The following is a 47,277-nucleotide window of genomic DNA, read 5'->3' on the forward strand; positions in this document are numbered from 1 at the left end:
CCCCTTGCCCCCGGACGCCGCCGCCACCGCCCGGGCCGCCGCCGAGGCCGCCGGGGCCGAGCTCGTGGCCCGGCGGGCCGCTGCCGCCGCCGCGCTCGCGGGACGCCCGGGCCCGGCCGTAGCTCCGCCGCCGGACCGTCAGGGGGCGCGCGACGGCCTGGAGTTCGGGCCGTGCCCCGTCGCCGAGGGGCTCGGGCCGGACGTGCGGTGCGCCGCGCTCCGCGTCCCGGTCGACTACGCCCGGCCCTACGGGCCGCAGACCGCGATCCTCGTCAGCCGGGTCACCGCCTCCGGTGCGGGCGGGGCCCCGCGGCAGGGCGCGCTCGTGTACAACCCCGGCGGGCCGGGCGGGAACGGGCTGTTCTTCCCGCTCGTCGCCGACCTGCCCGAGTGGCGCCGCGTCGGGGCCGCCTACGACCTCGTCGGCTACGCCCCGCGCGGGGTGGGCCGCTCGGGGCACCCGCTGTCCTGCCAGGACCCGGCGCGGCACGACCGGGCTCCGGCCGAGGCCGCCGGCGCACGGCCGGACGCCGCCGCCAAGGAGGCCCGGATCGCCGCCGCGCGTGCCTACGCCCGCGGTTGCGCGGAGCGGGCCGGGGCGGACCTCGGCTCGTACACGACCCTGAACAACGTCCGTGACCTGCACGTGCTGCGCGCCGCGCTCGGCGAGAGCAGGCTGACCTTCATGGGGGCCTCGTACGGCACCTACCTCGGTGCGGTCTACGCCACCCTCTACCCCGGCCACGTCCGCCGGATGGTCTTCGACTCGGCCGTCGACCCCGATCCCCGCAAGGTCTGGTACCGCAACAACCTCGCCCAGGCCCCCGGCTTCGAGCGCCGCTGGGCCGACTTCCGCGCCTGGGCGGCCCGCCACCACGCCGTGTACGGGCTCGGCTCCACCGCCGAGGCGGTGCAGGCGAGTTACGACCGGGTGCGGGCGGCGCTGGCCCGGGAACCGGCGGGCGGGGTGGTCGGCACGGGGCAGCTGCACTCCGCGTACTTGCGGGCCGCGTACTACGACGAGGTCTGGCCGGGCCGTGCGGCGGCCCTTGCGGCGTTCCTGCGCGGCGATCCGCGCCCGCTCGTCTCGCTCGCCGCTCCGGACCCCGCGGCGGCCACCGAGGGTGAGAACGCGACGGCCGTCTACACGGCGACGTTGTGCAACGACGCCCCGTGGCCCGCCGACTGGGAGACCTGGGACCGCGACAACACCGAACTGGCCCGCACGGCCCCCTTCGAGACCTGGACCAACGCCTTCCTGAACCTGCCCTGCGCCTTCTGGCCGGTGCGCGAGCGGCAGCGGCCGGTGGACGTGGGGCTCCGGCCGGGATCCCCGCTCCCCGGCACGCTGATCGTCGCGGCCGAGCGGGACGGCGCCACCCCGTACGGGGGCGCCCTGGAGCTCCAGCGGCGGCTCGGGCCGCGGGCCGGGCTGGTGACGGAGGAAGGGGCCGGCACCCACGGGGTGGTCGGCGGACGCAATGACTGCGTGGACGCTCACGTGGAGCGGTACTTGCTGACGGGTGACACCTCGGGGTGGCGTGTCACGTGTGCGCCGCATCCGGAGCCCGCACCGGTGTCGCTGGACGACCGGGCAGCGGCCGCCCAGGGGCACCCCAGGGCACTGCTGCCGCCAGTCGTCTGAACTTCCGGGCGGGATCTCCGGCTGCGTCGATTCGGGGGCAGGGCCTCCCGATCCCCGGAGGACGCCGGTCAGCGGTCCTCCGGTCCTTCCCCCCAGGGGAGGTCTCTAGGCGAGTCCGTCCACCAGATCGGCGACGGACTTGCGGCGCCCGGTGTAGAAGGGCACCTCTTCGCGGACGTGCATGCGGGCCTCGGAGGCGCGCAGGTGACGCATGAGGTCGACGATGCGGTACAGCTCGTCGGCCTCGAAGGCCAGCAGCCACTCGTAGTCGCCGAGCGAGAAGGAGGCGACGGTGTTGGCGCGCACGTCGGGGTAGCCGCGGGCCATCATGCCGTGGTCCTTGAGCATGCGGCGGCGGTCCTCGTCGGGCAGCAGGTACCAGTCGTAGCTGCGCACGAAGGGGTAGACGCTGACGTAGTCGCGCGGCGTCTCGTCGGCCAGGAAGGCCGGGATGTGGGACTTGTTGAACTCGGCCGGGCGGTGCAGGGCCATGTTCGACCAGACCGGCTCCAGCGCGCGGCCCAGCTTGGTGCGGCGGAACAGGTTGTACGCGGTCTGCAGCTCGTCGGAGGTCTCCGCGTGCCACCAGATCATGATGTCCGCGTCGGCGCGCAGGCCGGAGACGTCATAGGTGCCGCGGACGGTGATGTCCTTGGCGGCCAGCTGGTCGAACAGCTCCTGGACCTCGTCGGCGAAGCCGGCGCGGTTCTCGGGGAGCACGTCCTTCAGCTTGAAGACGGACCACAGGGTGTAGCGGATGACCTCGTTGAGGTCCTTCGCCTTCTTCCCCGCGTTGGGAATCTTCTCTGGTGCAGTCATGCGTCTATTGTCCCGTGTGCTGATCAGTGGTCGGTGCCAGGGGTGCCCCACGGGTCCCCAACGTGGCGATCACCACGTCGGCGGCCTTGCCCGCGCTCGCGATGCAGGCCGGGATGCCGACCCCGTCGTACACGGCTCCGCACACCGCGAGGCCCGGCAGGGCCGCGACGGCGGAGCGGATCCGGGCGACCCGGCCGAGGTGGCCGACGGGGTACTGGGGCAGGCCGCCGTCCCAGCGGGTGACGGTGGAGGCCACCGGGCGGGCGGTGGGCTCGAGGCCCACGGCCGCTCCGAGGTCGGCGAGGGAGACCTCGACCAGTTCCTCGTCGGAGCGCTTCAGGTCGCCCTCGTCGCCGTGGCGGCCGACGGAGGTGCGGAGCAGGAAGAGGTCGGGGTCGGTTCCGGCCCAGGCCCACTTGTTGCTGGAGAAGGTCGAGGCCTTGATCGTCCGGCCGTCGACGGGCGGTACGAGGAACCCGCTCGCGCCGCCGTCGGCGATCTGGGCCGGCAGGTCGCTGCGGCGCAGCGCCATCGTGACCAGGGCCATGGAGGCGTACTCGACCCCGCGCAGCTCGGTGGCGGCCGAGGGCGCGATCCGGTCGAGCAGCCGGGCGGCGGGTCCGGCCTGGACGGCCACCACCACCCCGTCGGCCTCGATGACCTCGGCGCCGCCCGGTGCGTCGGCGACCACGCGCCAGCCGGTGGCGGTACGGGTCAGCTCGCGCGCGGGGGTGTCGAGGAGGATGCGGGCTCCGGCCGCCCGGCAGGCCTCGGCGACGGCGACCGGGAGCCTGCCGATGCCGCCGTCGATGCCGGAGAAGACGGGGCCGGTCTGCCCCGCCCGGGCCGCCCGGGCCTGCAGTTCCCGTACGCCCTCGCCGAGGTTGGCGTGGCTGCGGGCGGCCTCGAAGAGCTGGGGGACGGCGGCGCGCATGGAGATGCGGTAGGAGTTGCCGGCGTAGACCCCGCCGAGGAGGGGCTCCACGAGCCGGTCGACGACCTCGTGGCCCAGGCGGGCGGCGACGTATTCGCCGAGGGCCACGTCCTCGCCGATCTCCTCGGGTGCCAGCGCGTGTTCGGCTCCGGCGCGGGCCAGGCCCTCGGCGGAGAGCACCCCTGAGGCCGCGAGCGGGCCCAGGTCGCCGGGGACGCCCATGACGTGACCGCCCGGCAGGGGGCGCAGCACGCCGCGGGTCCAGAGGCGGGCGGTGGCGGTGGCGGGCGGCTGCAGGGCCTCGCCGAGGCCCACGGCGCGGGCCAGTTCGAGTGCTTCGGGGCGGCGGGCGAGTACGGATTCGGCGCCGAGGTCCACGCGCAGACCGGCCAGTTCGCCCGAGCGCAGCTTGCCGCCGGGGCGCGGGCCGGCTTCCAGGAGGGTGACGCGAAGACCCTCGGCGAGCAGCCGGTGGGCCGCCGCGAGGCCCGCGATCCCGCCGCCGATGACGACGACGTGCCCGGCGGGGGCCGGCCGGTCCGTACGCGTGTCCGCTTCGTGCATGGACACATCGTCTCAGACCGCTCATCGGGCGATCACCGAGGCCTGACCGTGACCGCTTCGGGATCACCTCGGGACCGTGCGTACGAAACCCGGGACGAGGCCCCGTACGTCAGAACGTCGAGGCACGGACAGATCCGCATCCAGCGATTCCGACGATGACCAGGGGGACCCAACGATGCACACCCAGCACAGACGTTACGGGCGGTACGGACGGCGTTCGGCGACGGCTCTGGCGGCGCTCTCCCTGACCGGGGCCCTCGTCCTCACGGGCTGCGCCGCCGGTGACGACAAGGCGATGAGCAAGGCGGACGCGGCGGCTCCCCAGCAGCGTGAGGCCGTCGGGGAGGGAGGGGCGGCCGCGGCCGCGTCGGGCGCACCGGCCCCGGGCGCCGACAAGAACCAGCCGCAGGCTCCCGCCGTCCGCACGCAGATCATCCGCACGGCGTCGCTCGGCGTGGAGACGGCCGACGTCCAGAAGGCGACGGCCGGTGCCCGGACGGCGGCGGAGAACGCGGGCGGGTACGTCGGCAACGAGGGCACCACGCGCGCTCCCGACGGGTCGATGACCTCGACGGTGACCCTGCGGGTGCCGGGCGAGCGCTTCGACGCGGTGCTGGCCGCGATGGAGGGCGCGGGCAAGCTGCTCGAGCGCAAGGTCGAGGCGCAGGACGTGACGCAGAAGGTCGCGGACGTCGACAGCCGGGTCAAGTCCCAGCAGGCCAGCGTGGTGCGGGTGCGCGAGATGATGGAGAAGGCCTCGGGGCTGTCCGAGGTGGTCACGCTGGAGGCCGAACTCAGCAAGCGCCAGGCCGATCTGGAGTCGCTGCTCGCCCAGCAGACGGCGCTGAAGGACCAGACCTCGCTCGGCACGATCACGCTGACGTTCTCGGAGCCGGGCAAGCAGCCCGTCAAGGAGAAGGAGAAGCCGGATCCGGGCTTCTCCGACGCCCTGATCGGCGGCTGGAAGGTCTTCGCCGCCGCGGTCCTGTACCTGCTGATGGCGCTCGCCGCGGCCTCGCCGTTCCTGCTCAGCGGCGCGTTCCTGCTGCTCGCCTTCCGGCAGTACCGCAAGTGGCGGCCGGCGAAGGCGAAGCCCGGCGCGGCCCGGCGCCTTCCCGCGCAGGGCGGGCCGGCGTGGCCGGGGCACACGGCCGCCACTCCGGCGGACCCGGCGCGTCAGGACGCTGCGCCGCCGCCGGTCCAGGACTGATCACCCGTGCGCCCGTAGCGTGGGGCCCGCAGGCACGGACGGCGGGGAAGGACGGTACGGGCACATGGGGAACGGCACGGAACGGCTGGTGGTGGTCGGCGGTGACGCGGCGGGGATGTCCGCCGCGTCGCAGGCCCGGCGGCTCAAGGGCCCGGCGGAGCTGGAGATCACCGCCTTCGAGCGGGGGCACTTCACCTCGTACTCCGCGTGCGGGATCCCGTACTGGATCGGCGGCCTGGTCGACGGCCGGGACGAGCTGATCGCCCGGACGCCCGAGGAGCACCGCGCGCGGGACATCGACCTGCGGACGCGGACGGAGGTCGTGGAGCTGGACCTCGCGGGAGCGCGGGTGCGGGCCCGGGATCTGGAATCGGGCGCCGAGTACTGGACGGGGTACGACAAGCTCGTCCTCGCCACCGGCGCCCGGCCGGTCCGCCCCCGGCTGCCCGGCATCGGCGCGCACGGGGTGCACGGCGTGCAGACGCTGGACGACGGGCAGCGGCTGATGGCGGACCTGGAACGGACGGCGGGCCGCCGGGCGGTGGTCGTGGGCGCCGGCTACATCGGCGTGGAGATGGCGGAGGCCCTGCTCGGGCGGGGCTTCGAGGTCACCGTGCTGCACCGGGGCGAGCAGCCGATGTCCACGCTGGACCCGGACATGGGCGGCCTCGTCCACAGTGCGATGAACGCCATGGGCATCCGTACGGTCGCCCGCGCCGAGGCGACGGAGATCCTCACCGACGGGGAGGGCCGGGCCCGCGCGGTGGCCACCGCGGCCGGGGAGGAGTACCCGGCGGACGTGGTCGTCCTCGGGATCGGCGTGGAACCTCGCACGTCCCTGGCCCGCGCGGCGGGCCTGCCGCTGGGCGAGTCGGGCGGTCTGCTGACCGACCTGTCCATGCGGGTCCGCGGCCACGAGAACATCTGGTCGGGCGGCGACTGCGTGGAGGTCCTGGACCTGGTGGCGGGCCGCATGCGGCACATCCCGCTGGGCACGCACGCGAACAAGCACGGCCAGGTCATCGGATCGGGCGTGGGCGGCGGCTACGCGACCTTCCCGGGCGTGGTCGGCACGGCCGTGAGCAAGGTCTGCGACCTGGAGATCGCGCGTACGGGGCTGCGCGAGCGGGACGCCCTGGCCGTCGGGCTCCGCTTCGTCACGGCGACGATCCGCTCGACGAACACGGCGGGCTACTACCCGGAGGCGGCCGAGATGACGGTCAAGATGCTGGCGGAGCGCCGCACGGGCCGGCTCCTGGGCTGCCAGATCGTCGGCGGCGCCGGCTCCGCGAAGCGGGTGGACATCGCCGCGGTGGCCCTGACGGCCGGCATGACGGTGGACCAGATCGTCTCCCTGGACCTGGGCTACGCCCCGCCCTTCTCCCCGGTGTGGGACCCGGTGCTGGTGGCCGCCCGCAAGGCGGTGTCCGCGGTGCGGGCGGCGGGGGTCTAGAGCACGCTCTTCTGATCGGGACCGGCCCCGGCGGCGAGTTCGGAGCGGATCAGCTCCAGCAGGCGGCCCATCCAGTTCCGGCCGCCGCGGGGGCCCTCGTCGCGCCAGAAGGGGGCGTCGGATATGCCGGTGTAGAGGATCGATCCCTCCCCGGTGGCGACCAGCAGCTCGGCGAGCCGCGGGTGCTGCCCGAACTTGGCCCGCAGCAGCGCCGCCATGACGGCGACCCTCCGGGCGGCCCAGTCCGCGCGCCCCGCGGCCGCTCCGCCCAGTTCCCGCGCCTCACGGGCGCTCGCGGCGGCGCGGATCCGGTCGTGGTCGGCCCGGTCGGCGGCGAAGAGGGCCCAATACCCGTGCACCACGCTGGAGTAGGCCTCCCCCTCGTAGGTGAAGGGGGCGTCGTAGTCGTTGCGCAGCGCGAAGTTTCCGAGCTCGGTCGGCCATCCCCGGGGATACACCGTCTCGCTGAGGACGACCGGGGGCTGTGGGGCCCCGACCGGTGCATCCGCGTACCGGACGGCCCGCGCCTGCTCGGCCTGCTCCACGCTCTCGTCCACGTCGGCGAAGTAGTCCAGGGCCTCCCGGTGCATCTCCGGCGTGGCCGCCGGCCCGTCCCCGTCCACGGGCTCGCCGAGACCGGTCACCAGGGTCCGCAGCGGCTGGTCCTGCCGGTCCATGTCGCCCAGGACGTAGACCCGCAGGTGGGCCGGGACGGCCAGGTACGCGTCGCGGAGCAGGGACCGGTTGGCCTCCGTGGTGTCCCGCTGGTAGCCGCGGATGGCCTCGTGGAGCAGGTCCACGGTGGTGGGTAGGCCCGCCAGCCGGGAGATCTCGTCGGCCACTTCCGCGAGGAAGCTCTCGTCGGTCAGTGGCTCGGGGTAGCGGGCGAGCCACTTCGAGGGCGGCGGGGTCCACTGCCGGCCGTCCGGCCGGGAGTGAGTCACCTTCCCCGATGCCAGCAGTCGCGCGAGCCCAGCGAGATCGGTCGGGTCGTAGCGGCCGCGGGTGATCCTGCCGTCCGCGTAGACGAACAGGTCCTCGGGGTAGTGGTCGTCCTGCCGGTCGTGCTTGATCCAGACGAGGCGCCAGGCCCCGTCGATGGTTTCTCCGTCGGATATGCGAAACGTCGGCCCGTGCCATGTCATGCACGGCACGGTACCGACGTCGGCGCAGTCTCGGTCCTAGACCGCCGTCTGGGTGTGGACGTAGTCCACCAGGCGGGTCAGGGCGTCCGGGTTCGTCGTCGGGAGGACGCCGTGGCCCAGGTTGAAGATGTGGCCCTCCAGGTCCGCCGCGGCGTCGAGGACCTCGCGGGTCTTGGTCTCGACGGCCTCGGTGGTGGAGAAGAGGACCGCCGGGTCCAGGTTGCCCTGGAGCGCCTTGCCGGGGCCGACCCGCTTGACGGCCTCGTTCAGGGAGACCCGGTAGTCGACGCCCATGACGTCCGCGCCGGCCTCGCCCATGAGGCCGAGCAGCTCGCCCGTGCCGACGCCGAAGTGGATGCGCGGGACCCCGTACGAGGCGACGGACTCCAGGACCTTCGCGGAGGCGGGCATCACCGAGCGGCGGTAGTCCGCCGGGGCGAGCGCGCCGACCCAGGAGTCGAAGAGCTGGACCGCGGAGGCGCCGGCCTCGATCTGGACCTTCAGGAAGGCGGAGGTGATCTCGGCGAGGCGGTCCAGCAGGTCGGCCCAGAGCTCCGGGTCCCCGTACATGAGGGCCTTGGTGTGCTCGTGGTTCTTGGAGGGGCCGCCCTCGACCAGGTAGCTCGCGAGGGTGAAAGGCGCGCCGGCGAAGCCGATCAACGGCGTGGAGCCCAGTTCACCCGTGAGCATGCCGATCGCCTCGGTGACGTACGAGACGTCCTCAGGGGTGAGGTCGCGCAGCTGTGCGAGGTCCTCGCGGCGGCGGATCGGCTGGGCGACGACCGGGCCGACGCCCGGCTTGATGTCCAGGTCGATGCCGATGGCCTTCAGCGGGACCACGATGTCGGAGAAGAAGATGGCGGCGTCCACGTTGTGGCGCCGGACCGGCTGCATGGTGATCTCGGTGACCAGGTCGGGCCGCATGCAGGATTCCAGCATCTGCGTGCCCTCGCGCACCTTGCGGTACTCGGGGAGCGAGCGTCCCGCCTGCCGCATGAACCACACGGGGGTGTGCGGCACCGGCTCGCGCCGGCACGCCTTCAGGAAGGCGGAATCGTACGTCTGGCTCGGCGTGCCCGTGGGGCGGGTGTTGGCGCTCACGACTCAAATCTTCGCACGTATGAAGAAGTGCCCGGCCCGGCGCGGGTGTCCCTGCGCCGTACGGGCGCTCGTTCCGCCTAGTCTTCCCCGCATGGCTGCGGCTCAGGGACGATTTTCAGATGGCGCTGACGGTACGGACAGCGCGAAGGACAGCTCCGTCCCACTCCCGTTCCGGCGGGCGGTCGACGGCTTGAAGAAGGCGAGGCTGCGGCAGGGGATCGAGATCGATCCCACCAAACCGCCACAGAGACTGGCACCCCACGCGTACGCGCTGGAAGCGGCCGTCGTCGACGGTGACGAGGACCTGGCCGACGGCCGGCTCATCCTCCTGCACGACCCGGCCGGGCACGACGCCTGGCAGGGCACCTTCCGGCTGGTGACGCTCGTACGGGCGGAACTGGAGCCGGAGATGGCCGTGGACCCGCTCCTCCCGGAGGTGTGCTGGTCCTGGCTGACGGGGGCGCTGGACGCGCGCGGGCTGACGTACGGGGAGGCGAGCGGGACCGTGACCATGGCCGCCTCGCACTACTTCGGCGGGCTCGGAGAGCGGCGGCCGGCGACACAGATCGAGATCAGGGCCTCGTGGACGCCGCGCGAGGGGGTGGGCGGGGTGCCGGACACCGCCGCACACCTGTCGGCCTGGTGCGAACTGCTGTGTCAGATCGCGGGGCTGCCGCCGGTCGGACCGACCGAAACGGTCACCGGGGTGGTCTCACTGCCCCAGCGGCGCGGCCCTCATCACCCTCAGGGGTAATTCCGCAAGGCCGGGGGCGGCGCGGACCGCGCCGACCCGCGCCGACCTGCACCGATCCGTGCCGACCCGCGCCCCGATTTCGGGGCCGGATGTCGTTACGGGGCGCCCCTTGCGGGCTTCTGATCACCCTATGATCGATCGTGCGTCCGAATTGCCCGAATTGTTACTAACCAAATCGTGATCATTCCCTAAAGCCGGGCGGGTGACGTGCCGAAGGAGTCATAGACCATCCGCACGGTTCGCACCGGCTTCCTTCCCCGAGCCGGCCGTCCCGCCACTCCCCCCCAGGAGGCCTAGGTGTCCGTTCTTCTCGAGCAGCCCGCAAGCCTGGTCGCCTACCGCCCGAACAAGCCGACGGCCATGGTCGTCGTGGCCGACCCGCGCGTGCGTTCCACCGTGACCCGCCATTTGTGGGCCCTCGGAGTACGCGACGTGATCGAGGCTTCGTCCATCGCGGAGGCCCGTCCACGCATCGGCAGCCCGCGCGACATCTGCGTGGCCGACGTACACCTGCCCGACGGTTCCGGTCTCACCCTGCTCTCCGAGACCCGCGCCGCCGGTTGGCCGAACGGCCTGGCCCTGTCCGCCGCCGACGACATCGGCGCCGTACGCAACGCCCTCGCGGGCGGAGTGAAGGGCTACGTCGTCACCGGCACCCGGACCAACATCGGGCTCCCGTCCCGGCCCGGCGCCGCCCCCATCGGCGCCGCCGCCGCCCGTATGCACCGCCGCCCCCCGGGTGCCCCGAGCCACCCGGGCGGCTACCGAGAGCTCTCCGGCCGCGAGGTCGAGGTCCTGCGCCTCGTCGCGGAGGGCCAGTCCAACAAGGCCATCGGCGTTTCGATGGGCCTGTCCGCCCTGACCGTCAAGTCCCACCTCGCACGGATCGCCCGCAAGCTGGGCACCGGCGACCGGGCCGGGATGGTCGCCGTCGCCCTGCGGACCGGGATCATCCACTGACCCGGCCGATACCCCCCGAAGGCCCCCGGGAGAACTCCCGGAGAACCCGGGGAAACGTCCGTCCTCCCCCCTCGCGCCCTTCACCGGAACGTTCCGGCGACGGGCGCGTCGTATCCACGGATACCCTTGACCGGTGACCGACGCCCAAGAAACCGCAGCAGGCCTGCGCACCACCACCGGGGGCGGCCCCCCGGACGACGAGGTTTCGTCCGACGGGCTGCCGATTCCCTTGCTAGAACCCCGTGAGGGCATCCCCCCGGTGGTCGCCGACGCCGCCGCGCTCGCCGAGGTGGTCGCGGCCTTCGCCGCGGGCACCGGCCCCGTCGCCGTGGACGCCGAGCGCGCCTCCGGCTACCGCTACGGCCAGCGCGCCTACCTCGTACAGCTGCGCCGCGAGGGTGCGGGCTCCGCACTGATCGACCCGGTGGGCTGCCCCGACCTCTCCTCGCTCGGCGAGGCCCTGTCCGGCACCGAGTGGATCCTGCACGCCGCCACCCAGGACCTGCCGTGCCTGCGCGAAATAGGCATGGCACCCACCTCCCTCTTCGACACCGAGCTGGCCGGCCGCCTCGCCGGCTTCCCGCGGGTCGGACTCGGCGCGATGGTCGAGGGGGTCCTCGGCTACGTGCTGGAGAAGGGCCACTCCGCCGTCGACTGGTCGACGCGTCCGCTCCCCGAGCCGTGGCTGCGCTACGCCGCGCTCGACGTGGAGCTGCTCGTGGACCTGAGGGACGCGCTGGAGAAGGAGCTGGACCGGCAGGGCAAGCTGGAATGGGCCCACCAGGAGTTCGACGCCATCTGCGCCGCCCCGCCCGCGCCGCCCCGCAAGGACCCGTGGCGCCGTACGTCCGGCATGCACAAGGTGCGCCGGCGCCGGCAGATGGCCGTGGTCCGGGAGCTGTGGGAGTCCCGGGACCGGATCGCGCAGCGACGTGACGTGTCACCGGGCAAGGTGCTGGGTGACGCCGCGATCGTCGAGGCCGCGCTCGCCATGCCGCTGAACGTGCAGGCCCTCTCCGCCCTGCCCGGCTACGGGCAGCGCATGGGCCGGCGCCAGCTGGACCAGTGGATGGCCGCCGTGGACCGGGCGAAGGCCCTGCCCGAGGCCGAGCTGCCGCAGCCGGGGGCGACCCCGGCCGGTCCGCCGCCGCCGCGCTCCTGGGCGGACAAGGACCCTGCGGCCGCGGCGCGGCTGGCCGCGGCCCGGACGGCCGTGTCGGCGCTGGCGGAGGGGCTGAACCTGCCGCAGGAGAACCTGATCACCCCCGACACGGTCCGCCGGCTGTGCTGGGAGCCGCCCGAGCGCCTGGAGGCGGACGCGGTGGCCGAGGCGCTGGCGGGCTACGGAGCCCGCCCGTGGCAGATCGAGCAGGTGACGGACGCCCTGGTCACGGCCCTGGCCACGGAGCCGCCCCCGGAACCGGCCGCCGAGCCGGCCGCGACCGAGGACTGACCGGCACGCCGGACCCCGCCGACGGGGCCCTCACTCCAGCGGAGTGAGGGCCCCGTCCTCGTCCCGGTGGAAGCTCCCCTTGGTCTCGCCCTCCACCTTGCCGTGCTTGAGCCAGTGGTCGGACATGGTGTGGATGTCGTTCGCCACGCGCTCCCAGGGCGCCTGGTGCCCCGCACAGGCCAGCCGGAACATCAGCTTCTTCTCCTTGGGGATGAGCCGGTACAACTCGGGGACCGAGAAGTACAGCAGGCCCAGGTTCGACGCGGTGTTCACCACCGAGTCGTGCTCGCCGTAGACGATGCACACGGGCACCTTGTCGCCGAGGACGTCGTGCAGCTTCACCGTGGTGGAGTTCCAGCCCCACCAGTACGAGTTCCGGATGCGGCTGAGCCCCTGCGGCGACGGGTCGGTGGGTGACTTCACGGGTCCCCAGTCGGCGCCGACCGAGTCGACGGCCATGATCGCCTTCCACACCTCGTCGACCATCCCGGGCTCGCGCTGGTCGGGACACTTCAGGTCCTTGAGCCACGCCGCGTCGACGCCGCCCTTCGTGCCGACGGTCATCGGGTAGCCGAAGCCCTGTGTGGACACCGGCAGCGACACCGGAGGGTCGAAGTCGGTGCCGGGCTTGCTCGCCCGGCCCTGCGGCGGGAAGATCGGGGCCAGCAGGAAGAGGCTGCGGACCTTCTTGTGGTGCTGGATGGCGTAGGGCCCGAGCTGCTGGGAGGCCGCCGACCAGCCGATGAGGTCGACCTTGGTGGCGCCCGTCTTGTCGAGGATGGAGTCGACCACCTTGTCGACCTCGTCCCAGTCGCTCTGGGAGTTGTTCAGCTGGGAGGTGTAGATCGGCGGAGTCATGTCCGTGTCCGCGTTCGGGTTGGGCACAAGGAGCTTCCGCTGCGCCTCCGTGGGCTGGATGTTCCTCCAGTCGCCCATCTTCGGGCGGGTCGACAGCCCGGACCCCTGGAGTTCCATCACGAAGACGTCGTAGTTCTTCTTCTGCAACGCCTCGGCCCAGCTGTACTTCTTCTTGTACTGCAGGTCGAAGCCCGCCAGGGCCGGGACGCTCCTGCCGTGAAGCATCAGGACGGGCCTGCTCTGTTCTCCGTCGGGAGTGCCGTTGCGCCTCCGCACGAAGAGCCTGACGAGCTCGCCGGCGTTCGCCGGGATCGTCGATTTGTGCTCCACGTAAAAATCCTCGAAGCCGGGTGTCGCCATCGTGGTGCTCCGTTCCGTCGGTCGGGTCCGGGGCGGGCGCCCCGGACGCGAGCAAGAATCCGCAAGGGTGTGCGCCCGAGGTGGTCGACGCGACCGTGGAGGCGGATGTCCGACCCGTTCGGGTAGCCCCGGGCGCTCCGATCGGCCGGGCGCACGGCGGGGCGCGAGGGGGCTCACGCGGCGTCGGCCGGGTGTGACCTTCGCCGCTCCTCCCGTGGGGGCTGTGCATGCCGGTTACCGGCAAGTAGCATGGAGAGGTGAGCGGGCGCTCAGTAATGAGCTCGCCCCCGCGCAGCAGTGCACACCCGCACCTGGAGGAGAGCCAACGTGCCTCGTACCGTCAGGGACGTCGTCTTCGTCGACGGCGTCCGCACCCCGTTCGGCAAGGCGGGCCCGAAGGGCATCTACAACGAGACCCGCGCCGACGATCTCGTCGTCAAGGCGATCCGGGAGCTGCTGCGCCGCAACCCGGACCTGGACCCCGCGAAGATCGACGAGGTCGCCATCGCCGCGACCACGCAGATCGGCGACCAGGGCCTGACGCTGGGCCGCACGGCCGGCATTCTCGCGGGTCTCCCGCAGTCCGTCCCGGGCTACTCGATCGACCGCATGTGCGCCGGCGCGCTCACCGCCGTGACCGCCGTCGCGGGCGGCGTGGCCTTCGGTGCGTACGACGTCGCCCTCGCCGGCGGTGTCGAGCACATGGGCCGCCACCCCATGGGCGAGGGCGTGGACCCGAACCCGCGCTTCGTCTCCGAGAAGCTGGTCGACGAGTCCGCCCTGTTCATGGGCATGACCGCCGAGAACCTGCACGACCGGTACCCGACGATCACCAAGCTCCGCGCCGACGAGTACGCCGTGCGCTCGCAGGAGAAGGCCGCCAAGGCGTACGCCGACGGCAAGATCCAGCAGGACCTGGTGCCGATCTCGGTGCGCAACAACAACGAGGCGGCCGGTGAGACGGGCTGGGGCCTGGTCACCGCCGACGAGCCGATGCGTCCGGGGACCACCCTGGAGAACCTGGCGGGCCTCAAGACCCCGTTCCGGGTCCACGGCAACGTCACCGCGGGCAACGCCGCCGGTCTCAACGACGGTGCCACGGCCGCGATCATCGCGTCCGAGGACTTCGCCCGCGAGAACAACCTCCCGGTCAAGATGCGCCTGGTCTCGTACTCCTTCGCGGGTGTCGAGCCGGAGGTCATGGGCTACGGTCCGATCCCGGCCACCGAGAAGGCCCTCGCCCAGGCCGGTCTGACGATCGACGACATCGGCCTCTTCGAGGTCAACGAGGCCTTCGCGGTCCAGGTCCTCGCGTTCCTGGAGCACTACGGCATCGCCGACGACGACGCCCGCGTCAACCAGTACGGCGGGGCCATCGCCTTCGGCCACCCGCTCGCCTCCTCGGGCGTGCGCCTGATGACCCAGCTGGCCCGCCAGTTCGAGGAGCAGCCGGAGGTCCGCTACGGCCTGACCACCATGTGCGTCGGCTTCGGCATGGGCGCCACGGTCGTCTGGGAGAACCCGAACTTCACCGCCGAGGGAGACAGCAAGTGAGCACCACCACCACTGAGCTCCTGAAGGGCGCGGCCGAGCTGTTCCCGGACGAGGTCGTCACGCGCGCGCTCGTACGCCACCTCGACCTGCCCTTCGGTGCCGGGCGCTTCGCGCTCGTCACGCTGGACAACGGCCTGGACCACACCAAGCCGACCACCTTCGGCCCGCAGTCCCTCGCCAACCTGAACGCGGCGATCGACCAGGTCGAGCAGGAGGCCCTCGCGGGCTCCATCGTCGGTGCGGGCCTGACCGGCAAGCCGTTCATCTTCGCGGTCGGCGCCGACCTCAAGGGCGTCGAGCTGCTGAAGAAGCACGACGAGGCGCTCGCCATCGGCAAGGGCGGCCACGACGTCTTCAAGCGCCTCGCGGCGCTGGCCGTCCCCACCTTCGCGTACTACAACGGCGCGGCGATGGGCGGCGGTGTCGAGGTCGGTCTGCACTGCACCTACCGCACCGTCTCCAAGGCCATCCCGGCCTTCTCGCTGCCCGAGGTCTTCCTCGGCCTGGTTCCCGGCTGGGGCGGCTGCGCCCTGCTGCCGAACCTGATCGGCGCGGACCGCGCGGTCTCGGTCATCATCGAGAACTCGCTGAACCAGAACCGTCAGCTCAAGGGCAAGCAGGTCTTCGAGCTGGGCATCGCCGACGCCCTGTTCGACGGCGCGGACTTCCTGGAGCAGTCGCTCCTGTGGACCGCGAACGTGCTGAACGGCACGACCGAGGTCGTCCGCGACGAGATCGACCGCGGCGAGGCCTGGGACGCGGCGGTCGCCCGCGGCCGCTTCATCGCCGACTCCAAGGTGCACGGCGCGGCCCCGGCCGCCTACCGCGCGCTGGAGATCATCGAGGCTGCCAAGGACGGCGACCTGCAGAAGGGCTTCGACGCCGAGGACGCGGCCCTGGCCGACCTCATCATGGGCGGCGAACTGCGCTCCGGCATCTACGCCTTCAACCTGGTCCAGAAGCGCGCCAAGCGCCCGGCCGGCGCCCCGGACAAGAACCTGGCCCGCCAGGTCACCAAGGTCGGCGTCGTCGGCGCGGGCCTGATGGCCTCGCAGCTGGCGCTGCTGTTCCTGCGCCGCCTGGAGGTGCCGGTGGTCCTCACCGACATCGACCAGGAGCGCGTGGACAAGGGTGTGGGCTACGTCCACGCCGAGATCCAGAAGCTGCTCGGCAAGGGCCGCATCAACCAGGACAAGGCCAACCGCCTGACCGCCCTGGTGACGGGCGTCCTGGACAAGGCCGAGGGCTTCGCGGACGCGGACTTCATCATCGAGGCCGTGTTCGAGGAGATGTCCGTCAAGCAGAAGGTGTTCGCGGAGGTCGAGGCGGTCGCCCCGGCGCACGCGATCCTCGCCACCAACACCTCCTCGCTGTCGGTCTCGGAGATGGCCTCCAAGCTCCAGCACCCGGAGCGCGTGGTCGGCTTCCACTTCTTCAACCCGGTCGCGATCCTCCCGCTGCTGGAGATCGTCCGCGGTGAGCAGACCGACGACGCCTCGCTGGCCACGGCCTTCGGTGTCGCGCGGAAGCTGAAGAAGACCGCGGTCCTCACCAAGGACGCCCCGGCGTTCGTCGTGAACCGCATCCTGACCCGCTTCATGGGCGAGATCCAGAACGTCATCGACGAGGGCACCCCGGTGGTCACCGCCGAGAAGGCCATCGAGCCGCTCGGCCTGCCGATGTCCCCGCTGGTGCTGCTCGAGCTCGTGGGCCCGGCGATCGGTCTGCACGTCTCCGAGACCCTGAACCGCGCCTTCCCGGAGCGCTTCACCGTCTCCCCGAACCTGGCGGCCGTGGTCAAGGCCGGCAAGCGCGGCTTCTACACGTACGACTCCGGCAAGCCGGAGCTCGACCCCGAGGTCGCCGCCCTCCTCGTGCAGGGCGATGTCGTCCTGACCGAGGAGCAGGTCCGCGACCGCGTCCTGGACGCGGTCGCGCAGGAGATCGGCCTGATGCTGGAGGAGGGTGTCGTGGCCGAGGCCCAGGACATCGACCTCTGCCTCATCACGGGCGCGGGCTGGCCCTTCCACCTGGGCGGCGTCACCCCGTACCTGGACCGTGAGGGTGTCTCCGAGCGGGTGAACGGCAAGAAGTTCCTGGCCCCGGGCCTGGCGAGCGTTCCGGTCTGACGCACGGCCGGCACCGACACGGCGAAGGCCCCGCGCACCGAGAGGTGTGTGGGGCCTTCGCCGTGTCGGCCTTCGCCGTGTCCGGTACGGCGGCCCGGGGTCAGCGGCCGCCGCCGAACGGGTAGTGCTCGCACGGGTCGTCGGAGCAAGGCAGGCGCGCGGCCAGCGCGGACTGCCTGATCCAGTTGCCCTCCGGTACGCCGTGGACCCTGAACGTGACGCGGGTGGACACGGAGTGGATGGCGCTGAAGACCGAGACGAAGTCCAGCGTGTAGGTGCCGGGCTTCCAGGTGTGCGCGTGGCTCACCTTCCACGCGCCGTCCTCGCCCACCACCGCGACGGCGATCAGCCGCTCGTTCTCCAGCACGGAGACCTTGCCGACGCCGGGCTCGGCGGTGCCGGAGAAGCGGGGCTTGGCGAAGGTGTACGCCCCCTCCTTCGGGGAGGTGACGGTCGGCGGGGCGACCCAGGTCTTGACGGTGAACGAGAACAGGGCGACCGGGGTCGGGCCCTGCTCGGTGAGGCCGACGGCTTGCAGGAGGTGCTCGCCGGCGGCCCAGTTGACCACCCTGCGCCACTGCCACTTGCCCTCTTGGTTGACGCGCGTGCCGCCGACGTAGGTCCCGTTGTCGAAGAACAGCAGGTAGCTCGTGCCGGGGGTCGCGGTGCCGGAGAACTTGCCCATGGCGCTGACGATCTTGCCCGGCGCGGGCGACGCGAAGACCGGCGCGTCGCCGAAGCGCATGTCGGCGTAGAGGGCGAACTCGGGCTTCTCCACGGTGAACTCGGCTGCCGGCGGCGGGAATTCCGGGGCCACCGCGCAGGCCTCGGCGTTGATGAAGCCCCGCGGCACGCCCGGGGAGTTGTGCAGGGCGATCGCCGTCATGCGGGCCATCTCGCGGGCGCCGACCTGGTTGAAGTGCGTCGAGTCGATCATGCCCGCGGGGTGGTTGGGGTGCTCGCCCGCGTCCATCCAGCGGAAGTACTGGCGGGCCCGGTGGGGACCGAGTTCGCGGAGCATCTGCGCGCTGAAGGCGTGCATGTCCACCAGTGCCGCGCCGGTCTCGGCCGCGGCCTCGCGCACCAGCTGGGGGTACTCCTCGCGGGTGTTCGCGACGCTGCCGTCGGCCTCGAAGGCACACCGGTCGGGAGGGGTGACCAGGACCGGAATCGCGCCCTCGCCCCGGATCCCCTCCACGTAGAGGTGCAGGAACTCCTTGAACTCGCGGTGGCCGTGGTAGCGCAGCGGGTGGTCGATGCGCTGCTCGACCCCGCCGAAGGCGACGAGGACGACGTCGCCGGGCTCCAGGAGGTTCAGGAGCGTGGGCAGCCGGTCCTCGAAGTAGTTCCGGGCGGTCATGGCGTCGCGGGCGTAGTTGCGCACTTCGTGGTAGGGCGCAACGAACTCGCGTACGTACTGGCCCCAGCCCGCCATCGGCGCTTCGTCGGGCTTCCGGGACTTCGCGACGGAGTTCCCGAGTATGCAGATCTTGCTCATCGTCTGATCCTGATTCCTACAGCGGATACCCGGGAAGCCGGCCGGCGTGGTAACGCTGGTTCCTTGGCGATCCGAACTCGAATTGGCTTGCGATCGGGAAGTAGCTCGGCAGGAATCCGGCCAGGATCGCGTCCTGCTCGTCCTCCGAGACGTCGCCGTCATGGAAGTCGTTCAGGCAGAAGGTGTCGTTCGATCTCGCGGTGAGCATCGTGTTCAGCTTCGGGAGCTGTTCGCTGAGGCCCACGTTCACGAATCCGGCGCTCAGTCCGCCGGGCACGCTGCGCTCGGTGTAGTAACCGAAGTAGTGGTGCAGCGAGGAGGCGGTCGACACGTCCGTGGGGCTGCGCAACTGGGCGTGGGCCGTGCGCTGCATCGCCTCGGGGAAGTGCGACTCCAGGTCGAACATGATGCTGCGCCGCAGCGGGTGCGGGGCGTGGACGAAGGAGTTGACCAGGGTCCGTCCGAACACCTGGCGGATGAGCTCGCGGTTGTTCTTCGCCGCCATCCGGCTGAACTCGTCGCCTTCGGTGATGGCGCTCATGGGAATGGCGTTCGACGACGTGAAGTGCTTCGCCTGCCCGTTGCTCAGGTAGAAGAGGCTGGGCTGGACCGGGCGGCCCAGGAAGATGTCGTCGTTGAAGTAGAGGAAGTGCTCGGCGAGCCCCTCGATGTGGTGCATGCGGCTTTCGATGGCGTGCGAGTTGTAGGTCGGGAGGCTGCCCGACGCTCCGAAGATCTCGCTGTGGTCCACGACGCGCACCCGGGGGTGGCTGGTGTCGAGCCAGGCCGGCACCTGCTGGTCGGTGATCAGGTAGATGTTGCGGATCCACGGCCCGTACATGTCGATCGAGCGCAGGGAGTAGCGCAGCTCGTCGCGGTTGCGGAAGCGCGCGGCGCTGGTGGCGGCGTCCTCGGTGACGATCCCCATCGCGCCCAGGGCGGCGTTCTTCCGCTCCAGCCAGGCCATGTCCGCGCCGTCGACCCAGGTGTAGACGGCGTCGACGGGGAAGGTGAAGTCGTGGTGGAGCGTCTGGGCGTACGGCTCGATGGAGGGGTAGGTCCGGCCGCCGAGGAGCAGGGACGCCTGGCGCAGCGCGGGCCGGGGCACGCGCGCGCCGATGAGCGTACGGGTCGGGGAGACGAAGAACTCCGGGTCCTCCGGGTCCTCCTCCCAGAAGGAGACGGTGCAGCCGTACGCGGCGCTCAGGCGCAGGGTGCGGGAGGCGGTGACGGCGCTCTGGTAGACCCGCACTCCGGCGAACGCCGCCCCGATGTGCTCGGCGGCCAGTTCGGCGAGGGTGGTGAGGGTCGGCGAGTCGGAGTCGTTGAGCAGCGCGATGTAGACGGGCGCGCCGGGGTAGGTCTCGGCGACCACCTTGAGGACCTGGTCGCGGTACTGGGCGTGGACCGCGACCGAGTGGCGCACCTTGGTGTCGCGCACCACGAAATACGGTATGCGGGCCCGGTCCAGCGCGTCCGCCGTCAGCGCGAGGTTGGCGGCGGAGATCTCGAAGGGCGACTCGGAGTCGATGACCCGGCAGATCTGGCCGCCGTCGCGCACCAGGGAGCGGTCGTGCTTGAGGATGCGTTCCTCGGTGGCGCGCAGCCGCTTGGTGCGGGAGGTGCTGGCCGGAGCGGCTGCGGCGGCCCGGGCGGCGCCGTCGTTGCCGGCGTGGAGTGCGTGGGCGGCGAGCCGGGCGGCCTTGGCCTGCGAGCGGGAGCCGGAGGCGCGGCCCTCGGCGAGCAGCCGGAAGAGGCCGTCCCAGCGGGCGGTGATGGGGCCGGCCTCGAACCGCTCGGCGGCCTCGAAGGCGGCGCCGCCCAGGGCGTGGCGCAGCTGGTCGTCCTCGATGAGCCGGGTGAGGACGCCGACGAGCGCGTCGGTGTCGCCGGGGGTGACCAGGATGCCCGTGCGGCCGTCCTGGACCACGTCGCGGGGGGCGTTGGGGCAGTCGTAGGCGACGACCGGGACGCCGGCCGTCTGCGCCTCCATCAGGGACAGGCCGCCGGCCTCGGACTCGGAGGTGCACAGGGCGATGCTCGCCTTGGCCCACTCCTCGGCGAGGTACGGGGCTTCGCTGATGAAGTGCACGCTGCCGTGCAGGCCGAGCTGGTCGCGGCGGCGGCGCAGGAGGCCGATCTGCGGGCCCTCGCCGATGACGCGCAGGGACCAGGTGGGGTGGTTCGGGGCGATGGCCGCCCAGGCCTTGAGTGCGTCGGTGACCCCGGCCCGCTCCACCAGGGGGGCGCTGAGCACGACGATGCGGGTCTGGAGCGTGGAGCGGGGGCGGAAGCCCGCGAGCGGGGCCGGCGGGATCACGTCGAGCTGCGGATTGCCGGCGCCGAAGGTCTCCATGAACCATTCGTAGGAGCGCGGGCTCGGGAAGGTGACGGCGTCGAACCGCGGGGTGTGCCTGAGCAGCGGCTCGCCCTCGGGGCCGCCGAGCTCGGAGGCCCGCTGTTCGTGGTGGACGGTGAGCACCTCGCTGGGCACGAACGCCGCGGCGTACGCCATGAGCCCCGGCGAGGTGGTGACGAGCACGTCGGTGTCGAGGTTCTGGAGCGCGTATTCGAGCTCGACGTCCGCGAGCCGGTTGAACCGGTTGTCGCAGCGGCGCTCGACGATCGCGCTGGGTACGGAGGCCAGCGCGGCGGAGCGCGCCTCGTCGAGACCCGCGTCACGGACGGGCCGGTGGGTCGCGCCCGCGGCCTCGATGAGGAAGCCGCAGCCGACCCGGTCGTCGGGCACCGCGAAGCGGCGGCGGCGGACCTTGAAGACGCTGAGGACGGACACCTCGTAGCCGAGGGCGGCCAGTTCCCCCGCCTGGTTGAAGACGGCGCGTTCGGCGTCGCTCATCGCGTCTGCCGCGGTCAGCAGGAACGTGACCTTCATACTCTTCCTCACCCGGCCGCGGTACTGCACGTGAACCGGAGGTTCCCGGCCGCCGTGTAGCGCGATTCGACCATGATCAAATTCTCTGGACCGGGCGCCACCACGATCTTGCGCGCCGCGAACACCTGCTGCGGGTCGCGCACATCGTGCAACTTGCGGGCCACGCGCACGGAGCGCCGGCCCTCGGAGCAGAGGAGGACGTCCCAGTGCTCATTGCGGTCCCCTCCCGGAGTCATCTCCGAAAGCGGCACCGCCACGCGCCACACACCGGGCTCCACCTCGGCGGGCCGGGCGGTGATCCGGCGGCCCGACGCGACGAACTCGCACCACGCGCCATCGGCCTGCATGCCGAGGACGCGGAACTCCACCTGAATACCGGAATGTCCGATATGCAGCTGGATGACCTCCACCCCCGCTTTGGGGGCACTGCAGATGATACGTGCCTCGCCGGTGGCGCTGCGGACGATGCGGTGGCGGCTGCCGGTGACGGGCGAGAAGACCATCGGCCCGGTCGCCCCGCCCTCGTACGCCGCGGGCACGTCGGCCAGCATCAGCGGCAGGCTGCGGGAGGAGCGGCCGGCGTTCGTGCGCAGCCGGAGCTTCCAGCGCCCCGGGGTGACCGGGACCCCGCCCACCTCGGAGCCGAGCAGCACGGCGGCGTCCACCAGGACGCGGCCGTCTCGGTCGGTGCGGACGCGGGCGGGGACGGCGTGGCTGCCGCGGCCGCTCCCGACGACGATCTCGGCGCTCTGCGGGGTGCCGGCCGACGCCGGGAGCTCGGCGTGCAGGTTCACGGTCTGCCCGTCGAGCACGGCGGCGTACAGCAGGTGCGCGGAGCGCTTCGCCTTCATCGGCACCAGGACGGGCACCATGATCCGCATGGCGCGGCGGGCGGCATCGAGCTTGCGGAGCCTCCTGCGCACGGCGCCGAGTCGGGCTCGTAGGGCGCTCATGCCTGTACACGTCCCAACTCGTTGAGGCGGCGCACCGGCAGGCCGGTCGCGCCCGGGATCTCGTAGGGACTGGGGACGGGGAAGTACGCCTCCAGGAAGGCGGTGACCATGCGCTCCTGGGCGTCCGGGTCCGCGGGCACCACCGTGTCGTTGATGCAGAAGGTGTCGAAGTCCCGGCGCGCGACGAGGCGGTCGAGGCGCTGCTTGGCCTTCTCGTCGCCGATGTCGATGTACGTGTACCGCAGGTCCGCCACCGTCGCCCGGGCCGAGTGGTAGGCGTGGTAGTGGTGCAGCGAGGAGGCGATGGGAACGTCGTGCGGGGAGCGGAAGGTCGCGTGCTGCGTGGTCCAGTGGGCCCGCTCGTAGACCTGCTCGATCTCGGAGAGCACGCTGCGCCGCAGCGCGTGCGGCGTGTGCTTCATCTTCTGGGAGATGAAGGTGCCGAACTGCTGGGAGATCAGGCTGCGGCTGTTGCGGCCCGCCGCGTTGACCGGAAGGTCCGCGTCGCCGCCCCGGCTGGAGGGGATGAGGGCCTTGGACATGAAGAACTTGGTCAGGCCGTTGGGGTGGAAGAAGTGCCCGGGCTCCACGGGTCTGCCGAAGAACACGTCGTCGTTGAGGTAGAGGAAGTGCTCCGAGAGCCCCTCGATGTGGTGCAGCTGGCTCTCGATGGCGTGCGAGTTGAACGTCGGGAGCGCGGAGGGGTCGGAGAAGATCTCGCGGTGGTCGACCACGCGCAGGCCGGGGTACTCCGTGTTGAGCCAGCCCGGGGCCTGGCCGGCGGTGACCAGGTAGATGTGGCGCACCCACGGGGCGTACTGGTGGATCGAGCGCAGCGAGTAGCGCAGCTCGTCCCGGCTCTTGAAGCGGGAGTCGTTGGCGGCCTGTTCGTGCAGGGGCGCCCCGGCGCTCGCGCCCACGCCGCCGCGGGCCGCTTCCTTGCCTGCCCGCCAGACCGGGTCGGAGTCGTCGACCCAGGTGTAGACGACGTCGACGGGGTAGAGGTGGTCGCCCGGGAGCGGCGCGGTGAACTCGGTCAGCGTGCGCGTCAGGCCGGTGGCGTAGAGCTGGGGGACGGGGCTGAAGAGCTTCTGCTCGGCCAGCCGGCGCTCTTCGCTGACGCCGGCGGCGGTCACGACGCTGTTGGGGCGCGGAGCCACGTACTCCCCGCCGTCCTGGTCCCAGAATTCGAGTTCGACGCCGGACTCGGGGCCGAAGACGAGGTGTCCGGAGGGGTCGCAGACGTTCCAGGCCAGCCGGAGCACCTTGGTGTGGCGGAGCCTGCGCCAGGTGGGGGCGGCGGACCCGGAGCGCATGGTGGCGCCCGAAGCCTCGCCCACGTAGCCGGGGTTGTGCCCGAAGCCGATCTGGAGGACCTCCTCCAGGTCCTCGCGATGGACGGACGGGACGGCCACGCAGGGCAGCCGGTTCGCGGTGCCGCGTATGCAGAAGAAGTCGATGTCCGCTTCCTCGAGCATGCTGACCAGGAGGTGCAGGTTGCGGGCGCGTGCGGCCCATTCGGTGGCGCCCGGCACGACGACGGCCCTGACGTGCTTGCCTCCGAGGCGTACGACGCGGATCGCGCCGCGCGCGCTGTGCCGGGCACCCCGGCTCCTGCCGCCGAGGGCGCGGACCGCCAGGGCGGTGCGCAGCGTGTCGAAGGATGCGAGGAAGGCCATGACAGCCTGGCGCAGGGGACGCGGCACCTTGCGAACGATCTTGCGGCGGGCTCGTACGGGCAGCAGCGAGCGGTAGGACGCGACCAGAGCACTCGCCTCAGGGTTCTTGAGGCTCACAGACTTCCGTACCTTCCGTCACACGCCACCGCCCATGTCCCCCACGCCTCGGCGTACGGGACACCCCCGTCAGAACAATGACTGGAAGGTGTACTACGGGTGTCCGTCCCGTGGCGACTGATCCAGCATTACCCAACCTTTACATGGCTGATTACGAGGCGTCCATCAATGGCCATCGTTTCCGGGGTCCCGTTACCGAGCTGAAATGAACTTGCGGCGCATCAGGGGTTTCGATGTGGAGGTCATCACAGTAAGGTCCGCCCGCACCCAGGAGAACAAGGGGCGAAGAGGGAAGAATACGGTCAGATCTGGACGGAACGGTCCATTGTGAAACCGCCCTCGACCCCTTGCCGGGCCACTCGGAGCCTGCCGTCCGCGTCGAGGAACGCGGCCACGACGCGGCCCGTCCGATCGAGCGCGAGGGCGGGCGCTGCGGCGCACCATTCACCGGTCGGCGCCCACCACACTCCCGCACCCTCGTTCCCCGTGCCGAACGCGCCGAGGACGACCTGGCCGTCGAGGCCGCGGTAGGCCAGCACCGTGCAGTCGTAGCCGTCGATCATCGTCCGCACCACCGCGACGCGGCCCCCGTCCGCGCTGCCGCCCAGCGGGATCACCCACCCTCCGTCCCGGTAGGCCTGGATTCCCGTGGTCGCCTGGTCGGTCCAGTAGTAGGTGACCCGGCCCGGGGCCGTCTCGATCCCCACCGCGCTCTGCTCGACCGGCGCGAACGGCAGGTCCGGGGTGCGCGCCAGCGGCTCGTCCGCCCCCGGCTGGTAGCAGCGCATCGTCCCGGCGGCGATCGGCACCAGGGCCTCCATCAGCCCCGACGCGTGGGGCACCGGCGCCATGTCGGAGCGCGTGCCCTGGCACTTGATGCCCTGCCAGGGAAGCCACTTGCCGGTGGCCGACTCACGGCGCACCGCGAGGGCGCCGGAGGCATTGGCGAGGAAGACGTACGCCGACCCGTTCGCGGCGACCGAGACGACCGGGCTGCCGATGTACGGAGCCCGGGCCGGATCCTTGTGCGGGTTGCCCAGGGAGGTCCACTCACCGAGGGGCCGGCCGGTCTGGTACTGGATCGCGTGCGCCAGCTCGACGCTGTCGCCGCCCTTGCCGCGCACGGTGCGGCGGCCCACGAAGTGGACGAAGCCGTTGGGTCCCTGGGCCACCGACAGCGCGGCCATGTCCGGAGCGGCGAAGTAGTCCGGCCCCCGCCAGTGCGGCCCGCCGGGCGTGGTCTCGGTCCAGCGCAGCAGCCCGCCCGGGGTGCGCGCGTACGCCGACAGCAGGCCCTCGGGACCCCGCACCAGCCAGCGGCCGTCGAGCACGGAACGGGGGCCGTCCGGCCCGGTTCCCGTGCCCCGTCGGGCAGTTGCCCCCGCGCCGTCCTGCTGCACGCCGGCTCCCGATCTCGACCGCATGACGTTGCCCTCCAGCGTTTCGCGCGGCCCGGCAGCGGCCACATCGTGCGGATTCTAGTTCGAGAGACGGATCCGGCGGTCCCGGACCCGGGGCGCACGCCAGTCGCAATATCTGTCTATAGTGCACGGTCAGCGTGGCATAAGCGGGTGTCGGCCGAGCCGCCCCGGATCCCGCCGCTCCAGCGCCCCGCTCCACCGCCCACGCCGGCCCGACGATTGAGGACTGAAGCAGGATGAGCCAGGACGTCCAGACACCGGACCGCCGCCCAGCCCCCGGCACGTCGACGGGAAGAGGACGCAAGCGGGTGCGCACCCGCGGGCAGCGCATCAGGCGGGGTGTCCTGCTGACCCTCCTGGTCCTGATCGTCGCCGCGGGCGGCACGGGCTGGTGGGCGTACAGCCACCTGAACGACAACATCAAGAGCGTCGACCTGGACCAGACGCTCGGCACGGACAACCGGCCGGCGAAGGTCCCGGACAGCGGGCAGAACATCCTGGTGCTCGGCTCCGACTCGCGCGCCGGCGCCAACGGGGAACTCGACCACGGCGATGTGAGCGGCTCCCGCTCGGACACCAACATGCTGGTGCACATACCCGAGGGCCGTAAGAAGGCCACCGCGATCAGCATCCCCCGCGACACCCTCGTCACCCGGCCCGACTGCAAGGACGAGAAGGGCAAGACCGTCGCCGGCGCAAAGCGCGTCATGATCAACAGCGTCATCGGGGTCGGCGGCCCGGCCTGTGTCGTCAAGACCGTCGAGGACATGTCCGGCGTCCGCGTCGACCACCTCGTCAAGGTGGAGTTCGCCGGCTTCAAGGAGCTGGTGGACGCGCTGGGCGGCGTCAACGTCACCCTCGACAAGCCCATCAAGGGCGGCCTGAACCTCGACGCGGGCACGCACCGCCTCAACGGCACCGACTCCCTCAAGTTCGTTCGCACGCGCCACGGTTACGGCGACGGCAGCGACCTCGGGCGCATCGACCTGCAGCAGAAGTTCATGCTGGCGATGCTGTCCGAGATCAAGAACCAGGACGCCCTCGGCAACCCGGCCCGGCTCTACAAGCTCGCCAACGCCGGCACGAAGGCCCTGACCACCGACTCGCAGCTCGGCTCCCTCAAGGGCCTGGCGGACTTCGCCTCCAGCATGAAGGGCGTCGACCCCGACACCATGGAGACGATCATGCTGCCGGTCGCCTACGACAAGATCGACAAGGCCCGAGTCGTCGCCGCGGAACCGCAGGCCGGCCAGCTCTGGGAGGCCCTGCGCAAGGACCAGCCGATCCCGGCCGCGGCCAAGAAGTCCCCCGCCACCGGCGGCTGACACCCCCCGCATCCGCCTCGTAGGCACCGGCCCCCCGCGGGCCGGTGCCTACGAGCCGTTCGCGGCCGGTTCCTACGGGCCGTTCGCGCCCGGCACGCGTTCAGCGGCCCTCGCGCGCCGGGTTCGGGGTCATGCCCTCGCCCCGGCCCAGCCGGCTGTGCTTCTTCCCGTAGAGGTAGTAGACAGCGATGCCGAGCACCATCCAGATCCCGAAGCGCAGCCAGGTCTCGGCCGGCAGGTTCAGCATCAGCCAGACCGACGCGGCGATCGACAGGATGGGCACCAGCGGCACCCACGGGGTGCGGAAGGCCCGGTGCAGGTCGGGCCGGGTGCGGCGCAGGACCATCACGCCGAGCGCGACGACGACGAAGGCGAAGAGCGTGCCGATGTTCACCAGGGTCGCCAGCTCGTTGATGCTGGTGAATCCGGCGACGATCGCGATGATCACGCCGAGCAGGATGGTCGGCCGGTAGGGCGTACGGAACTTCGGGTGGGTCCGCGAGAAGAACCGCGGCAGCAGTCCGTCGCGGCTCATCGCGAAGAACACCCGGGTCTGGCCGAGCAGCAGGATCATGCAGACCGTGGTCAGGCCCACCGCGGCGCCGAAGCTGATGATGCCTCCGTAGACCGGATGACCGGCGGATTTGAAGGCGTCGGCCAGCGGGGCGCTGACGGAGAGCTCCTTGTAGTTCTGCATGCCGGTCACCACGATCGAGACCGCCACGTAGAGCACGGTGCAGATGATCAGCGAGCCGAGGATGCCGCGCGGCATGTCCCGCTGCGGCAGCTTGGTCTCCTCGGCGGCAGTGGCCACCACGTCGAAGCCGATGAAGGCGAAGAAGACCACGGAGGCGGCGGTGAAGATGCCCATGATGCCGAAGTTGGTGGGCTCGTAGCCGAAGATGAGCTGGACGAGCGGGGCATCCAGTCCGGAGCCGCCCGTCTGGGGTTCGGCCGGCGGGATGAACGGCGTGTAGTTGGACTTCGTGGTGAAGAACGCGCCCGCGATGATCACGATGAGCACCACCGTGACCTTGATCGCGACGACCACCGCGGTGATCCGCGCGGACAACTTCACCCCGACGACCAGGATCGCGGTGAGCACCAGGACCAGGACGAAGGCGAGCAGGTCGAAGCTGCCGCCCGGAACGTCGGGCCCCTGGAGCGAGGCGGGCAGGTGGAGGCCTGCGTTGTCCATGAGCGAGCGGACGTACCCCGACCAGCCGACGGCGACGACCGCGGTGCCGAGCGCGAACTCCAGCACGAGGTCCCAGCCGATGATCCAGGCGGGCAGCTCGCCGATCGAGGCGTACGAGAAGGTGTACGCGGATCCGGCCACCGGGACGGTGGAGGCGAACTCGGCGTAGCACAGGGCGGCCAGCGCGCACACGACGCCTGCGGCGACGAAAGCGAGGGCCGTGGAGGGTCCGGCGGTCTCCTTGGCGACCTTGCCCGTGAGGACGAAGATGCCGGTGCCGATGATCACGCCGACGCCGAAGACGGTCAGGTCCCAGGAGGAGAGCGACTTCTTGAGCGCGTGTTCCGGCTCTTCCGTGTCGAGGATCGACTGTTCGACTGATTTGGTACGGAAGGGACTCTTCAGGTTCCTACTCACCGACGCACCTCCGCAGGGCAGACCGCATCGAAACGAAACGGGCCGGAAGGCCCACCCTTCAAGGGTGAACCTCCCGGCCCGTGGCGTGCAACCGCAGATGATCAGTCGGGCTCAGTCGACGGCGGCGGCCGGCTCGCTGTCGTAGCGCCCGTCCAGCTTGGCCACCAGGCCCGTGACCTGCCGCGCGATGTCCGGAGCGGTCAGACCGATCTCGGCCATGACCTCCTTGCGCGTGGCGTGGTCCAGGAACCGCTGCGGAATGCCGAAGTCGCGCAGCGGTACGTCGACCCCCGCGTCCCGCAGTGCCTGCGCGACGGCGGAGCCCACACCGCCGGTGCGGCTGTTGTCCTCCACGGTGACGACCACGCGGTGGCGGTCGGCGAGCGGGGCCAGGGCCTCGTCCACCGGCTTGACCCAGCGCGGGTCGACCACGGTCGTGGAGATGCCCTGCTTGTCGAGCAGGTCGGCGATCTCCAGGCACATCGGGGCGAGTGCGCCGACCGAGACGAGCAGTACGTCCGGCCGGGTGACCTCGTCGGCCGGACGGCGCAGCACGTCCATGCCGCCGATCCTGCCGACGGCCGGGACGGCCGGGCCGACGACGCCCTTGGAGAAGCGCACGACGGTCGGCGCGTCCTTCACCAGGACGGCCTCGTTCAGCTGCGCGCGCAGCTGCTCGGCGTCGCGCGGGGCCGCCAGGCGCAGGCCCGGAACCACCTGCAGGATGGACATATCCCACATGCCGTTGTGGGAGGCGCCGTCGGTGCCGGTGACACCGGCGCGGTCCAGGACGAAGGTGACCCCGCACTTGTGCAGGGCCACGTCCATCAGGACCTGGTCGAAGGCGCGGTTGAGGAAGGTCGCGTACACGGCGAAGACCGGGTGGGCGCCGCCGGAGGCCAGGCCGGCCGCCGAGGTGGCGCCGTGCTGCTCGGCGATGCCGACGTCGAAGATGCGGTCCGGGTAGGCGTCGGCGAACTTCTTCAGGCCGACGGGCTGGAGCATGGCCGCGGTGATGGCGACGATGTCCTTGCGCTCCCTGCCGAGCTTGACCATCTCGTCGGCGAAGACGGAGGTCCAGCTGGCGGCGTCGGTGGAGACCGGCAGACCGGTGTCCGGGTGGATGACGCCGACCGCGTGGAAGCGGTCCGCCTCGTCCTTGACGGCCGGCTCGTAGCCCCGGCCCTTCTGGGTGAGGCAGTGCACGATGACCGGCCCGCTGAAGCGCTTGGCACGCTGCAGGGCCGATTCCAGGGCCTCGATGTCGTGGCCGTCGATGGGCCCGATGTACTTCAGGCCGAGGTCCTCGAACATGCCCTGCGGGGCGATGAAGTCCTTGAGGCCCTTCTTGGCGCCGTGCAGGGTCTCGTAGAGCGGCTTCCCGACGACCGGGGTGCGCTCCAGGAGGTCCTTGCCGCGGGCCAGGAAGCGCTCGTAGCCGTCCGTGGTGCGCAGGGTGGCCAGGTGGTTCGCGAGGCCGCCGATGGTGGGGCCGTACGAGCGCTCGTTGTCGTTGACGACGATCACCAGGGGGCGGTCCTTGGCGGCGGCGATGTTGTTCAGCGCCTCCCAGGCCATGCCGCCGGTGAGGGCGCCGTCGCCGATGACCGCCGCGACGTGGTGGTCCTCCTTGCCGAGCACCTCGTTGGCCTTCGCGAAGCCGTCGGCCCAGCCCAGCACGGTGGACGCGTGCGAGTTCTCGATCACGTCGTGCTCGGATTCGGCGCGCGAGGGGTAGCCCGACAGGCCGCCCTTCGTGCGCAGGCCGGCGAAGTCCTGGCGGCCGGTGAGCAGCTTGTGCACGTAGGCCTGGTGGCCGGTGTCGAAGAGGACCTTGTCCTTGGGCGAGTCGAACACCCTGTGCAGAGCGATCGTCAGCTCGACGACACCGAGGTTGGGGCCGAGGTGCCCGCCGGTCTTGGAGACGGCGTCGACGAGGAAGGTCCTGATCTCTGCGGCGAGCCGCTCGAGCTCCTCCTGGCTGAGCCGGTCCAGATCGCGCGGTCCCTTGATGCGGGTCAGCAGCACCCGTGCCTCCTTGCAGTCGCTTGCTGGTCTGCCGAGTCTAATGTTCGCCACTTGGGCGTCAGTAAAGCGCGGTCCCGGTCAGGTCACACCTTTGTCATACCTGTACACATCAGCACGGAGTCACACCGCCCAAAAGGGTGTTTACCCGTACATCTGTACGTACACGCCTACGCGCAGATGCCCGGCGCCACATCAAGTGGCACCGGGCACTGTGACGGTTCTTACCGCCGGATCACGCTCCGCGCACGCCGGTCAGGCGCGCCCGGCCGTCTTCTGCGTCTTGCGGGTGATCGAGTCGATCACCACGGTGGCGAGGAGGACCGCGCCGGTGATCATGTACTGGATCGGCGTCGCGATTCCCTCCAGGGCCAGACCGTACTGGATGGAGGTGATGACCATGACGCCGAGGAGGGCGTTCCAGGTCCGGCCGCGGCCGCCGAAGAGGCTGGTGCCGCCGATGACGGCCGCCGCGATCACGTTCATCAGCAGGTCGCCGGCGCCGGCGCTCTGGTTCGCCGCCGCGATCTTGGAGGCCCAGAAGAGGCCGCCGATGGCCGCGAAGGTGCCGGCGATCGCGAAGACCGTGATCCGGACCCGGTTGACGTTGATGCCGGCGCGCCGGGAGGCCTCGACGCTGCCGCCGAGGGCGAAGACCTGACGGCCGAAGGTGGTGCGCCGCAGGAGGAAGTCCGTGCCGACCAGAGCCAGCAGGAAGAGCACGATCGCCAGCGGCAGGCCCTTGTACTGGTTGAACACCATGGCCGGACCGAAGGTGAACACCGCGAGGAGCCCGGTGCGCAGCAGGATCTCGCCGAGCGGCCGGGAGGGGACCCCGGCGGCCGCGCGGCGCCGGTTGTCGGAGAACGTGGCGAGGAAGTACCCGGCCACGGCGAGGGCGGCGAGCCCGTAGCCGACGGCCACGTCCGAGAAGAAGTACGTGGTCAGCTGCCCGACCACACCCTCGGAGTCGAGGTTGATCGTGCCGTTGCTGCCGAGGATCTGCAGCATGGCGCCGGACCAGAAGAGCAGGCCCGACAGGGTGACGGCGAAGGCCGGGGCGCCGATCTTGGCGAAGAAGAAGCCGTGGAGGGAGCCGATCAGGGCGCCTCCGGCGATCGCCGCGAGGATGGCCAGCCATTCGTTGACGCCGTTGGTGACCGAGAGGACGGCCACGATCGCGCCCGAGACGCCGCTGACCGAGCCGACCGAGAGGTCGATCTCGCCGAGCAGCAGCACGAAGATGATGCCGACCGCCATCATGCCGGTGGCCGTCATCGTGATCGCGATGTTGGTGAGGTTCTCGGCGCCGAGGAAGTTCGAGTTCAGGCCCTGGAAGATGCTCCAGATGATGATCAGGCCGAGGACGACGGGCACGGAGCCCAGGTCGCCGGCCTTGAGCTTGCGGCCGAACTCGTTCACGTACCCGGCGAGGCCCTGCTCGCGTACGAGCAGGCGGGGGTCCACGGCCGGGATGGCGTCGTGGGCGGCAGCCGGATTGACGGGGTCTATGTGCTGGGTGCTCACTTGCGGGCCTCCCCGGTGCGGGCCGCCCGGCGGGTCACGGCGTTGTCCGTGGCCCCGGTGATGGCGGAGATGATCTCTTCCTGCGACGTGTCCTTCACGGAGAAGACGCCGTTGTTGCGGCCCAGCCGCAGGACGGCCACCTTGTCGGCCACGGCCTTCACGTCGGCCATGTTGTGGCTGATGAGGATGACGGCGTGACCGCGCTCGCGCAGCCGCTCGACCAGGTCGAGCACCTGTGCGGTCTGCTCGACGCCGAGGGCGGCGGTGGGCTCGTCGAGGATCACGAGCTGGGGCTCGCCCAGCATGGAGCGGGCGATCGCCACGGTCTGGCGCTGACCGCCGGAGAGCGAGGCGATGGGGATGCGGACACTGGGGATCCGGATGGACAGGGTGGTCAGGAGCTCGCGTGCGCGCCGCTCCATCTCCACCTCGTCGAGGATGCCGCGCCGCTTGAGCTCGCGTCCCAGGAAGAGGTTGCCGACGACGTCGATGTTGTCGCACAGCGCGAGGTCCTGGTAGACCGTCGCGATGCCCAGGTTCTGGGCGTCGTGGGGCTTGGTGATCGAGACCGGGCGGCCCTCCCACTCGATGACTCCGTCATCGATGGGGTGCACGCCGGCGATCGTCTTGACCAGCGTGGACTTACCGGCGCCGTTGTCGCCGACGAGGGCGACCACCTCGCCGGAGTGGATCTCGAGTTCTACGTCGGTGAGGGCCTGAACGGCGCCGAACCGCTTCGAGACCCCTCGCAACGCCAGTACGGGCGCAGCGGACACATGAACCATCTCCTTGCCGCCTGACCGGCGGGGATGTCGTGCAAAAGAGCAGGACCACGGGGGATTTGAGAGAAACGAATCTGCTCGAGAGGAACGAATCTGCTCGAGAGAATCGTTTCTGTCCGGCGCCCCGCCAGTGGCGGGATGGAGGCGGGGACGCCGGACAGGCTTGGGGGCCGCTCGGCGGACCGAGCGGCGGGGGGCCTTACTGCAGGCCGATGGCGGCGCAGGCGGCCGCGTACTTGTCGGTGCAGATCTCGGCGACCGTGTACACGTTGTCGCGGACGACGGTGTCCTTGACGTTCGCCTTGGTCAGCGAGACGACCGGGATCAGCAGCGACGGGACGCCCTTGGTGGTGGGGCTGTCGACCTTCGCGGTGGCGGTGGTCGCGATCGGCTCGCCCTTGGCGAGGGCCACGGCCATCTTCGCGGCGGCCTCGGCCTCGGGGGCGTACGGCTTGTAGACGCTCATGAACTGCTCGCCCGCGACGATCCGCTGCACACCGGCGAGTTCGGCGTCCTGGCCCGTGACCGGGGGCAGGGGGGACACGCCGGCGGCCTTGAGGGCGGTGATGATGCCGCCGGCCATGCCGTCGTTGGCGGAGTAGACGCCGATGACCTTGTCCTTGCCGAGCGCGGAGAGTGCGGCCGCCATGTTGGTGTTGGCGTTCTCCGGCTTCCACTCGACGGTGTCGTACTCCTTGCCGACGTTCACGTTGCCGTCGAGGACGGAGTGTGCGCCCTTCTTGAACAGCGCGGCGTTCGGGTCGGTGACCGAGCCGTTCATCATGACGATCTGGCCGTCCTTGGCCTTGGCGCCCAGGGCCTCCAGCAGCGCCTTGCCCTGGACCTTGCCGACCTCTTCGTTGTCGAAGGAGGTGTAGGCGTCGATCGGGCCCTCGGCCAGGCGGTCGTAGGCCACGACCGGGATGCCGGCCTCCTTGGCCTTCTTGACCGAGCCTGCGATGGCCTTGGAGTCCACCGCGTCGATGATCAGGACGTTCACCTTGTTGGTGATCATCGTGTCGACCTGGGAGTTCTGCGTGGTCGCGTCCTGCTTGGCGTTGGCGTAGACGACCTCGCCCTTGCCCGCGGTGAGGTCCTTGACCGCCTTCTCGATGAGCGGCTTGTCGAACTTCTCGTAACGCGCGGTCTGGTTCTCCGGCAGGAGCAGACCGACCTTGATCGCGCCGCCCTTGACCGCGCCGGTGGCGTTGTCCTTCTTGTCCCCGGACTCCTTCGCGCTGCCGCAAGCGGCGAGCGAGACGGCCATGGTGCCGGCGGCAACGGCGACGGCGACTCTGCGCATACGCGTGTTCATTACTTGAACCTCCCTGACGAGGCCGCAGCACTGCGGCCGAGGTGGATGTGAGTCAACCCCGGCCGCGAGTTTGTCGTCAAGGAGTGAATGCTTAACGAGATGACAACGACGCCATTCGTTATCTAACTGAAGACAAGACGGCGGGAGCTCGCACTCCACTTCCATTTTCCGCCAAAAGCGTCGAATCGCCCATCTCACTCAGTACGAGGGCCAGCGCGCCCAGCACCTCGGCCCGCCCGCCCAGGGACCCCGTGAGCACCGACAACTGGCGGGCCGCACTGGGGATCGCATACCTCCCCACTGATTCACGGATGGGGGCCAGGACCAGTTCACCGGCGTCCGCGAGAGACCCGCCCAGGACCACCCGGCTCGGGTTCAGGAGATTGCACAGACTGGCCACGCCGCTGCCGATGTGGCGGCCCACGTCGGTGATGACGCGACGGCAGCCGGGGTCCCCGTCCCGGGCCAGTTCCACCACCCGTTCCATCGTCAACTCCGGTCCGTGGCTGCCCTGCAGGAGCGGCAGCACGTACCGGGCGGCGGCGAAGGTCTCCAGGCAGCCGCGGTTGCCGCAGCGGCAGACCGGACCCGATTCGTCGAGCGTGATGTGCCCGATCTCGCCGGCGGTGCCACCGGGTCCGCGGTAGATCTGGCCGTTGATGACCAGCCCCGCGCCGACGCCGCTGGCGACCTTGATGTAGGCCAGGTCTTTTACTCCCCGGCCGCTCCCCCAGACGAGTTCGCCCAGCGCGCCGAGGTTCGCGTCGTTGTCCACGTACACCGGTACGCCCAGGCGCTGCGAGAGCTCCCGCCGCGGGTTGATCCCGGCCCAGCCCGGCAGGATCGCGGTGGACCCGAGGGTGCCGGACTCCAGGTCGATGGGGCCCGGTACGCCGAGCCCGACGCCGATGACCTTGTCGCGGCCGATCCCGATGCCCTCGACGAGCCGCCCCACCAGGGCTTCCGCCCGGTCGAAGCCGTCGACCCAGGAGGCGTCCACGTCCAGCGGCTCGGATTCCTCGGCCAGTACCTGGTGGGCCAGGTTCCCCACGGCCACCCGCAGGTGGGTGTGGCCGAAGTCCACGCCGATCACGATGCCGGCGTCACCGTGGAGCGAGACGCTGCGCGCCCGCCTGCCACCGGCGGAGGTGTCCGTGACCTCGACGGTCCCGGCCTCCTTGAGTTCCCGGACGATGTTGGAGACCGTGGCCGCCGACAGTCCGGTGCTCCGGGCGATCTCCGCCTGGGTCAGCGAACCGGCGAGCCGTACCGCCCGTACGACGCGCTCCAGATTGGCGCGATGCAGTGAAGACTGCGATCCGGGAGTCTGCACGACTCATCCACTCCTGCCCATAAGCAACGGCAAGCCGTCGCCCCCCGGCCGGGGCCGTCAGCTGCTGTGTGCTCCAGCTGACACGAGACCCCGGCGTCTCTCCAACTTGTGAACCTTAAGTCGAGCCTTTGCGCCCCGCGACGTCAAGAGGCCGCCACAGTACGAATCGGCTCCTACCGGTCATAAGTATGAGAGAAACCTCCATCCTGATCGTGCTACGGTCGCCGTGGCGCTGGTCATCACGGTCTTCACGGCCGGATCGGGCGCCCTCTGTCATGCAAGCGCTACGCAAGGAGGTGTTCGGGATGAGTCCCGATCGAAGTCCTTGCAGCGCTCTCTTCGGCTGAGCTCCCTGAGCGGCCGGTCTCTCTTCGAGTGTGCACGCCCGCGGCCCCTCGCCGCTTCGCTGCGTCTCTGCATTCATCTTCGTAACCCCTTCCGCACGCCCTGGCGCTTCCGTCGGGCGCGCGTCATCCATGCCCATCGGCGTGCCTTCTCGGCCTGTGTGCCCTTTCGCGCCGACCCATGATCACTCCACGTGACCGCGCGGCTTCGCGCTGCCCGGACACCGTGGAGGGAGGTTTTTGCCATGACCATGCTCACCCCTCGTACCCCCACGAAGCTCGCACCCCCGGGCCGGGCCCGCCGCGAACGCAAGACCGCCGAGCTGGAGGCCCGCACCCGGGTCGTCGGCGAGCGACTCGCGGAGATCAGCGCCCGTCCGGGCGTCCGGGTCCTCCAGGACGTGGACGCCTCCCGCAACGGCCTCACCCACGCCGAGGCCGCGCTGCGTCTGGAGCGCCACGGCTCCAACGTCATCGCCCAGGAGCGCGCCCCGCGCTGGTACGTCCAGCTGGCGAAGGCGTACGCGAACCCCTTCATCGCCGTCCTGGTCTTCCTGGCGGCCGTCATGTACTGGCAGGAGCCCGGCGACCCGGGCGTCATCATCCTCTCGGTGATGGTCGGGATCAGCGGCCTGCTGCGCTTCTGGCAGGAGTACCGCTCGGGCCGGGCGGCCGACGCCCTCAAGCAGCTCGTCACCACCACCTGCGCGGTGCAGCGCCGGGCCGGCAGCGGCTCGGGACCCACCACCTTCGAGATCCCGATGGACCAGGTGGTCCCGGGCGACGTGGTCAAGCTGGCCGCCGGCGACCTGATCCCGGCCGACCTCCGGCTGATCACCGCCAAGGACCTGATGGTCAGCCAGGCCGCCCTGTCCGGGGAGTCCCTGCCGGTCGCCAAGGCCGACACCCGCACGGACGACCTCGGCCAGAGCGAGACCACCGACCCCGTCGAGGCCGACAACCTCTGCCTGATGGGCACCTCGGTGACCTCCGGCACCGCCACCGGACTCGTCGTCGCCACGGGCTCCGACACCTACTTCGGCTCGATGGCCGGTTCCCTGGTCGGCGAGCGCCCCGAGACCAACTTCGACACCGGGGTGCGCAAGGTCAGCTTCCTGCTGATCCGCTTCATGCTGGTGATGGTCCCCGTGGTCTTCATGATCAACGGCTTCACCAAGGGCGACTGGGAGGCCGCCTTCCTCCTCGGCATCGCCGTCGCGGTCGGCCTGACGCCCGAGATGCTGCCGATGGTCGTCTCCGCCAACCTGGCGCGCGGCGCGGTGGCCATGTCCAAGCGCAAGGTGGTCGTCAAGCGCCTCAACGCCATCCAGAACCTGGGCGCGATGGACGTGCTCTGCACGGACAAGACCGGCACCCTCACCGAGGACCGGATCGTCCTGGACCGCTACCTCGACGTGCACGGCGACGAGGACAACGAGGTCCTGGAGTACGGCTACCTCAACGCGCACTTCCAGACGGGTCTGAAGAACCTGATGGACCAGGCGGTCATCGACCGCGTGGGCGAGGCCGAGGAGGTTGTCGTCGACGCTCGTTTCTCGATGGTCGACGAGATCCCCTTCGACTTCGCCCGGCGCCGGATGTCCGTGGTCCTGAACCGCAACAGCATCGTGGGCGGCGCCGGCCGGCCCGAGCACGTCATGATCACCAAGGGCGCCGTCGAGGAAGTCCTCTCCCTGTGCACCCACATGACGGACCGCGGGCGGAAGGTCGAGCTGACCGAACAGCTCCGGTGGCACGTCACCCGCATCGCCGAGGACAACAACCGCCAGGGCCTGCGCGTCCTCGCCGTCGCCACCCGCACGATGGACACCCCCCGGGACACCTACTCGGTGGCCGACGAGGACCGGCTGACCCTGGTCGGCTTCCTCGCCTTCCTCGACCCGCCGAAGGCCGACGCCGCCCTGGCCCTCCAGGGCCTGGCCGACAAGGGCATCGCGGTCAAGGTGGTCACCGGCGACAACGAGCTCGTCGCGGCCCGGGTCTGCGCCGATGTCGGCCTGACCGTCGGCCACGTGGTCGGCGGCACCGAGATCGACGCCCTCGACGACGCCGAACTGCGCGCGCTGGCCGCCCGTACGACCGTCTTTGCCAAGATCAACCCGGTCCAGAAGGCCCGGATCGTACGGGCCCTGCAGGCCGACGGCCACACGGTCGGCTTCCTTGGGGACGGCATCAACGACGCGGCCGCGCTGCGCGACGCGGACGTCGGCATCTCGGTGGACACCGCCGTGGACATCGCCAAGGAGTCCGCCGACATCATCCTGCTGGAGAAGGACCTGACCGTCCTGGAGCAGGGCGTGATCCAGGGCCGGACCACCTTCGGCAACACGATCAAGTACATCAAGATGACGGCCAGTTCCAACTTCGGCAACGTCTTCTCGGTGCTGGTGGCGAGCGCCTTCATCCCCTTCCAGCCGATGATGGCGATCATGCTGCTGGTGCAGAACCTGGTCTACGACATCGCCCAGCTGGCCACCCCGTGGGACCGGATGGACGAGGAGTACCTGCGCAAGCCCCGCAACTGGGACGCCAAGGGCATCGGCCGCTTCATGCTCTGCATCGGCCCGATCAGCTCGATCTTCGACATCGCGATGTTCGTCATCATGTGGAACGTCTTCGCCGCCAACACCGAGGCCGACCAGGCGCTCTTCCAGTCCGGCTGGTTCATCGAGGGCCTGCTCTCGCAGACCCTGATCGTCCACATGATCCGTACCCGCAAGATCCCCTTCATCCAGTCGCGGGCGTCCTGGCCGGTGATGGTGATGACCGTCCTCGCGGTGCTGACCGGGCTCTTCCTGCCCTTCTCGCCGCTGGCCTCCTCGCTGGGCTTCGTACCCCTGCCCGCGAGCTACTTCCCGTGGCTGATCGGCGTCCTGCTCGCGTACTGCACGCTCACGCAGCTGCTGAAGACCGTGTACATCCGCAAGTTCGGTACCTGGCTCTAAGAGCCGGCGAGGAAGGAAGAAGGGAGAAGGCCGATGATGCTCACCGAATGGGAGATGGCCGGGCACCTGGTCGCGGCGCTCGGATTCGGGGCGGCCATCGGCCTGGAACGGCAGTGGCGGGCCCGGATGGCGGGCCTGCGGACCAACGCTCTGGTGGCGGGCGGGGCCGCGCTGTTCGTACTGCTCTCGCAGTACGGGTTCATGAGCGAGGTCTCGGAGGTCCAGTACGACGGCTCGCGGGTCGCCGCCCAGATCGTCTCGGGAATCGGCTTCCTGGGCGCCGGCGTGATCATGCGCGACGGGCTGAGCGTCCGGGGCCTGAACACGGCCGCCACCCTGTGGTGTTCGGCGGCCGTGGGGTGTCTCGCGGGCACCGGGATGTTCGTCCTGGCGGCCTGCGGCACGGCGGGCGTGGTGGGGGCGAACCTCCTGCTGCGCCCGCTGGGCCGGCGGATGGACCGCGAGCCGGGGGGCGGGGCCGAGGTGGCCACGGACTTCCACTTCGAGGCCGTGTGCCTGGAGGCGGAGGAGGCCCACATCCGCCACCGGCTGGTCGACGCGCTGGGCCGGCCGGGGTACCAGCTGCGCTCCATCCGCAGCCAGGACGGCCCGGAGGCCGGCCTGGTGACGGTGTCCGCGCTGCTGACCGCCGAGGGCGAGGGGGGCCGGATGCTCGAGGAAGCCGTCAGCAACCTCTCTCTCGACCCCTCCGTCTCGGCGGTCAGCTGGTCGGTCGTTCCCGACCCCTCCGCGTGACGCTACTTGAGCGTGGCGGAAGTCAGACCGGCCTGGATCTGCCGCTGGAAGGACAGGTAGACCACCAGCATCGGGATCATCGCGATGGTCACGCCGGCGAACAGCACCGGCAGGTCCGTCTCGTAGCCCATCTGGTACTGCAGCTGGATCAGGCCCTGGGTGAGCATGTAGCGCTCGGGGTCCGATCCGGTCTGCGGCTGCATCAGCACGGACGGCAGGATGTACTGGTTCCACTGCCCCAGGATGTTGAATATCCCGACGCTGATCAGGCCGGGCTTGGCCATCGGCAGCATCACCTGGAAGAAGATCCGGGTGTGCGAGGCACCGTCGATCACCGCCGCCTCGTGCACGGCCGTCGGCAGCGTCCGGAAGAACGAGTGCATGAAGAAGACGGTGAACGGCATCGAGTACGCCACGTACACCAGGATCAGGCCCTGGTATGAGTTGAGCATGTCCAGCCGCTTCACCATGAAGAACAGCGGGACGAGCGCCAGGAAGACCGGGAACATGGCCCCGCTGACGAAGAAGTAGTAGATCGGCCGGTTGCCCGCGAAGGGGTAGCGGGCCAGGACGTACGCGGCCATCGAGCCGAGCAGCATCGTCAGCGGGACCGAGAACACCATCACGATCAGCGTGTTGGCGAAGTAGTCCCCGATGCCCTTGTCCCAGGCGCGCCCGAAGGCGTCGAACTCCCAGTGCGCCGGCCAGCTCAGGGCCGAGCTGCCGATCTGCACGTCGGTCTTGAACGAGCCGAGCACCAGCCAGATCAGCGGCAGGACGATCATTATCCCCCACACGGCGAGGAAGCCGTGCGAGAAGACGTTGAGCACCATGCCGTCGGAACCGCTCTTGCTCCCGCGGGGCTGCCCGGTGGCGGCGGAACGCTTCTCCGCGGCCGCCTCGCCCGGTGCTTTGATCACAGTGGTCATCGTGGTCTCCCGCTAGAACTCGACGTGCTCGCGGCGAGTGGCCCGCAGCGTGATGGCGGAGAGGATCAGGGTGAGGACGAGCATCACGACCCCCATGGCACATGCGTAGCCCGCATTGCCGAAGTAGAGGAAGTTACGCATCAGCACCGTCGCCATGACCTCGCTGTGGTGGTCCGGTCCGCCGCCGAACTGGCCCGAGGTCATGGTCGACACGAGGACGAACATGTCCATCGCGGCGATGCCCAGATAGACCGCGGAGGTCTGCACAGAATCCCACAGCAGGGGCAGCGTGACCTTGAAGAAGGTCTGGGCGCGCCCCGCGCCGTCGAGCAGTGCGGCTTCGTAGATGTCCTTGGGCACGGACTGCATGGCCGCCGAGAACAGGACGAGGTAGAAACCGACCCCGTGCCAGACGACGACGAGCAGCAGGCACCAGAGGACGAAGTTGGGCTCGTTGAGCCATTCGATCGGGTGCGACGGGTCGACCAGACCCAGCTTGACGAGGAATCCATTCAGCAGGCCCCCCTCGTCGCTGCGGTACACGGCTCCGAAGAGCACCGCGAGGATGGCGAGGGACAGCACCTGCGGGAAGAAGTAGATCACCTTGTAGAGGGCGGAGCCCGCCACTCCCTGGACGCCGCCGGCTCCGCTGCGCCCGCCGGCGTTCAGCATGAAGGCGAAGAACAGGGCGATGAAGATGGTGACCGTCGGGACGAACACCAGGAGCAGCAGATTGTTCAGCAGCGCGCCGCCGAAGACCTCGTCCTTCAGCAAGGCCGAGTAGTTGTCCAGCCCGACGAAGTCGAATGTCGGTGACTGACCCGTCCAGTTGGTGAAGGAATAGCCGAACGTCTGAATGTACGGCCAGATGACAAAGGTCAGGTACAGCGCAAGGGGCAGGATGAGGAAGCCGGCGATGAAGCCGCCCCGCCCCTTGCTGTTCGCTACATGGCTCATGGTGTCCGTCCCTGGTGTTTCCGGGTGCCCGGTGGACGCGGTGTCAGCTGCGCTTGTTGTTCTTGGCGTTCGGGTCCTCGGTCGCCTTGTTTACCGCAGCCTGGGCCCGCTTGATCCATTCCTTGGGCTGGATGCGCTTGGCCATCAGCTCATTGGACGCGTTCTCCAGCTCCGTGGCCATGGCGCTGTACCAGTCCGTGTACCGGTAGTTGAACGTGTTGTCCCCGGCGCCCTTGAGCGCCGCGACGGCCGACTGCGTGCCCGGGCGGAGCTTGACCGTCGGGTCCACGCCGTCCTTGAGGACGGTGAGGGAGTTGGCCTGCTGGGCGAAGAGGGTCGACCACTCGCGGGACAGCATCGAGCGGAGGAACTCCAGGCCGCCGGCCTTGTTGGCGGCCTTCTCCGGGACGATGAAGGGCTCGCCGGCGCCGGCGCGGATGGCCTCGAAGGGCAGCTTGGAGCCTTCCAGCAGCGGCATCGGAAGGAACTGCATGTCGAAGTCTTCCGGGGTCTGCTTGAGCTGCTCGTTCTCCAGCCAGGAGCCGGAGGTGATGAAGGCGGCCTTGTACTGGTTCCACTGGGTCTGGGACTCGGTGTGCGTCAGGCCGTTGGTGCCCGGCATCAGCAGGTCCTTCTCGACCAGCTCGTAGACCGCCTCGACGGCCTCCAGCGCGACCGGGTTGTCCGCGAAGGCGTTCGGCTCGAGGTTGTCGATCGCCTTCATGGCATCCAGGCCGCCCTTCTTGGCGATCAGGTCCATGATGGCGACGTTGATGTAGTACGGGTGCTTGCCCTGGTGGGCCAGGCCGCCGATGCCGGCCGCCTTGGCCTTCTGACAGATGTCCATGAACTCGGCCCAGGTCTTCGGCGCGGTCCAGCCCTTCTCCTTGAAGAGCTTGCCCGAGTACCACAGGCCCCAGACGGTGTAGACGTACTGCAGCGCGACGAACTTGCCGCCGATCATGCCGCTTTCGACGGTCCCGGGCATCAGCGTGTCCCGGACCTTCTTGCTCGGGTCGTCGAGCGACGGGGCGTCGAGCACCACGGTGAGGTCGGCGAGCTGGTTGCCCTTCACGAGCACGTCCAGCTTGATCTGCTGGGCGCCGGAGTCGTCGACGACGTCCGGCGGGTTGCCGCCGTTGAAGCGGGGCTGCAGCTTGGAGGTGATCTCCTGGGTGGCGAGGTGCGAGGAAGTGGTGCCCCACTTCTTGTCGAACGCCGCTTCCCAGGCCTTGGCGTAGTCGTCGCCGTAGCCGCCCTTGAAGACGACCACGTCGAGCTTGCCGCCCTTGGCGACGCCGAACGGGTTCTCCTTGGTGACGGCCACCTTGGACTCGTTGCCCTTGGTCGTCTCTTCGGCGCCGGAGGCGCACGCGGACAGGAAGCTCATCGTCGGAACCGCGATGAGTCCGAGTGCCGCGGAGCGCTTGATCAGGTCCCGGCGGCCGAAGCCCTCACCGTTGCTGTGCTCGCCGTGGGCGGAGGTGGATCCCATGCTCAAGTCCTCGCCTTCGTCAGGAGTGTGAAGGAGGAAGGAAAGTGCGACTGCTGCCGCCCAGCGGACATCACCGCAGGTCCCCGCCATCCCCCCGTCCGGAGCCGCTCGTTTCGCGGTGACCCGGACGGGCACAGGTATAGTCCACTTCCGCTCCTGTGAGCAAGATCATGTACCGGTATGGGCCCCTACTTTTCCGAGTTGAGACCTCACCGTCACCTGAGCCGGACCGTGGGAGCCGCCCGCAAAAACGGAAGGGCCGTACCCCCTTAACGGAGGTACGGCCCTTTGGTGCCGGTATGCGCTGTGTGCTTAGCCGCGGATGAGGTTGCGGAGCACGTACTGCATGATGCCGCCGTTGCGGTAGTAGTCCGCCTCACCCGGGGTGTCGATGCGGACGACCGCGTCGAACTCCACGCCGGTGTCGGTGGCGACCTTGACCGTGCGCGGGGTGGTGCCGTTGTTCAGCTCCTCCACACCGGTGAAGGAGAAGGTCTCCTCGCCGGTGAGGCCCAGGGAGGCCGCCGTGGCGCCCTCGGGGAACTGCAGGGGCAGGACGCCCATGCCGATCAGGTTGGAGCGGTGGATGCGCTCGTAGGACTCCGCGATGACGGCCTTGACGCCGAGCAGGGCGGTGCCCTTGGCGGCCCAGTCGCGCGAGGAGCCCGAGCCGTACTCCTTGCCCGCCAGGATGACCAGCGGGATGCCGGCGGCCTGGTAGTTCTGCGAGGCGTCGTAGATGAAGGAGACCGGCGCGCCCTCGACGGTGAAGTCGCGGGTGAAGCCGCCCTCGGTGCCCGCCGCGATCTGGTTGCGGAGGCGAATGTTGGCGAACGTACCGCGGATCATGACCTCGTGGTTTCCGCGACGGGAACCGTACGAGTTGAAGTCGCGGCGCTCTACGCCGTGCTCCGTGAGGTACTTGCCGGCCGGGGTGTCGGCCTTGATGGCGCCGGCCGGGGAGATGTGGTCGGTGGTGACCGAGTCGCCCAGCTTCGCCAGTACACGGGCGCCCGAGATGTCGGAGACCGGGGTGGTCTCCATCGTCATGCCCTCGAAGTAGGGGGGCTTGCGCACGTAGGTGGACTGCGGGTCCCACTCGAAGGTGTTGCCGGTCGGGATCGACAGCGCCTGCCACTGGGCGTCACCCGCGAAGACGTCCTGGTAGGACTTGCTGAACATGTCTTCGCCGATCGCGTTCGCGACGACGTCGTTGACCTCGGCCTCGGTGGGCCAGATGTCCTTCAGGAAGACCGGGTTGCCCTCGGAGTCGGTGGCGATGGCGTCCCTGGTGATGTCCACCTTCATGGAGCCCGCGATGGCGTACGCGACGACCAGCGGCGGGGAGGCCAGGTAGTTCATCTTGACGTCGGGGTTGATGCGGCCCTCGAAGTTGCGGTTGCCGGAGAGGACCGAGGTGACCGCGAGGTCGGCGTCGTTGATCGCCTTGGAGATCTCCTCCTCCAGCGGACCCGAGTTGCCGATGCAGGTGGTGCAGCCGTACCCGACGAGGTTGAAGCCCATCTTGTCGAGGTACGGGGTCAGGCCGGCCTTGTCGAAGTAGTCGGTGACGACCTTCGAGCCCGGGGCCAGGGTGGTCTTGACCCACGGCTTGCGGGCGAGACCCTTCTCGACGGCCTTCTTCGCCACGAGCGCCGCGGCGACCATGACGTAGGGGTTCGAGGTGTTGGTGCACGAGGTGATCGCGGCGACGGTGACGGCGCCGTGGTCGATCTCGAAGGAGGTGCCGTCGGCCAGGGTCACCGCGGTGGGCTTGGTGGGCACACCGTTGGTGGACGCCGGGGAGTCGGACGCCGGGAAGGACTCCTTGCCGGACTCCTCGTCGTCGGAGACGTAGTTGCGCACGTCCTGGGCGAACTGCTGGGAGGCGTTCGCGAGGATGATGCGGTCCTGCGGGCGCTTGGGGCCGGCGATGGAGGGGACGACCGTGGAGAGGTCGAGCTCGAGGCGCTCGGAGAAGTCCGGCTCGGCGGCCGGGTCCAGCCACAGGCCCTGCTCCTTGGCGTACGCCTCGACGAGCGCGACCTGCTGGGCGTCGCGGCCGGTCAGGCGCAGGTACTTCAGCGTCTCGTCGTCGATCGGGAAGATCGCGGCGGTGGAGCCGAACTCCGGAGACATGTTGCCGATGGTGGCGCGGTTCGCCAGCGAGGTGGCGGCGACGCCCTCACCGTAGAACTCGACGAACTTGCCGACGACGCCGTGCTTGCGGAGCATCTCGGTGATGGTCAGCACGAGGTCGGTGGCGGTGGTGCCGGCCGGCAGCTCGCCGGTCAGCTTGAAGCCCACGACGCGCGGGATCAGCATGGAGACCGGCTGGCCGAGCATCGCGGCCTCGGCCTCGATGCCGCCGACGCCCCAGCCGAGCACACCGAGGCCGTTGACCATGGTGGTGTGCGAGTCGGTGCCGACGAGGGTGTCGGGGTACGCCTGGCCGTTGCGGACCATGACCGTGCGGGCCAGGTGCTCGATGTTGACCTGGTGGACGATGCCGGTGCCCGGCGGGACGACCTTGAAGTCGTCGAAGGCGGTCTGGCCCCAGCGCAGGAACTGGTAGCGCTCCTTGTTGCGGCCGTACTCCAGCTCGACGTTCTGCGCGAAGGCGTCCTTCGTGCCGAACTTGTCCGCGATGACCGAGTGGTCGATGACCATCTCGGCCGGCGAGAGCGGGTTGATCTTCGCCGGGTCGCCGCCGAGGGCCTTCACGGCCTCGCGCATGGTGGCGAGGTCCACGACGCAGGGGACGCCGGTGAAGTCCTGCATGATCACGCGGGCCGGCGTGAACTGGATCTCCTCGCTGGGCTGGGCCTGCGAGTCCCAGTTTCCGAGCGACCGGATGTGGTCGGCGGTGATGTTCGCGCCGTCCTCGGTACGGAGCAGGTTCTCCAGCAGGACCTTCAGGCTGTAGGGAAGGCGGGCGGAGCCCTCGACCTTGTCCAGCTTGAAGATCTCGTACGACTCGTCGCCCACCTGCAGCGTGCTGCGGGCGTCGAAGCTGTTCGCCGACACGACAGTCTCCTTCATGCATGAATTCGCGCGTATTGCCGCAATCCTGCCGCGAGGCACTCTGGCCTTTCCGCTAAGGTGAGGCTAAGTTAGGTAACCCTTACCAGCGGGGCGGCTGCGGCACGTCCGGGGCAGATATCTCGATGTCGAGATAACTCTAGTACATGCCAGGGGGGCGGGACGAGGCACGCACCCTCAGCCCCGCCGGTACGACTCGTCGCCCAGTGGATTCCGCATGTCCGGATTCGATGAGCTTGACCAGGGACGAAACCGCCGATTCGGCGATCCGCTCCGGGTCGAAGGTGACGGTCGTCACGGACGGTTCGTTCTCGGCATACGCCGGGTCCTCGCTGGCGCAGACCAGCAGGAGGCTCTTCTCCCCCTGCCCTGTGCCCGCTGCGGCGCCGGGTATGCCGATCCCGTGGCGCGCGGCGGCGGCCAGCACCTGCCGGCCCCCCGGGTCGTATACGCAGTAGACGGCGTCGGGCCGGTCCTGTCGCTCCCCCCGGTCCGGACCGGCGAAGGCGGAGTCGAAGGCGTGCCCGGCGTCGTCGTTGGGGTCGAAGGGGATCACGAGCGGGGTCCGGCGCCGCTCGGCGCACCAGTGTTCATAGGCTGACGTGACGGCCCCGGTGTAGAACTCCCGGCCGTAGCCCGCGTGCAGCGCGATCCGCCGGGCCCCGGAGGCCGCCAGGTGGTCCAGTACCTCGCGGGTGGTGGCGGTGTGGTCGTTGTCCACCCACACGTCGCCCGGCCGCGGATCGGCCGGAGGCCCGTCGAAGACCACCGGCACCCCGCGCGCCCGCAGTGCGCGCAGCACCGGGTCGTCGGCCGGACTGTCGATCAGCAGCATCCCGTCCACCGCCAGGGTGTGCCACAGCGGCTCGGCGCCGCGGTCGGCGGGCAGCGTGGTCAGGGCGTAGCCGTGGGCGTGCGCCGCCGAGGTGGCGGCGATGAGCAGCCGGGCGTAGTACGCGATCTTGGCGAAGTCCCAGGCGAAGCCGGCGTACGTGGTCACCGCGATGCCCAGGCTGCGGTTGTGCGGACCGCGCCGGGCTCCGTAACCCAGGGCCCCGGCGACCTCGCGCACCCGGCCGCGGGTGGACTCTCCGAGGCGCCCGGTGCCGTTGAGCGCGTGCGAGACGGTCGCGGTGGAGACCTCGGCGGCGCGGGCGATGTCGGCGAGGGTCGGACCGGGGGCGGGCGCGGGCGGGGGCATCGGGGTGGGGCCGGAGGCGTGAAGGGGGGCGGGCACGGCGCCATCGTACGGATTTCGTCGCCGGAGGCGGCTTCTGGTTAAGCCCTTAATCAAACAGCGTCCTGGCCACACCAACGTTTTGGAGTGCGCATGCAGTCTTCTCCCTCCCCCCGATCCCCGCTGTCC

General features: G+C 70.3%; 32 protein-coding genes. 11 read left to right on the plus strand and 21 right to left on the minus strand.

Annotated features, from left to right (window positions below; all coding sequences use genetic code 11):
• Positions 1-4: 4 nt before the first annotated feature.
• Positions 5-1,645: an alpha/beta hydrolase gene (locus tag ACFWBW_RS31980; RefSeq protein WP_385380031.1), complete on the plus strand. Its 1,641-nt coding sequence runs from the start codon at positions 5-7 to the stop codon at positions 1,643-1,645.
• Positions 1,646-1,750: 105 nt separating this feature from the next.
• On the opposite strand, the gene hemQ is transcribed toward ACFWBW_RS31980, so the two are convergent.
• A complete protein-coding gene (gene hemQ, locus ACFWBW_RS31985) occupies positions 1,751-2,464 on the minus strand; it encodes a hydrogen peroxide-dependent heme synthase (protein WP_327303858.1) in 714 nt (237 codons plus the stop codon).
• Positions 2,465-2,468: 4 nt separating this feature from the next.
• Positions 2,469-3,962 carry a protoporphyrinogen oxidase gene (gene hemG / locus ACFWBW_RS31990; protein WP_385379956.1) on the minus strand — a complete coding sequence of 498 codons (1,494 nt, stop codon included), beginning with the start codon at positions 3,960-3,962 and terminating at the stop codon, positions 2,469-2,471.
• A 175-nt stretch (positions 3,963-4,137) separates the two neighbouring features.
• On the opposite strand from hemG, the gene ACFWBW_RS31995 reads away from it, so the two are divergent.
• Both ACFWBW_RS31995 and ACFWBW_RS32000 read left to right on the plus strand, forming a co-directional pair.
• Positions 4,138-5,172 carry a DUF4349 domain-containing protein gene (locus ACFWBW_RS31995; RefSeq protein WP_385379959.1) on the plus strand — a complete coding sequence of 345 codons (1,035 nt, stop codon included), beginning with the start codon at positions 4,138-4,140 and terminating at the stop codon, positions 5,170-5,172.
• A gap of 64 nt (positions 5,173-5,236) precedes the next feature.
• Positions 5,237-6,625, plus strand: coding sequence for an FAD-dependent oxidoreductase (locus ACFWBW_RS32000; protein WP_385379962.1), 1,389 nt, complete (start codon positions 5,237-5,239; stop codon positions 6,623-6,625).
• Here ACFWBW_RS32000 and ACFWBW_RS32005 read toward each other — a convergent pair.
• The gene (locus ACFWBW_RS32005; protein WP_385379965.1) at positions 6,622-7,770 is read right to left on the minus strand and encodes an NADAR domain-containing protein; all 1,149 of its coding nucleotides are present in this window, start codon (positions 7,768-7,770) and stop codon (positions 6,622-6,624) included. The genes ACFWBW_RS32000 and ACFWBW_RS32005 overlap by 4 nt on opposite strands.
• 36 nt (positions 7,771-7,806) lie before the next feature.
• Positions 7,807-8,871 (minus strand): uroporphyrinogen decarboxylase, encoded by a 1,065-nt coding sequence (hemE, locus tag ACFWBW_RS32010; RefSeq protein ID WP_385379968.1) that lies wholly within the window; start codon positions 8,869-8,871, stop codon positions 7,807-7,809.
• 91 nt (positions 8,872-8,962) lie between these two features.
• On the opposite strand from hemE, the gene ACFWBW_RS32015 reads away from it, so the two are divergent.
• The 3 genes from ACFWBW_RS32015 to ACFWBW_RS32025 all read left to right on the plus strand — a co-directional run bounded on the left by ACFWBW_RS32015 (position 8,963) and on the right by ACFWBW_RS32025 (position 12,038).
• Positions 8,963-9,625, plus strand: coding sequence for a DUF3000 domain-containing protein (locus ACFWBW_RS32015; protein ID WP_243331447.1), 663 nt, complete (start codon positions 8,963-8,965; stop codon positions 9,623-9,625).
• 297 nt (positions 9,626-9,922) lie between these two features.
• Positions 9,923-10,585: a response regulator transcription factor gene (locus ACFWBW_RS32020; protein ID WP_214956508.1), complete on the plus strand. Its 663-nt coding sequence runs from the start codon at positions 9,923-9,925 to the stop codon at positions 10,583-10,585.
• Between the two features lie 133 nt (positions 10,586-10,718).
• Complete coding sequence (locus ACFWBW_RS32025) at positions 10,719-12,038, plus strand: HRDC domain-containing protein (protein WP_385379973.1); 1,320 nt, start codon at positions 10,719-10,721, stop codon at positions 12,036-12,038.
• Between the two features lie 30 nt (positions 12,039-12,068).
• Here the strand turns inward: ACFWBW_RS32025 and ACFWBW_RS32030 are convergent, their stop codons facing one another.
• On the minus strand, positions 12,069-13,256 hold the full coding sequence (locus tag ACFWBW_RS32030; protein ID WP_385379977.1) for an alpha/beta fold hydrolase: 1,188 nt from the start codon (positions 13,254-13,256) through the stop codon (positions 12,069-12,071).
• A 327-nt stretch (positions 13,257-13,583) separates the two neighbouring features.
• On the opposite strand from ACFWBW_RS32030, the gene ACFWBW_RS32035 reads away from it, so the two are divergent.
• A complete protein-coding gene (locus ACFWBW_RS32035) occupies positions 13,584-14,810 on the plus strand; it encodes an acetyl-CoA C-acyltransferase (RefSeq protein ID WP_112447308.1) in 1,227 nt (408 codons plus the stop codon).
• On the plus strand, positions 14,807-16,939 hold the full coding sequence (locus tag ACFWBW_RS32040; protein ID WP_385379980.1) for a 3-hydroxyacyl-CoA dehydrogenase NAD-binding domain-containing protein: 2,133 nt from the start codon (positions 14,807-14,809) through the stop codon (positions 16,937-16,939). The genes ACFWBW_RS32035 and ACFWBW_RS32040 overlap by 4 nt, the downstream gene beginning before the upstream one ends.
• 100 nt (positions 16,940-17,039) lie before the next feature.
• Here ACFWBW_RS32040 and ACFWBW_RS32045 read toward each other — a convergent pair whose 3' ends face one another.
• The 5 genes from ACFWBW_RS32045 to ACFWBW_RS32065 all read right to left on the minus strand — a co-directional run bounded on the left by ACFWBW_RS32045 (position 17,040) and on the right by ACFWBW_RS32065 (position 25,503).
• Positions 17,040-18,437, minus strand: a complete 1,398-nt coding sequence (locus ACFWBW_RS32045; RefSeq protein ID WP_385379983.1) for a hypothetical protein — start codon at positions 18,435-18,437, stop codon at positions 17,040-17,042.
• 16 nt (positions 18,438-18,453) lie between these two features.
• Positions 18,454-21,330: a stealth conserved region 3 domain-containing protein gene (locus ACFWBW_RS32050; protein WP_385379986.1), complete on the minus strand. Its 2,877-nt coding sequence runs from the start codon at positions 21,328-21,330 to the stop codon at positions 18,454-18,456.
• A gap of 8 nt (positions 21,331-21,338) precedes the next feature.
• The gene (locus ACFWBW_RS32055) at positions 21,339-22,283 is read right to left on the minus strand and encodes a hypothetical protein (protein WP_385379989.1); all 945 of its coding nucleotides are present in this window, start codon (positions 22,281-22,283) and stop codon (positions 21,339-21,341) included.
• Positions 22,280-23,962, minus strand: a complete 1,683-nt coding sequence (locus tag ACFWBW_RS32060) for a stealth family protein (protein ID WP_385380034.1) — start codon at positions 23,960-23,962, stop codon at positions 22,280-22,282. The genes ACFWBW_RS32055 and ACFWBW_RS32060 overlap by 4 nt, the downstream gene beginning before the upstream one ends.
• 419 nt (positions 23,963-24,381) lie before the next feature.
• The gene (locus ACFWBW_RS32065; protein ID WP_385379991.1) at positions 24,382-25,503 is read right to left on the minus strand and encodes a hypothetical protein; all 1,122 of its coding nucleotides are present in this window, start codon (positions 25,501-25,503) and stop codon (positions 24,382-24,384) included.
• 233 nt (positions 25,504-25,736) lie between these two features.
• Here ACFWBW_RS32065 and ACFWBW_RS32070 point away from each other — a divergent pair, with 233 nt between their 5' ends.
• Positions 25,737-26,825, plus strand: coding sequence for an LCP family protein (locus tag ACFWBW_RS32070; protein WP_385379993.1), 1,089 nt, complete (start codon positions 25,737-25,739; stop codon positions 26,823-26,825).
• Positions 26,826-26,925: 100 nt separating this feature from the next.
• On the opposite strand, the gene ACFWBW_RS32075 is transcribed toward ACFWBW_RS32070, so the two are convergent.
• The 6 genes from ACFWBW_RS32075 to ACFWBW_RS32100 all read right to left on the minus strand — a co-directional run bounded on the left by ACFWBW_RS32075 (position 26,926) and on the right by ACFWBW_RS32100 (position 35,422).
• On the minus strand, positions 26,926-28,440 hold the full coding sequence (locus tag ACFWBW_RS32075) for an amino acid permease (protein ID WP_385379996.1): 1,515 nt from the start codon (positions 28,438-28,440) through the stop codon (positions 26,926-26,928).
• A gap of 111 nt (positions 28,441-28,551) precedes the next feature.
• Positions 28,552-30,468 carry a 1-deoxy-D-xylulose-5-phosphate synthase gene (gene dxs / locus ACFWBW_RS32080; protein WP_385379999.1) on the minus strand — a complete coding sequence of 639 codons (1,917 nt, stop codon included), beginning with the start codon at positions 30,466-30,468 and terminating at the stop codon, positions 28,552-28,554.
• Positions 30,469-30,720: 252 nt separating this feature from the next.
• Positions 30,721-31,992 (minus strand): sugar ABC transporter permease, encoded by a 1,272-nt coding sequence (locus ACFWBW_RS32085; RefSeq protein ID WP_385380002.1) that lies wholly within the window; start codon positions 31,990-31,992, stop codon positions 30,721-30,723.
• On the minus strand, positions 31,989-32,777 hold the full coding sequence (locus ACFWBW_RS32090) for an ATP-binding cassette domain-containing protein (RefSeq protein WP_112447331.1): 789 nt from the start codon (positions 32,775-32,777) through the stop codon (positions 31,989-31,991). The genes ACFWBW_RS32085 and ACFWBW_RS32090 overlap by 4 nt, the downstream gene beginning before the upstream one ends.
• Before the next feature lie 196 nt (positions 32,778-32,973).
• Positions 32,974-34,089 carry a substrate-binding domain-containing protein gene (locus tag ACFWBW_RS32095; RefSeq protein ID WP_385380005.1) on the minus strand — a complete coding sequence of 372 codons (1,116 nt, stop codon included), beginning with the start codon at positions 34,087-34,089 and terminating at the stop codon, positions 32,974-32,976.
• A gap of 118 nt (positions 34,090-34,207) precedes the next feature.
• Positions 34,208-35,422, minus strand: a complete 1,215-nt coding sequence (locus ACFWBW_RS32100; protein ID WP_385380008.1) for an ROK family protein — start codon at positions 35,420-35,422, stop codon at positions 34,208-34,210.
• A gap of 589 nt (positions 35,423-36,011) precedes the next feature.
• Between ACFWBW_RS32100 and mgtA the strand changes: the two genes are divergently transcribed.
• Positions 36,012-38,732, plus strand: a complete 2,721-nt coding sequence (gene mgtA / locus ACFWBW_RS32105; protein ID WP_385380011.1) for a magnesium-translocating P-type ATPase — start codon at positions 36,012-36,014, stop codon at positions 38,730-38,732.
• A gap of 33 nt (positions 38,733-38,765) precedes the next feature.
• Complete coding sequence (locus ACFWBW_RS32110; protein ID WP_385380015.1) at positions 38,766-39,488, plus strand: MgtC/SapB family protein; 723 nt, start codon at positions 38,766-38,768, stop codon at positions 39,486-39,488.
• 2 nt (positions 39,489-39,490) lie between these two features.
• On the opposite strand, the gene ACFWBW_RS32115 is transcribed toward ACFWBW_RS32110, so the two are convergent.
• The 5 genes from ACFWBW_RS32115 to ACFWBW_RS32135 form a co-directional block, all read right to left on the minus strand.
• Positions 39,491-40,417: a carbohydrate ABC transporter permease gene (locus tag ACFWBW_RS32115; protein ID WP_385380017.1), complete on the minus strand. Its 927-nt coding sequence runs from the start codon at positions 40,415-40,417 to the stop codon at positions 39,491-39,493.
• Positions 40,418-40,429: 12 nt separating this feature from the next.
• Positions 40,430-41,374 (minus strand): carbohydrate ABC transporter permease, encoded by a 945-nt coding sequence (locus ACFWBW_RS32120; protein WP_385380020.1) that lies wholly within the window; start codon positions 41,372-41,374, stop codon positions 40,430-40,432.
• Positions 41,375-41,417: 43 nt separating this feature from the next.
• Positions 41,418-42,869, minus strand: coding sequence for an N-acetylglucosamine/diacetylchitobiose ABC transporter substrate-binding protein (ngcE, locus tag ACFWBW_RS32125; RefSeq protein ID WP_385380023.1), 1,452 nt, complete (start codon positions 42,867-42,869; stop codon positions 41,418-41,420).
• 312 nt (positions 42,870-43,181) lie between these two features.
• Entirely contained in the window at positions 43,182-45,911 is a 2,730-nt protein-coding gene (gene acnA / locus ACFWBW_RS32130; protein ID WP_385380025.1) for an aconitate hydratase AcnA, read from the minus strand.
• A 139-nt stretch (positions 45,912-46,050) separates the two neighbouring features.
• Positions 46,051-47,148, minus strand: coding sequence for a LacI family DNA-binding transcriptional regulator (locus ACFWBW_RS32135; protein WP_385380028.1), 1,098 nt, complete (start codon positions 47,146-47,148; stop codon positions 46,051-46,053).
• Between the last annotated feature and the right edge of the window lie 129 nt (positions 47,149-47,277).

The organism is Streptomyces sp. NPDC059957, from assembly GCF_042730015.1.
Classification (GTDB): domain Bacteria; phylum Actinomycetota; class Actinomycetes; order Streptomycetales; family Streptomycetaceae; genus Streptomyces.

Excerpts from the sequence above, each read along its gene's own strand:
- hemQ (WP_327303858.1), bottom strand. The coding sequence starts at position 2,464 with ATGACTGCACCAGAGAAGATTCCCAACGCGGGGAAGAAGGCGAAGGAC.
- hemG (WP_385379956.1), bottom strand. The coding sequence starts at position 3,962 with ATGCACGAAGCGGACACGCGTACGGACCGGCCGGCCCCCGCCGGGCAC.
- ACFWBW_RS31995 (WP_385379959.1), top strand. The coding sequence starts at position 4,138 with ATGCACACCCAGCACAGACGTTACGGGCGGTACGGACGGCGTTCGGCG.
- ACFWBW_RS32000 (WP_385379962.1), top strand. The coding sequence starts at position 5,237 with ATGGGGAACGGCACGGAACGGCTGGTGGTGGTCGGCGGTGACGCGGCG.
- ACFWBW_RS32005 (WP_385379965.1), bottom strand. The coding sequence starts at position 7,770 with ATGACATGGCACGGGCCGACGTTTCGCATATCCGACGGAGAAACCATC.
- ACFWBW_RS32015 (WP_243331447.1), top strand. The coding sequence starts at position 8,963 with ATGGCTGCGGCTCAGGGACGATTTTCAGATGGCGCTGACGGTACGGAC.
- ACFWBW_RS32030 (WP_385379977.1), bottom strand. The coding sequence starts at position 13,256 with ATGGCGACACCCGGCTTCGAGGATTTTTACGTGGAGCACAAATCGACG.
- ACFWBW_RS32045 (WP_385379983.1), bottom strand. The coding sequence starts at position 18,437 with ATGAGCAAGATCTGCATACTCGGGAACTCCGTCGCGAAGTCCCGGAAG.
- ACFWBW_RS32050 (WP_385379986.1), bottom strand. The coding sequence starts at position 21,330 with ATGAAGGTCACGTTCCTGCTGACCGCGGCAGACGCGATGAGCGACGCC.
- ACFWBW_RS32055 (WP_385379989.1), bottom strand. The coding sequence starts at position 22,283 with ATGAGCGCCCTACGAGCCCGACTCGGCGCCGTGCGCAGGAGGCTCCGC.
- ACFWBW_RS32060 (WP_385380034.1), bottom strand. The coding sequence starts at position 23,962 with ATGGCCTTCCTCGCATCCTTCGACACGCTGCGCACCGCCCTGGCGGTC.
- ACFWBW_RS32065 (WP_385379991.1), bottom strand. The coding sequence starts at position 25,503 with ATGCGGTCGAGATCGGGAGCCGGCGTGCAGCAGGACGGCGCGGGGGCA.
- ACFWBW_RS32070 (WP_385379993.1), top strand. The coding sequence starts at position 25,737 with ATGAGCCAGGACGTCCAGACACCGGACCGCCGCCCAGCCCCCGGCACG.
- ACFWBW_RS32090 (WP_112447331.1), bottom strand. The coding sequence starts at position 32,777 with ATGGTTCATGTGTCCGCTGCGCCCGTACTGGCGTTGCGAGGGGTCTCG.
- ACFWBW_RS32095 (WP_385380005.1), bottom strand. The coding sequence starts at position 34,089 with ATGAACACGCGTATGCGCAGAGTCGCCGTCGCCGTTGCCGCCGGCACC.
- mgtA (WP_385380011.1), top strand. The coding sequence starts at position 36,012 with ATGACCATGCTCACCCCTCGTACCCCCACGAAGCTCGCACCCCCGGGC.
- ACFWBW_RS32110 (WP_385380015.1), top strand. The coding sequence starts at position 38,766 with ATGATGCTCACCGAATGGGAGATGGCCGGGCACCTGGTCGCGGCGCTC.
- ACFWBW_RS32115 (WP_385380017.1), bottom strand. The coding sequence starts at position 40,417 with ATGACCACTGTGATCAAAGCACCGGGCGAGGCGGCCGCGGAGAAGCGT.
- ACFWBW_RS32120 (WP_385380020.1), bottom strand. The coding sequence starts at position 41,374 with ATGAGCCATGTAGCGAACAGCAAGGGGCGGGGCGGCTTCATCGCCGGC.
- ngcE (WP_385380023.1), bottom strand. The coding sequence starts at position 42,869 with ATGGGATCCACCTCCGCCCACGGCGAGCACAGCAACGGTGAGGGCTTC.
- acnA (WP_385380025.1), bottom strand. The coding sequence starts at position 45,911 with ATGAAGGAGACTGTCGTGTCGGCGAACAGCTTCGACGCCCGCAGCACG.